Source organism: Xylophilus sp., from assembly GCA_009914555.1.
Taxonomy (GTDB): domain Bacteria; phylum Pseudomonadota; class Gammaproteobacteria; order Burkholderiales; family Burkholderiaceae_C; genus WNDY01.
The window spans coordinates 1-42,511 of sequence record WNDY01000039.1 but is presented as its reverse complement, the minus strand read 5'-3'; the positions used below and the strand labels follow the sequence as shown (position 1 = coordinate 42,511).

47 protein-coding genes are annotated in these 42,511 nt (G+C 66.3%); 23 read left to right on the top strand and 24 right to left on the bottom strand.

What is annotated here, in order from left to right; genetic code table 11:
- The 9 genes from GAK38_RS16340 to GAK38_RS16300 form a co-directional block, all read right to left on the bottom strand.
- A partial coding sequence (locus GAK38_RS16340; protein WP_325345906.1) for a TrbI/VirB10 family protein occupies positions 1 to 1,013 on the bottom strand: 1,013 nt, incomplete at its 3' end.
- Between the two features lie 4 nt (positions 1,014 to 1,017).
- Complete coding sequence (locus GAK38_RS16335; RefSeq protein ID WP_074052970.1) at positions 1,018 to 1,506, bottom strand: conjugal transfer protein TrbH; 489 nt, start codon at positions 1,504 to 1,506, stop codon at positions 1,018 to 1,020.
- Positions 1,507 to 1,508: 2 nt separating this feature from the next.
- Positions 1,509 to 2,408, bottom strand: coding sequence for a P-type conjugative transfer protein TrbG (trbG, locus tag GAK38_RS16330; protein ID WP_000753228.1), 900 nt, complete (start codon positions 2,406 to 2,408; stop codon positions 1,509 to 1,511).
- A 17-nt stretch (positions 2,409 to 2,425) separates the two neighbouring features.
- Positions 2,426 to 3,208 carry a conjugal transfer protein TrbF gene (locus tag GAK38_RS16325; RefSeq protein ID WP_011798705.1) on the bottom strand — a complete coding sequence of 261 codons (783 nt, stop codon included), beginning with the start codon at positions 3,206 to 3,208 and terminating at the stop codon, positions 2,426 to 2,428.
- Positions 3,205 to 5,715 carry a VirB4 family type IV secretion/conjugal transfer ATPase gene (locus GAK38_RS16320; protein WP_325345903.1) on the bottom strand — a complete coding sequence of 837 codons (2,511 nt, stop codon included), beginning with the start codon at positions 5,713 to 5,715 and terminating at the stop codon, positions 3,205 to 3,207. The genes GAK38_RS16325 and GAK38_RS16320 overlap by 4 nt, the downstream gene beginning before the upstream one ends.
- Before the next feature lie 44 nt (positions 5,716 to 5,759).
- Positions 5,760 to 6,071, bottom strand: coding sequence for a conjugal transfer protein TrbD (locus GAK38_RS16315; protein ID WP_001207961.1), 312 nt, complete (start codon positions 6,069 to 6,071; stop codon positions 5,760 to 5,762).
- 3 nt (positions 6,072 to 6,074) lie between these two features.
- Complete coding sequence (trbC, locus tag GAK38_RS16310) at positions 6,075 to 6,539, bottom strand: conjugal transfer system pilin TrbC (protein WP_074052968.1); 465 nt, start codon at positions 6,537 to 6,539, stop codon at positions 6,075 to 6,077.
- A 16-nt stretch (positions 6,540 to 6,555) separates the two neighbouring features.
- On the bottom strand, positions 6,556 to 7,518 hold the full coding sequence (gene trbB / locus GAK38_RS16305) for a P-type conjugative transfer ATPase TrbB (protein WP_074052975.1): 963 nt from the start codon (positions 7,516 to 7,518) through the stop codon (positions 6,556 to 6,558).
- Positions 7,519 to 7,829: 311 nt separating this feature from the next.
- Complete coding sequence (locus GAK38_RS16300) at positions 7,830 to 8,192, bottom strand: transcriptional regulator (RefSeq protein ID WP_000283041.1); 363 nt, start codon at positions 8,190 to 8,192, stop codon at positions 7,830 to 7,832.
- A gap of 113 nt (positions 8,193 to 8,305) precedes the next feature.
- Here GAK38_RS16300 and GAK38_RS16295 point away from each other — a divergent pair, with 113 nt between their 5' ends.
- Positions 8,306 to 8,647: a single-stranded DNA-binding protein gene (locus GAK38_RS16295; protein WP_058664040.1), complete on the top strand. Its 342-nt coding sequence runs from the start codon at positions 8,306 to 8,308 to the stop codon at positions 8,645 to 8,647.
- A gap of 47 nt (positions 8,648 to 8,694) precedes the next feature.
- Positions 8,695 to 9,915, top strand: coding sequence for a plasmid replication initiator TrfA (gene trfA / locus GAK38_RS16290; RefSeq protein WP_074052976.1), 1,221 nt, complete (start codon positions 8,695 to 8,697; stop codon positions 9,913 to 9,915).
- A gap of 1,352 nt (positions 9,916 to 11,267) precedes the next feature.
- On the opposite strand, the gene GAK38_RS16285 is transcribed toward trfA, so the two are convergent.
- Both GAK38_RS16285 and GAK38_RS16280 read right to left on the bottom strand, forming a co-directional pair.
- On the bottom strand, positions 11,268 to 11,582 hold the full coding sequence (locus GAK38_RS16285; protein WP_074052977.1) for a type II toxin-antitoxin system RelE/ParE family toxin: 315 nt from the start codon (positions 11,580 to 11,582) through the stop codon (positions 11,268 to 11,270).
- Positions 11,579 to 11,848, bottom strand: a complete 270-nt coding sequence (locus GAK38_RS16280) for a ribbon-helix-helix domain-containing protein (RefSeq protein ID WP_001260984.1) — start codon at positions 11,846 to 11,848, stop codon at positions 11,579 to 11,581. The genes GAK38_RS16285 and GAK38_RS16280 overlap by 4 nt, the downstream gene beginning before the upstream one ends.
- Positions 11,849 to 12,018: 170 nt before the next feature.
- Between GAK38_RS16280 and GAK38_RS16275 the strand changes: the two genes are divergently transcribed.
- The 13 genes from GAK38_RS16275 to kfrC all read left to right on the top strand — a co-directional run bounded on the left by GAK38_RS16275 (position 12,019) and on the right by kfrC (position 20,293).
- Positions 12,019 to 12,447 carry an antirestriction protein gene (locus GAK38_RS16275; RefSeq protein WP_041025165.1) on the top strand — a complete coding sequence of 143 codons (429 nt, stop codon included), beginning with the start codon at positions 12,019 to 12,021 and terminating at the stop codon, positions 12,445 to 12,447.
- Between the two features lie 51 nt (positions 12,448 to 12,498).
- Positions 12,499 to 13,713 (top strand): klcB, encoded by a 1,215-nt coding sequence (locus GAK38_RS16270; RefSeq protein WP_325345897.1) that lies wholly within the window; start codon positions 12,499 to 12,501, stop codon positions 13,711 to 13,713.
- Between the two features lie 16 nt (positions 13,714 to 13,729).
- Complete coding sequence (gene korC, locus GAK38_RS16265; protein WP_041025163.1) at positions 13,730 to 13,987, top strand: transcriptional repressor KorC; 258 nt, start codon at positions 13,730 to 13,732, stop codon at positions 13,985 to 13,987.
- A gap of 156 nt (positions 13,988 to 14,143) precedes the next feature.
- Positions 14,144 to 14,380, top strand: a complete 237-nt coding sequence (kleA, locus tag GAK38_RS16260) for a stable inheritance protein KleA (protein WP_041025162.1) — start codon at positions 14,144 to 14,146, stop codon at positions 14,378 to 14,380.
- Between the two features lie 59 nt (positions 14,381 to 14,439).
- Positions 14,440 to 14,655, top strand: coding sequence for a DUF2688 domain-containing protein (locus GAK38_RS16255; protein ID WP_074052979.1), 216 nt, complete (start codon positions 14,440 to 14,442; stop codon positions 14,653 to 14,655).
- 144 nt (positions 14,656 to 14,799) lie between these two features.
- Positions 14,800 to 15,129 (top strand): KleE stable inheritance protein, encoded by a 330-nt coding sequence (gene kleE, locus GAK38_RS16250; RefSeq protein WP_325345894.1) that lies wholly within the window; start codon positions 14,800 to 14,802, stop codon positions 15,127 to 15,129.
- 1 nt (position 15,130) lies between these two features.
- Positions 15,131 to 15,661, top strand: a complete 531-nt coding sequence (locus GAK38_RS16245) for a DUF2761 domain-containing protein (RefSeq protein WP_209279609.1) — start codon at positions 15,131 to 15,133, stop codon at positions 15,659 to 15,661.
- Between the two features lie 113 nt (positions 15,662 to 15,774).
- Entirely contained in the window at positions 15,775 to 16,077 is a 303-nt protein-coding gene (locus tag GAK38_RS16240) for a transcriptional regulator KorA (protein WP_000746876.1), read from the top strand.
- On the top strand, positions 16,074 to 16,838 hold the full coding sequence (locus tag GAK38_RS16235) for a ParA family protein (protein WP_000855329.1): 765 nt from the start codon (positions 16,074 to 16,076) through the stop codon (positions 16,836 to 16,838). The genes GAK38_RS16240 and GAK38_RS16235 overlap by 4 nt, the downstream gene beginning before the upstream one ends.
- Positions 16,835 to 17,884, top strand: coding sequence for a transcriptional repressor gene korB (locus tag GAK38_RS16230; protein WP_325345890.1), 1,050 nt, complete (start codon positions 16,835 to 16,837; stop codon positions 17,882 to 17,884). The genes GAK38_RS16235 and GAK38_RS16230 overlap by 4 nt, the downstream gene beginning before the upstream one ends.
- 178 nt (positions 17,885 to 18,062) lie before the next feature.
- A complete protein-coding gene (locus GAK38_RS16225; protein WP_074052984.1) occupies positions 18,063 to 19,094 on the top strand; it encodes a DNA-binding protein in 1,032 nt (343 codons plus the stop codon).
- A gap of 170 nt (positions 19,095 to 19,264) precedes the next feature.
- On the top strand, positions 19,265 to 19,612 hold the full coding sequence (gene kfrB, locus GAK38_RS16220) for an IncP plasmid survival protein KfrB (RefSeq protein ID WP_041025156.1): 348 nt from the start codon (positions 19,265 to 19,267) through the stop codon (positions 19,610 to 19,612).
- A gap of 27 nt (positions 19,613 to 19,639) precedes the next feature.
- Positions 19,640 to 20,293, top strand: a complete 654-nt coding sequence (gene kfrC, locus GAK38_RS16215; protein WP_325345888.1) for an IncP plasmid survival protein KfrC — start codon at positions 19,640 to 19,642, stop codon at positions 20,291 to 20,293.
- 202 nt (positions 20,294 to 20,495) lie between these two features.
- Here the strand turns inward: kfrC and GAK38_RS16210 are convergent, their stop codons facing one another.
- The 3 genes from GAK38_RS16210 to GAK38_RS16200 are packed head-to-tail and all read right to left on the bottom strand — an operon-like array spanning position 20,496 to position 22,062.
- Positions 20,496 to 20,936: a conjugal transfer protein TraM gene (locus GAK38_RS16210; protein WP_041025154.1), complete on the bottom strand. Its 441-nt coding sequence runs from the start codon at positions 20,934 to 20,936 to the stop codon at positions 20,496 to 20,498.
- Positions 20,936 to 21,661 carry a nucleotide-binding protein gene (locus GAK38_RS16205; protein ID WP_041025153.1) on the bottom strand — a complete coding sequence of 242 codons (726 nt, stop codon included), beginning with the start codon at positions 21,659 to 21,661 and terminating at the stop codon, positions 20,936 to 20,938. Before GAK38_RS16205 ends, GAK38_RS16210 begins: the two co-directional genes overlap by 1 nt.
- Positions 21,661 to 22,062 carry a TraK family protein gene (locus tag GAK38_RS16200; RefSeq protein WP_074052985.1) on the bottom strand — a complete coding sequence of 134 codons (402 nt, stop codon included), beginning with the start codon at positions 22,060 to 22,062 and terminating at the stop codon, positions 21,661 to 21,663. The genes GAK38_RS16205 and GAK38_RS16200 overlap by 1 nt, the downstream gene beginning before the upstream one ends.
- Before the next feature lie 373 nt (positions 22,063 to 22,435).
- On the opposite strand from GAK38_RS16200, the gene traJ reads away from it, so the two are divergent.
- The 8 genes from traJ to GAK38_RS16160 all read left to right on the top strand — a co-directional run bounded on the left by traJ (position 22,436) and on the right by GAK38_RS16160 (position 35,702).
- Positions 22,436 to 22,810, top strand: a complete 375-nt coding sequence (gene traJ, locus GAK38_RS16195) for a conjugal transfer transcriptional regulator TraJ (protein WP_000426567.1) — start codon at positions 22,436 to 22,438, stop codon at positions 22,808 to 22,810.
- Between the two features lie 34 nt (positions 22,811 to 22,844).
- Positions 22,845 to 25,085 carry a TraI/MobA(P) family conjugative relaxase gene (gene traI / locus GAK38_RS16190; protein ID WP_325345882.1) on the top strand — a complete coding sequence of 747 codons (2,241 nt, stop codon included), beginning with the start codon at positions 22,845 to 22,847 and terminating at the stop codon, positions 25,083 to 25,085.
- The gene (locus tag GAK38_RS16185) at positions 25,082 to 26,995 is read left to right on the top strand and encodes a type IV secretory system conjugative DNA transfer family protein (protein ID WP_058664034.1); all 1,914 of its coding nucleotides are present in this window, start codon (positions 25,082 to 25,084) and stop codon (positions 26,993 to 26,995) included. Before traI ends, GAK38_RS16185 begins: the two co-directional genes overlap by 4 nt.
- Entirely contained in the window at positions 26,992 to 27,528 is a 537-nt protein-coding gene (gene traF, locus GAK38_RS16180) for a conjugative transfer signal peptidase TraF (protein ID WP_000086826.1), read from the top strand. Before GAK38_RS16185 ends, traF begins: the two co-directional genes overlap by 4 nt.
- A gap of 10 nt (positions 27,529 to 27,538) precedes the next feature.
- Complete coding sequence (locus tag GAK38_RS16175; RefSeq protein ID WP_058664033.1) at positions 27,539 to 29,602, top strand: DNA topoisomerase III; 2,064 nt, start codon at positions 27,539 to 27,541, stop codon at positions 29,600 to 29,602.
- Positions 29,603 to 29,623: 21 nt separating this feature from the next.
- The gene (locus tag GAK38_RS16170; RefSeq protein WP_074052987.1) at positions 29,624 to 30,013 is read left to right on the top strand and encodes a conjugal transfer protein TraD; all 390 of its coding nucleotides are present in this window, start codon (positions 29,624 to 29,626) and stop codon (positions 30,011 to 30,013) included.
- A 3-nt stretch (positions 30,014 to 30,016) separates the two neighbouring features.
- On the top strand, positions 30,017 to 34,363 hold the full coding sequence (locus tag GAK38_RS16165; RefSeq protein WP_325345877.1) for a zincin-like metallopeptidase domain-containing protein: 4,347 nt from the start codon (positions 30,017 to 30,019) through the stop codon (positions 34,361 to 34,363).
- A 487-nt stretch (positions 34,364 to 34,850) separates the two neighbouring features.
- Complete coding sequence (locus GAK38_RS16160; RefSeq protein ID WP_425286220.1) at positions 34,851 to 35,702, top strand: recombinase family protein; 852 nt, start codon at positions 34,851 to 34,853, stop codon at positions 35,700 to 35,702.
- A 1-nt stretch (position 35,703) separates the two neighbouring features.
- Here the strand turns inward: GAK38_RS16160 and GAK38_RS16155 are convergent, their stop codons facing one another.
- From GAK38_RS16155 to GAK38_RS16110, 10 genes are all read right to left on the bottom strand, one after another.
- A complete protein-coding gene (locus tag GAK38_RS16155; protein WP_074052972.1) occupies positions 35,704 to 36,378 on the bottom strand; it encodes an SAM-dependent methyltransferase in 675 nt (224 codons plus the stop codon).
- Between the two features lie 156 nt (positions 36,379 to 36,534).
- Positions 36,535 to 36,966: an OmpA family protein gene (locus GAK38_RS16150; RefSeq protein ID WP_325345875.1), complete on the bottom strand. Its 432-nt coding sequence runs from the start codon at positions 36,964 to 36,966 to the stop codon at positions 36,535 to 36,537.
- Between the two features lie 15 nt (positions 36,967 to 36,981).
- The gene (locus tag GAK38_RS16145) at positions 36,982 to 37,713 is read right to left on the bottom strand and encodes a TraX family protein (protein WP_325345873.1); all 732 of its coding nucleotides are present in this window, start codon (positions 37,711 to 37,713) and stop codon (positions 36,982 to 36,984) included.
- Positions 37,694 to 37,960, bottom strand: a complete 267-nt coding sequence (locus GAK38_RS16140) for a hypothetical protein (RefSeq protein ID WP_074052971.1) — start codon at positions 37,958 to 37,960, stop codon at positions 37,694 to 37,696. Before GAK38_RS16140 ends, GAK38_RS16145 begins: the two co-directional genes overlap by 20 nt.
- Positions 37,957 to 38,601, bottom strand: a complete 645-nt coding sequence (locus GAK38_RS16135) for a transglycosylase SLT domain-containing protein (RefSeq protein ID WP_325345870.1) — start codon at positions 38,599 to 38,601, stop codon at positions 37,957 to 37,959. The genes GAK38_RS16140 and GAK38_RS16135 overlap by 4 nt, the downstream gene beginning before the upstream one ends.
- A 13-nt stretch (positions 38,602 to 38,614) precedes the next feature.
- Positions 38,615 to 39,199, bottom strand: a complete 585-nt coding sequence (locus tag GAK38_RS16130; protein ID WP_011798699.1) for a TrbM/KikA/MpfK family conjugal transfer protein — start codon at positions 39,197 to 39,199, stop codon at positions 38,615 to 38,617.
- 16 nt (positions 39,200 to 39,215) lie between these two features.
- Positions 39,216 to 40,949 carry a P-type conjugative transfer protein TrbL gene (gene trbL / locus GAK38_RS16125; protein WP_011798700.1) on the bottom strand — a complete coding sequence of 578 codons (1,734 nt, stop codon included), beginning with the start codon at positions 40,947 to 40,949 and terminating at the stop codon, positions 39,216 to 39,218.
- 10 nt (positions 40,950 to 40,959) lie between these two features.
- Positions 40,960 to 41,187 (bottom strand): entry exclusion lipoprotein TrbK, encoded by a 228-nt coding sequence (gene trbK, locus GAK38_RS16120; RefSeq protein WP_011798701.1) that lies wholly within the window; start codon positions 41,185 to 41,187, stop codon positions 40,960 to 40,962.
- A gap of 9 nt (positions 41,188 to 41,196) precedes the next feature.
- A complete protein-coding gene (trbJ, locus tag GAK38_RS16115) occupies positions 41,197 to 41,961 on the bottom strand; it encodes a P-type conjugative transfer protein TrbJ (RefSeq protein WP_011798702.1) in 765 nt (254 codons plus the stop codon).
- 17 nt (positions 41,962 to 41,978) lie between these two features.
- Positions 41,979 to 42,511, bottom strand: a 533-nt coding sequence (locus GAK38_RS16110) for a TrbI/VirB10 family protein (RefSeq protein ID WP_325345866.1), incomplete at its 5' end; no start/stop codon positions are given.

Below are 42,511 nucleotides of genomic sequence, written 5' to 3'. Positions count from 1 at the left end.
TGGCCGTAGGCCACATCGCTCGAATACGAGCCGACGAGCCGCGAGCCTTGCGGGATCAACAGATGCTTGCCGGTCGGCGTGTCGTACACGTCCTGCGCGACCTGGGCCATGATTTGGCCCGGCAGATCGGAGTTGATGCCCGAAATGAGCGTGGCCGGCACCACGAAGCCGGCGCGCAGCTCGAACGGCGTGCGCGGCGCTTCCGGCTGCGAATCCAGCTTCCAGCGGTCGCCCTGCCCACCCTGGCCGAACTGCGCCATGCTGTTGCGCCCGCCGCCGCTGGTCGAGGTTTGCAGGAGCTGCGGCGCACCGCCCGCGCCCATGCCGCCGGCGGCCGGGGCCGCGCTGCCACCGACGCCCATGCCGCGAATCTGCGCCAGGCGCGCTTGATAGGCGGCGGTCGGATCGTTGCTGCGCTGCGCGTCGATTTGCTGCTGCACCGCTGCGATGCGGTTCAGCATTTCATCGCGCGTCTGCGGCGTGCTGGTGTAGGTGCTCGGGCCACCAGGCGCGGAGCCGTTGCTACGCGGAGCATCCACGCGCACGGTGGTCTTGGCTTTCACGGCCTCGCCGAACATCTGCATCTTCGCCATGCGGATGCGCTGGGCCTCGTCGTCGTTCACCGGCTGGCCGGGGTTGCCAGGGTTCGCCGGCGGGGCCGGCGGCGCGTCCGGGTTGGACGGCCGCGCGATCTCCAGGGGAGCCGAGGCGGGGCCGGTCGGCATGTCGGGCACCTTGAGCGGGCTTGCCGGCTCGATCAAGCCGCCGGTCTTGTCGCCCGCGATCTCCTTGGCGAACATCGACGTGCTGCCGGCCTTCTCCTTCGGGCCATCCGCCGGCGCGTTCTGCTTGGCCGCGCGATCCGCCGCGACCAGGGCCATGACCAGCACGAACGACAGCAGGACGCCGCCGAGGATGTACATGGGCATGTTGTTGACGCGACGGACGCCCGCCTTCTTGGACACTTCGCCAGGCGAAGCGTCAGGTGCCATCTGATCGGCGTTTTCAGTCATGGCGTCACTCCTTGCGCACCCAGTACCCGGCCGGCGCGAACGTGCCGTTTTGCGCCAGGTACGGGCGGGTGATGGATTGGTTGCCGACCATCAAGGTCAGGCGGTACAGGTTCGAGTCGCCGGCCTGGTCGAGCACATAGCGCAGCGGCAGGCCGCCCGGCGCGGCCGTGGTGGCCGGTGCGCTCGGCTGCGATGCGGCCGAGGCCGGGGCCTGCGCGGAAGCGCCGGCCGGGGCGAACTCCAGGAGGGCATAGCCCTTGTCGCGCAGCGACTTGACCAGGGCCTGGCCGAACGGGTCGGGCGTCGGCTGTTGCAGCTCCAGGCGCGTGCGCGCCGGCGCGTACAGCGTGGCGAGCTGCTGCACCGCGTCGGCGGCGAGCTTCTGCTGATCGAGCGCGGCCGACTGGACGAAGTTGCCGTACTGGCTGGTGGTGGCGCAGCCGCCGAGGCCCAGGGCGAGGGCGAGCAGCGCGAGAGAGACGATCTTGCGCATGGTCACTTCCTCCGGCTGATGGTCACGCGGTCTTGGCTGCTGCCAACACCGGCAATCAGGATCGCGCGGTCAAACACCGTGTCCACGATGTAGCGATTGCCCTGCACGCGGTAATTGACCAGCACCGTTTCGTCGTCGGTGAACAGGCCGCCCTCTTTGCGCACGACCAGGAGCGTCGGCGCTTCGGTCTGCTGCATCGTGCCGGGCATTTCGATGATGGTCTTGCGGCCATCGTTGTAGACGCGCACAGGCTTCCAGCTCGCCGACCCGGACAGCTCATAGTCGAACGAGAGATCGCCCAGGTACTCGCCGGTGGCCGGCAGGGTGTTGTCGGTGCGTTCCTGCTTCTCGCGGCGCTGGATCGCGTCCCACTTGGCTTGCGCTTCCTCGGGGTACGTGAACGAGACTTGCGGCATGTACTCGGTGCGATGCGAGCGCAGGCGGAAGTGGTAGCTGCGGCGGTTCGTGGTCACGACCAGGCTGGTTTCGAGGCCCACGTCCATCGGCTTGATGATGAGGTGCTGAACCTCGGTCGCACCGCTGCCGGTGATGGCCGGCTCGACCGTCCACCGGGCCGTGTCGCCCAGGTTGATCGAGTTCACCTGTTCGCCGGCCTGCAAGGCCACGTCGCACACCTGGAGCACCGCGCAAACGATGCTCGGCTGCTGCGCGCCGTACACGAACTTGATGGCACCGCCCGAGCCGGCCACCGGCTTGATGCCGGTCGCCGACCCCGCTTCCCACCGCTTGGCGATGGCGAGCGCCGCGCGCTCTTGAGCGGTCAGCGTCGGGTTGGTCTTGTTGAAATACTTGTCGGCAATGTCGTCGCCAGGGGCGGCCAGGGCCAGGGAGGGCACCGCCACAGCAGCGCCCACGATCAAAGCGGAGAGGGTTTTCTTCATGGTGGATGACCTCGAATTCATTGGATGCGGGACCAGGAGTAATCACGCACGTAGATGCTCAACGGGTTGTTCCGCAGTTGCTCATCGGTGGTGTTGGGCGTGACCTCGGCGATGTAGGTAGTCACGAGCGCGCGCCAGGTGACGGGCTGGCCTTTCAGCGTGCCTTGGCGGTCGCGGGTGGTTTCCACCCACTCGACTTGCCAGGTGTCGGGCGTCTGCGGGATGACGGTCTTGATCTCGACGCTGACCATTTCCTTCTCGGCGCGCTTGAACGGGCTGGAGTCGGGCGTGCCGTTCAGCCACTCATTCATCTTTGGCGTCGCCGGATCGTTCGGGGCGAGCATCGAGTACGCCTTGAACACGCACTTGCGCTGCATAGCCACGTCAGGCGACACCATGCGCGCGCAGCTCATCCAGTCCGCGACAGCGGCATGGATGACGCGCGGATCGGCCTTCCCGGCGGCCTGCACCGGGCCGGCGGCCACGGTCTGGCCCAGCTTGTCCACCTCGACCACGTAGGGGATGAACTTCGACTGGCTGCCGATGTGGATCACGCCGCCAACGCCGGCCAGCGCGATCAACAGCGACAGGATGCCGATCACCTGCCAGGTCTGGCGCTGCGAGACGACGCCGCCCACGTGATCGTTCCAGGTGCGACGCGCGGCCAGGTAGGGGTTCTCGGCCTCGCCCGAGCGGCGACCGCCGGCGAGCGGTTCCTTCGAGCGGCGCGGATCGCGCGGCTCGGAGGGGTTGGCGGGCTTCTTGAAGATCAAGCCCTTGAGGGTGTCGGCGATGCTCATGCGGCCTCCAGGTAGTCGTTGAGATTCAGCCCACGGCCGGCCAGCCACTCATGCACCCATTCGTGGCCGAACTTGGCTTCGAGGCTCTTGATGGTGGCGACCGATTCCTTGTCGGACGCGCCGACGAAGGCCAGGGCCATCGGCCCCAGGGCAAGGTCATAGAGACGGCGGCCGTTCTCCGACACGTAGTAGTACTGACGCTTCGGAATGGCGGTCGCCAGGATTTCGATCTGCCGCGCGTTGAGGCCCATGCGGCGATAGAGCGCCGAGGTGTCCTCGTCCCTGGCGTAGACGTTGGGCAGGAAAATCTTGGTCGCGGTCGATTCCACGATCACGTCCAAGATGCCCGAGTTGGCCGCGTCCGAAAGGCTTTGCGTAGCCATCAGCACAAGGCAGTTGGCCTTGCGCAGCACCTTGAGCCATTCCCTGATCTTGGCGCGGAACGCCGGGTGGCCCAGCATCAACCAGGCTTCGTCCAGGATGATGACGGAGGGCTGGCCTTTCAGTGCGCGCTCGATGCGGCGGAACAGGTAGAGCAGCACCGGGAGCGCGAACTTCTCGCCCAGGTTCATCAGCTCTTCGATCTCGAACACCGTGAAGTCGGACAGCGACAGACCGTCCTCTTCGGCATCAAGCAAGTGGCCCATCGAGCCGTCCACCGTGTACTGCTTGATGGCCTCGCGGATCGCCTCGTCCTGGATCGTCACCGAGAACTCGGAGAGCGTGCGCGCGCCGCTGGCGTGCATGCTCATGATCGCGTTGCCGATCTCGTTGCGCTGCGCCGGCGTGGTGTTGACACCGTTCAACGCCAGGATGGTGTCGATCCACTCCATCGCCCAGGCCCGATCCCCCTTCGTTTCGAGGAACTGGAGCGGGCAGAAGGCCAGCCGGTCGTCGTCGGCGGCCACCGTGAAGTGCAGGCCGCTCTTGCCCTTCGTGGCCGCACGAATGCCGGCCGCGAGCGGGTACATCGACATGCCCTTGTCGAAGGCGTAGATCGACATGCCGGCGTAGCGACGGAGCTGCGCGGCGATGATCCCCAGGTGCGTCGATTTGCCCGCGCCGGTCGGGCCGAACATGAAGGTGTGGCCCAGGTCGCGCACGTGCAGGTTCAGGCGGAACGGCGTAGCGCCCACCGTCACGCAGTGCATGAGCGCCGGCGACAGCGGCGGGTACATCGGGCACGGAGCCGTGGCGCTGCCCGTCCAGATGGAGCTTGTCGGCAGCAGGTCGGCCAGGTTCATCGTGTTGATGAGCGGCCGACGCACGTTCTCGACACCGTGGCCGGGCAAGCTGCCCAGGTACGCATCGAGCGTGTTGATCGTCTCGATACGGGCCGCGAAGGCCAGGCGGTTGACTGCCTTCTCGACCAGGAGCGCGGAGGCCGCCAGGCGCTCCCGATCCTCGTCCATCAGCACGACCACGCTGGTGTAGTAGCCGGCCGCCACCAAGCCGCTGTTGACCTCGGCGATGGCCGCCTCGGCGTCGCCGACCATCGCGGCCGCGTCCTGGTTGATGGAGCCGGTATTCGTGTTGAACACCTGATCGAAGAAGCCGCGAATCTTCTGCTTCCACTTCTTGCGGAACTTGTCCAGGTGCTTCAAGGACTCGTGCTGATCCATGAAGATGAAGCGGCTCGACCAGCGGTATTCGCTGGGCAGCTCGGCCAGAGCCGAGAGCACCCCAGGCGTTGACTCCAAGGGGAAGCCTTCGATGGCGACCACCTGGATGAACTTGCGCCCGATCTTGGGCACCACGCCGCCCCACAGCTCTTGCCCGCCGATGACCGCATCGAGGTACATCGGATTGCTGGGCAGCATGACCGGGTGATGCAGGCCCGTCACGCAGAACTGCAACCAGCTCAGGAAGTCATCGTGCGTGACTTCCCTGCCCTCTTCCGAGACGACCTTCTGGCCGCGCAGGCGCGTCAGCTTGACCGCCGAGGACAGGCGAGATTCCAGGCTGGTGATCTCGCGCTTGAACTGCGCGATAAGGCCCGTCGTGCGCGCCGTATGGTCGGGAGCCACCGCATCGTCATCGAACATGAGTTCGACAAACTTGCGCTGGGCCAGCACCGGCGGGAACCACGTGACGGTCAGGACAAAGTAGCCCTCGAACATCGCGCCCAGGCCCTCGAACAAGCGCCGGCGTTCCTCGTCAATGGCCGAGGACACAGAGTCGGGGAACGACGAGACGCCGCGCTCCGAGTAGTTCGGCGCAGGCCGACGCACAGCATCGACATGCACCATCCAGCCGTTCCCCAGGCCCGCCAGGGCCTGGTTGATGCGGAACGACACCATTTCCCGCTGTTCCTCGGTGCTGCTGGCGTTGTCATCCCCCTTGTACAGCCATGCGGCCATGAAGGAGCCGTTCTTGCCCACGATCACGCCGTCATCGACCACGGCGGCGTAATTGAGCAGATCGGCCAGGCCGGCATCCTTGGCGCGATGCTTCTTGAGCTTCAGCTCGGCATCGACGGCCCGGATGCGGGCAAAGAGGATGAGCAACAGAACCGCACCGAGCACAGCAATGGCAATTGCGATTGCTTCGATCATTTGTATTGCTTCCCTTGACTCGGCGTGTTGTCACGGAAGGGCGTGCTGCGAGCCGGGTAGTACGGCTTGTACCGGCGGTGCCGCAGGTACACGTGTCGCAGCTTCGGATCGGCCTTCGCCATGAGGCGCAGCGCGAAGAGCGCGCCGAACCACAAGGCGATGCCGAACACCGTTGCCCTCACTTCTTGGGCGCTGAAAATCAGCGCGCCGGCCAGCAGGCCCGAGAACATCACCAGCTCACGATCCCCGCCCATGAACAGGTTTTCTCGGTTGCCGGCCCTACGGATGGGGATCGCGCGCAGAGCCATGATTTACCCCGCGATGTAGCCGCGTTCGGCCCAGCGCATGACGGCCTCACCGGGGAAGCCGGCCACGTCCAGCGCGGCAACCTTGACCTGGTGCAGCGCGCCATCGGTCAGGGCGGCGATTTCCGCGCCACGGCCGAAGAACGTGCTCATCATGTTCTGCGCACCGACCAGCAGGGCCATGACCAAGACGATGAAGATCAACGTGCGGAAGAAGCCGTTGAGTTCGCCGCCGAAGATCAGGATGCCGCCGGCGACCACGATGCCGATGATCGACAGCGCGAAGGCCACCGGGCCGGTGACGGAGTTGCGGAGGTTGGTCAGCCAGCTCTCATACGGCAGAGAGCCGCCGGTGCCTTCGGAGGCGAATGCGTGCTGGGGGGCCAGCAGGAAGAACGCCAAGAGGGCGAAGAGGCCCATGTAGAACAGGGCGTTGCGGTTGAGGCGGAATGCCGGGAGGGTTGCTTGCATTGGTCGTAACTCCTAGTCAGAGGGTTTTGGTGATGTACTGGCCGTTGACGTACCCGGAAACCTCCAAGATTTCCTGGATGCGCCGCGAGCCTTCGACGCGGGCGATGTGAACAACCACGTGAACCGCCTCGCCGATAAGCGGTTCAATGGGTTTCGGGGAATCGGGGTGCATGCTGATGAGCATGGCGAGCCGATCCAATCCAGCTTTGGCGTTGTTTGCGTGCAGGGTTGCAGCACCTCCTTCGTGCCCGGTGTTCCAGGCCATCAACAGATCAAGGGCTTCGGGGCCGCGCACCTCGCCGACCAGGATTCGGTCGGGGCGCATGCGGAGGGTGGTTTTCAGCAGCGCCGTCATGTTCACGTCGATGCTGGTGTGGTACTGGACGTAGTTCTCGGCGGCGCACTGGATTTCGCCGGTGTCCTCGATGATGAAAACCCGCTCGGTCGGGTCTTGAATCACCATCTCGTTGATGATCGCGTTCACCAGCGTGGTCTTGCCCGAGCCGGTGCCGCCGATCACGAGGATGTTCCGGTGCGCGCGCACCGCTGCAATCAATGCCTCGCGCTGCTGCGCGGTCATGATTCCGCGCTCGACGTACTGATCGAGCGTGAAGATGGCGACGGCCTTCTTCCGAATGGCGAAGGTCGGGGCGGGCACAACGGGCGGGAGCTGGCCGGCGAAGCGACTGCCATCAAGGGGCAACTCGCCTTCGAGGATCGGCTTGGAGCGCGTGACTTCCTTGCCGTGGTAGCCCGCGATGGTTTCGATGATGGCTTGCGCCTGCGCGACGCGCAGCGTGCCGATGCACGTCATCGGCTCGCCCAGGCGTTCGAGCCAGAGCTTGCCGTCCGCGTTGAGCATGATTTCAACGGTCTTGGGATCGTTGAGCGCGGCCAGCAGCTCCGGCCCCATGTCGCGTTCGAGCTTCTTCTTCGCCCGTTCCTTGATGCTGTTGTGTTCTGGTTTCTGGTCGGTCATTCCGTATGCCCTGTATGCCGTTGCGTTTTGCGCATTCTACACAGGTTCATACGATATACCGAACTAATTTCGACCGCAACACCGAAGCGCACAAGGGCGACTTCGGCCGCGACGTTGCGTCGCGGATTGCAGGGACGAAAGAGGCGACAACGCGGCGCATGCTCCGTGCGCCCTCGCGCCGAACCCGTGGCGTTTGCGTTATGGGTGTTGTCCGGGGGTTGAGCCACCCCGGCGGGCTTTAGCGGCTAAAACTTGGCTGGCTCTTGTGGCTCAGTTCCGTGCCGCTCCCCTTCCCTTCTCACATCCTGGCGTCAACTCCCTCTAAGTTTCTTCCGTGCCGCTTCGCCCCACTTCTTGACGATGAACGCCTGGTGCTCGGGCAGCACAGCCGCCACGCGCTCGAAGCCTGGCGGGAGGCTTCGGGGTGCCTTGCCGCCGGCTAGGGCGTCAAGGGCTTCTTTGTCCAGGTCGGTCGATTCAAGCAGGAGCGGCAGGGGAGTTTCAAGGGCCTGCGCAATGTCCTCCATCACCTTTAGGGAGGGGTTGGCTTTGCCAGTAGTGAGATCGGACAGGAAGGAGATCGAAACCCCCGACCTGTCCGATAGCTCCTTTTTCGTCATGTGCCGCTCATCGAGCAGCCGGAGCACGTTCGTGAAGAAGATGTAGTTGTACAAGGCCCGTATGCCTTCTCGGTGCGGGCGGCAGAAAATTTTAGCCGCTAAAGTTCTTGACCACGGACGCAGGTTTAGCTAAACTGACGACTCCATTAGCGAAAGGAGCATGACGAATGAGCCACAACCTGTTCCAGTTTATCGGTAATCTTACCCGCGATACCGACGTTCGCCATAGCGAAAACAGCGCCCGCGCCGTTTTCGACCTGGCCGTCAATCGCGTGTGGCGCAACGCAGCCGGTGCGAAGCAGGAGCAGACCGACTTCTTCCGCATCAAGTCGTTCGGCGGCCTGGCCGAGAACGCGGGCAAGTACCTGGGCAAAGGCTCCAAGGTCTTCGTGCAGGGCCGCATCGAGCCGACGAAGTACGAGAAGGAAGGCAAGACCGAATACGGGTTCGATTTCATCGCCGAGGAAATCGAATACCTGGACACCAAAGCGCCAGGCGGCGGCCAGTAAGGCCCAGGCCCGGCCACGGCCGGGCAGTATGCTAGGAGGGAGATTAGATGCCAAACGAGTTCAACGAGCAGGAATACAGGCGCAAGCTCATCGAGGGCGGGCTTAGTGAAGCCGACGCCACCGACCTTGCCGCCCGTACCGCCGCCGCTCGCAGGGACTCGGGCAGCGCCGGCGGGGCTTTCCGCCCCGCCGGTTCCCTCTTCGAGCTGCCGGCCACGGCCGGCGACAACAAGGCGGCACTGCCGCCGAAACCACCGACGCCGGCGAGCGCCGCCGTCGAGCGATCCGAGCGCATGGCGCGGGAGTCGGACGAGCTGGCGCGCACGATGGGCCTGCCGCCCGAACCGCGCACCGCCGTGAACAGGATGGCCGAGCAGATCGACGCGCTGGCCCAGGACAAACGGAGTAGTGCGATGGCGACCAAGAAGCGAACGGCCGGCGGCGAGCTGGCCGAGAAGGTCAGCGAGGCCAAGCAGACGGCATTGCTCAAGAACACGAAGCAGCAGATCAAGGACATGCAGCTCTCGCTGTTCGACCTGGCCCCCTGGCCGGATCACATGCGGGCGCTGCCCAACGACTTCGGGCGCTCGGCGATCTTCACCGTCCGCAACAAGAAGGTGCCGCGCGCCGCGCTGCAAGGCCAGTCGATCTACCACGTCAACAAGGACGTGGAGATCACCTACACCGGGATCGAGCTGCGCGCCGACGACGACGAGCTGGTGTTCGCCCAGGTGCTGGAGTACGCGAAGCGAACCCCGCTCGGCGAGCCGGTCTCCTTCACGTTCTACGAGCTTTGCCAGGACTTGGACTGGTCGATCAACGGCCGGTACTACACGAGGGCCGAGGAATGCCTGACGCGGCTCCAGGCGTCGGCCATGCAGTTCTCATCCCAGCGCATCGGCCGGCTGGAATCGGTGTCGCTGATCCGGCGCTTCCGCGTCCTGGATCGCGGCAAGCGCACGTCGCGCTGCCAGGTCGAGATCGACGCCGAAATCGTGGTGCTGTTCGCCGGCGACCACTACACGAAATTCGTGTGGGAGAAGTACCGCAAGCTGTCGCCCACGGCGCGGCGCATGTTCGACTACTTCGCCACCCACAAGGAGCCGTACCCGCTCAAGCTGGAGACGTTCCGGCTGATGTGCGGCTCGGATTCCACCCGGCCGAAGAAGTGGCGCGAGCAGGTAGGCGAAGCGTGCGACGAGCTGCGCGAAAACGGCCTGGTCGAAAGCGCGTGGGTGAACGACGACCTGGTGCATTGCAAGCGGTGATCGCCGCCCTTCCCTTCCCTGGAGCCGCCCGAGATCGAGGCGGCTTTTTTTCTCGAGCATCGCCACTTCCGGCGAGGCAGTACCGCGCACCAGCTCGCGCACGTCGAGCTGCAGCATCGCCATTTCCGGCGAGGCTGGCCACGTCCCGGCCACGGTCGACCATCGCCACATCCAACGATGCACCGAGGGCCCCCTCGCCAGTTCCGACGATGACGGCCGCCGCTGGATCTCGCATCGCCACTTCCGACGATGAGATCCACTCTTTGACACTTGAGGGGCCAAGCTACGGGGGATTCTCCCGGCCTGCGGCCGCGAGAACCGGCTATGTCGCGCTTCGCCATCGAGCCAGGCGGCCACGGCCGCCCGTCTCGCCCCTACGGGCTTCCAGCGCCTTCCCGACGCTCACCGGGCCGGTGGCCCTCGCCGCTGGGCTACGAGGCCCTGGCGGGCCTTCCTGGCCCCTTCTCGGGGCCGTAGCGGGCCTGCGCCGCCTGGTCGGCCTTGTGGATCGTTTGGGGACAAGACGCCGGCCGGTGACAGTTGAGGGGCGTTTCTTGACACTTGGGGGGCAGCGCACCCCGGCGCGATGCTGACAGATGAGGGGCCGGCCTCGAAATCGGCCGGCTGGAGCCGCGCTGGCGGCCGTCGAGACGGGCCTATGTGCTTGATCGGGTGGGCTTTATCCACAGAAGTTGTGGATAAGCCTGTTTGCAAGGGCCTTGCCGTACTGACACTTGAGGGGCGGGGGTGCTGACAGATGAGGGGCGCGATCCTTGACACTTGGCGGGCAGACTATTGACCCTTGGGGGGCTTATCCATTGACACTTGAGGGGCGGCCCTTCGAGCCTTTCCCTTGGCGTATCAACGGCTTGCGCGCGTTTTTCGGTCAAGCTAACCGGCTTTTAACCCTTCATAACCTTTATATTAAACCTGGTTGTTATAACCGGGTGTCGAAAAAAGCGGCAAACCGGCCCAAGGTGCCGCGCAGAATGACCGGCCGCCGAAGGGGGGTGCCCCCCCTTCTCGATCCCACCCGGCCGCTAAAGCGGCCTCCCATCCCCCCAGGGGCGTTGCCCCTCGGCCTGCGGCCTTCACCCCAAGAATGGAGCGCCTACGGCGCTGCGGCTGACCGTAGCCAGGCGCAAGCGCCTGGCAGAAGTTCGTGCTCTTCCAAAGGGGGCCAAGGCCCCCTCTGGACACCCCAACTGTCAAGGCCGCGGTGACTCCACCGCCGTCGCCAAGTTGGAAGATCGCGCCGGCTCGAAGGCCGCAAGGTTGAACGCCAAGGGAGGGGGTCGGCCTGCCAGGCCCAGGGCGCGATTGCGCCCCTCAAGTGTCAAGAAGCGGGGGGTTCAGTCGTCCGCGTCGTCGTGCAGGATCGACTCGTAGTCCTGCCCGCCGTAGAACACGCCGATGATGGAAACCAGATCACCGGCCACGTCGAAGGCGATCACGGCGCGCTTGCGGTAGTTCGTGATGCGCAGGCCAGGCCGCACATCGTCGCGCATGGTGCCGCGCAGCGGGAACGTGCGCAGGCTTTCGCAGTAGGAGACGATTGCCTCGGTGTAGCGAGCGGCAACGTCAGGCGAGGCCGCCGCTGCGATGTAGCGGTACAGCTCGGCAAGCTGCTCTTCGGCCTCGGGCGAGAAAACGACCGCGTAGCTCATTGCGCCTTCGCGTGCTCTGCGGCCAGGCGGGCGCGCACCTGGTCGGCGGTGACGGCGCGAGAGGGATCGGCTTTCAGGGCGTCATAGGCCGGGCCGACCTGGTTGTGAAGCCAGGACTCGACGGCGCGATCACGCGCGAGTAGCGCGCGCAGGCCGTCGCGGATGACCTCGCTTTCGCTCGCGTACTCGCCGGTCTTGACCTTCGTTTTCACCACGTCGGCCATGTCGTTCGGCAGGGTGATGCTCAGTTGTTGAGTGGTGCGCATGGGCGGCCTCCAATCGGTTCAATAGGATTCAATCCTATCACTCCAAGGGGATGAAGTCCAGTTTAGCCGCTAAAGTTTAGCTAAAGTTCTTGACAGGCTAGGACATTTTGTCCTAATATACGTCTTGAAGGCCGGGCATTTCGCCCAGGTCAACTACCGGAGAACGTCCGATGAACACCCAAGAGCAACCTGTCACCGCTTCCCTGGTCGCCGAGGCCCAGCGCCTCGACTTCCTCCCCACCTACTTCGGCCCGCGCCTGATGATGCGCGGCGAGGCCCTGGTGTACGCCTGGCTGCGCCGGCTCTGCGAGAGCTACAGCGGCGCGTATTGGCACTACTACACCCTGTCGGACGGCGGTTTCTACCTGGCTCCCGACCTGGCCGAGCGCCTGGAGATCGAGGTAGACGGCAACGGCTTCCGGGGCGAGCTGTCCGCCGATGCCGCCGGCATTGTCGCAACACTGTTCGCGCTCGGCCAGCTCGCGGCCGAGATCGCCGGCACGGATGCGGCCGACGCCCTGATCGACCGCTATCACTTCCTGCGCGGCTTCGCGGCCGGCCATCCCGAGGCCGCCGCGATCTACCGGGCTATTGACTGATGAGGGGCGGCCCCGGCTACGGCCGGGGCTGCACCAGGAGCACGTCAAACGATGGCGAAGCGAACAAAGCAATCGGCCCAGGCGGGCCAGGATTGGAGTGCGCCGGCGGCCGAGCTGCTGGCCGCGTTGCCGGCAGACCGTGACGGCCTGCTGGCTGCGGCCGTTGCGGCCGTGGTGGAGATCGACGCGGCTGTCATGCGCGGCGACGGGGCGGCGGCCGAGGTGGCCGGCGACCGCTACGAGGCGATCATCTGGAAGTTGAACGGCGGCACGAACTTCGGGTGCATGGCCGACGACGAGGCCGCCGGCCGCGTCATCGGGCGGCATTGCGCAGCGGTGCCGGGCGACGTGCCCTTGTGGGGCCAGCGCGGCCAGTTCCTGGCCGTGGCGGGCGACGTGCGCGCCCTGGTGGAGTACGAGGCCGGCTATGGCGGGCCGCTCAACGCGCATTTCCAGTTCCACGCGGTTGACCTGGACAGGCCGTTTATCTCGGCGACGGGCTATCGCTCGCACTTCGACACGGCGCGGGGCTGCATGACCGTGGACGAGGTTGCGCGCGGCATCCTGGCGGCCATGTTGGCCGAGAAGAAACGGCCGGTGTTGATCGAGGCCAGCTACCGCGACCGCCTGGCCGACACTCCCCTGCCCGACTGGCTGGCCGGCCTGGTGCCGCCGGCGCGGCGCGAGCCGGCGACCGTGACGATCCCGCCGGGCTTCGTCCTGGTCGATGTGGTGCTGCCGGCGCACAAGGCTTTCATCGCGCGGCGGTGGGCGGCCGACGCGGCGGCCAAGGTCAAGGCGGCCAGGGCCGCCAAGTCCGACGCCAAGGGAAAGGCTGGGGCCGCTGGCCGGGGGCGAGATCCCGCATCGACGGAAACGGCGATGACCTGCAGCACCGTCAAAACCGACGATGACGAGCAGACCCAGGGCGGGCCTACACCGGCAGAAGCGACGATGCCAAGCAGCGGGCCGGCATCCTGCAGCACCGTCAGAAATGGCGATGCAGGCCCGACCGACCTGGTGGAGTTCGCGCCTGCGCCCGGCCAGCGTTGCGAGATCGTGAGCGTCCACCATCCGGTGTTCGCCAAGGAGATCGGCAAGCGCGTCATCATCGTGAAGGTGCATCCAGACACCCGCCAGGTGTGGGCGCACGATGACCGGCCGGTGACATACAAGACCAACCGCGCGGGCCGCCGCGTGGTCGATTCAGACCCGAGCTGCATCCAGTCGATCTACGGCTTCGACCAACTGCGGCTCATCACATGACCAGGAGAAAGAACGAATGACGAACGACGCCAATATCCGGCTGGAGTGCTTGAAGCCGGCCGAGAGGTGGGCGCAGCCGACCGGCGAAGAGGTGCGCGAGGTGCTGCGTCTGGCCGGCTTGACCGGCGGGAAGGCCGCGAAGGTGCTGGGCCTTGGCCCGAAGGGCGACCGGACGATCCGGCGCTGGGTGGGCGAGGACACCCCGATCCCCTATGCGGCCTGGGCGCTGCTGTGCGACTACGCCGGCCTCGGGCTGATCTGGAAAGAGGTTTGACGCCAAGGAAGAGTTTTAGCGGCTAAAGTGCCAGCATCGGATTACGGTAAAGCGAAAATAGTTTAGCTAAAGTGCTTGACAGTCTAGGACATTTTGTCCTAATATAGCACTTGAAGGCCGGGCATTCCGCCCAGGTCGATTACCGGAGAAGTTCCGATGAGCAAGAACAAGATCATGCCCTGGGTTGACGCCCTACCGAACGTGCAGGCCACCGACTTCCAAGCCCGCCGCGACCAGATCGAGGCCACGATGGGCCAGGCGGCCGAGCTGGTGAAGCAGGCGGAAGAGCTGCGCGGCAAAGCCTACTTCGCCGCCTTGAGCCTGGAGGCCAGTGCCAAAGGCGAATGGTCGAGCCAGGTGGTCGAGCAGGCCAAGCGCAGCGTCGGCTGGTAAAGGAAGGCGGCCCGGCTTCGGCCGGGTCATCCACGGAACGCCAAGAGGAAACAGTCCCCATGAGCAAGGGCAAGATCGAGATCATCGAGACGTGCTGCCGGCGCTGCGGCAAGACCATCCGCACCTTGAGCCACAGCATCATCGGCGCCGATGCGGCACGCGAGAAGTTCGGGAGCATCTGCGGCGATTGCATCACGCCGGAGGAAGATAACGAACTGACGGAAATGCTGCTGGCTGCGGCCGTTCGGCACATGAGCGGAGCGACGTTGCAATGACGGCATTCCACACGTTCGACGGCCCCAGGTGGAGGAACGCCCCGGAGTGATCCGGGGCGCTTGGCCTGGTGCTGGCACACCGTAACCATGCTTCCGAGTGGGAGCATCCAGCATTCAACACGTAACCGCGTGGAGGGTCAAGCTATGTCCAACATCGTCAAGTTTCCCAGGGCGAGCAAGCCACCGGCCGATGAGCCGGTGCAGCCTGCCGCGCCTGCCGCTGCGCCTGCCGCGCCCAATGCCGAGGGCCGGGGCCTGCTGGCCGGCCTGGTGAAGTTCCTATGGGTTGCGACCGTGCTGGTTTGGCCGATCCTCAAGTGGGTGCTGTCGATCATCACCTTCTTCCAGTTCGTGCGGATGCTCTACCACTGGAACACGCCCGGCGTGTATGCCGGCTGGTCGTTCCTGGCGTACTTCGCGGCACTGACCGCGATCACCTACTTCGTTTCGATCTACAAACCGAAAGGGCTTTGACATGGCAAAGCAGACCCTCCCCTACCCGCCTGGCTTCGTGGAGCCGACCACGGGCCGCGTGGCCGTCCTGGTGCGCGAGTACGCGGACAGCGACTTGAACGGCGACGCGCCGGCCTACTGGTACAGCGCGCAATCCGAGGAATGGGGCCTTGACCCCTGGCGTCTCGTGGAAGGCGTCGATCCGCACGTGGGCGGCGGTTCCTTCGACGTGTGCTTTGCCAGCGGCGGCACGCGCACCGTAGGCCCGCTGATGACGTTCTTCCTCAGTGCCACCCATGCGGCACAGCTCATTGACGCCAAGGGGGAAGAGCTGGCCTTGCAGCGTGCCACCCTGGCGGTCATCGCGGCCGGGCTGGGGTTGCCCGTCGAGGCGCTGCGCATCGAGGCGAAGGTAGAGGGGCGGCCGGCCGTCTTCTACGACCTGGACGGGGCGACGCTCTGCGCGTGCGCGGTCGATTCCGACCATTGGGCGCAGGCGCAAGCGGCGGCCCTGGCGGCGTCGGCCATCGACAAGGCGCGGACGAATTTTTAGCCGCTAAAACGCTTGACGGCTTCGGATGGTTTAGCTAAACTTCTGCACATGGTCGGCGGCTGGCACCGCCATTTGTTCAACAAACCGGGTGTGGAGTGTTATGGGTGCAATCCATGAAGAAACGGCTAACCGAAGCCCAATTCCAGACGGCCATCAAGGGGCTGGAGATCGGGCAGCAGACCATCGACATAGCGCGCGGCGTGCTGGTCGATGGCCGGCCCCAGGCGGAGTTTGTCACTTCGCTGGGGCTGACCAAGGGGGCAGTGTCGCAGGCGGTCAGTCGCGTATGGGCAGCAGCGGGGGGGCAGCTCCCCGAGGGCTTCGAGCGGGTGACGGCGGTACTGCCGGAGCATCAAGCGTTCATCGTCAAGAAGTGGGAAGCAGACGCCAAGAGGAAACAGGAACCCAAGTCATGAAAACACTGGTCACGGCAATTCAGAAGGGCGGTCAGGGCAAGACGTTCGCCACCTGCCACCTGGCATTCGACTTCCTGGAGCGCGGCCTTCGCGTGGCCGTGATCGACCTGGACACCCAGGGCAACGCATCGTTCACGCTGTCGGCGTACCAATCGGGCTACCTCGCCAGCCAGTTGTTCACCGGCGACACCGACGACCTGCGCTATTGGTTCGGCAAGCGCGAGGGCGAGAGCCTGGCCCTGATCGCGGCAGACGCCAACCTGGCGAACCTGGACAAGATGGAGCTGTCCCAGGCGGCCGCCGCGCTGCGGGCCAGTGTGGCCGCGCTGGGCGAGTTCTTCGACGTGTGCCTGATCGACACGGCCCCCTCCCTTGGCGTTGCCATGACGGCGGCCGTCCTGACGGCCGACTACATGCTGTCGCCCATCGAAATGGAGGCGTACAGCTTGCAGGGCATGAAGAAGATGGTCGCGGTCATCAGCAACCTGCGCAAGCAGAACCCCAAGCTGCGCTTCCTCGGCATGGTGCCGAACAAGGTGGACGCGCGGAAGCCGCGCCACGTCAACAACCTGGCGACGTTGCAGCAGGCATACCCGCAGCTCATCTTGCCGTTCAGCATCGGCGCGCGTGACAGCATCGCCGAGGCGCTGGGCGAGCAGATGCCGGTGTGGAAGATCAAGAAGACCGCCGCGCGGAAGGCCACCCAGGAGGTGCGTGCGCTGGCGGATTACGTATTCACGAAGATGGAGATCGCGCAATGAGCGCCAAGACCAACGCCAAGAAGAAGGAGCAGGACAAGCCGCAATCGTCCGGGCTGGGCCTGGACGGGCTGGGCGACCTGGCCGGCCTGCTGAACGAGCAGCCAGCGGCCAACGCCGGCGGCGCAGGCCCGCAGGAGCTGCCGCTTGACCTGATCGACGAAGACCCGCATCAGCCGCGCACGGCCGACAACCCTGGCTTCTCGCCGAAGAGCATCGCGGAGATCGGCGAGACGATCAAAGCGCGCGGCGTGAAGTCGCCCATCAGCGTGCGCGAGAACCAGGACGCGCCGGGGCGCTACCTCATCAACCACGGCGCGCGGCGCTATCGCGGCTCGAAGTGGGCGCACAAGACGACGATCCCGGCCTTCATCGACAACGATTACAACGAGGCCGACCAGGTTATCGAGAACCTGCAACGCAACGAGCTGACGGCGCGCGAGATCGCCGACTTCATCGGCCGCGAGCTGGCGAAGGGCAAGAAGAAGGGCGAGATCGCCAAGGAGATCGGCAAGTCGCCGGCCTTCGTCACGCAGCACGTCACGCTGCTGGACTTGCCCGAACCCATCGCCGAGGCGTTCAACAGCGGCCGGGGCAAGGACGTGACCGTCATCAACGAGCTGGTGACGGCCTACAAGAAGAACCCCGACGAGGTGGCCGCCTGGCTGGCCGACGACAGCCAGGAACTGACGCGCGGCTCGGTGAAGCTGCTGCGCGAGTTCCTGGAGGACAAGCGCAGTCACGACGATGGCGACCGCGATCCCAACACCGTCGATGCGCTGACCGGCAAGACCGACGCCGAGGCCGGCGACGGCGAGCAGGGGCCGCAGGATGATGACGCCAAGGGGAAGAAGGAGCCGAAGGAGGCCGACCCCGACAAGCTCAAGAAGGCCATCATCCAGGTCACGCACGACGACCGGCCGGCACGGTTGATCCTGAACCGCCGTCCCCCGGCCGAGGGGTGGGCGTGGCTCAAGTACGAAGATGACGGCCAGGAGTTCGAGGCCGACCTTGGAACCGTGCGACTCGTCGCGCTGCTGGAGGGCTGACGCGCCCCGCGCCGGGCACGCCGACCACCGACCCCCACCCATCGCCCCGCCATCGAGCGGGGCTTTTTTTCGTCCGCGTTTTAGCGGCTAAAAAAAGTTCACCTAAACCGCTTGTGTAGTGTTGTATGTTGTAGTATGCTACACGCTACAACATACAACGGCCGAAAGGAGGCCCGACATGGCAATCTCGAAGGAGCAGATATTTGCGGTGGCCGACGAGCTGGACGCGGCCGGCCAGAACCCCACGCTGGCGAACGTGCGCAAGCAGCTCGGCAGCGGCAGCTTCACCACCATCAGCGAGGCGATGAACGAGTGGCGCGCACGGAAGGCCAGCCAGGCCGCGCCGATCCGCGAGCCGGCCCCGCAGGCGATCACCGACAAGCTGTCCGAGCTTGGCGGCGACTTGTGGGCCGTCGCCCTGGAAATGGCGAACAACCGCCTGGCCGCCGAGCGCGAGGCGCTGGAGGCCGTGCGTCAGGAGACGGAAGCAGCGCGCCAGGAAGCCGCAGAGCTGGCCGACCAGCTCACCGGCGAGCTGGACGAGGCCAAGGCCCGGATCGCGGCCCTGGAGGGCGTAGAAGCGGCCGCCAAGGGCGAGGCCGACGAACTGCGCGGCAAGCTGGCGGCGGCCAGCGAGCGCGCGGCCACGGCCGAGGCCAGGGCCGGCGAACTGCGCACGGAGCTGGATCACGCCCACCAGGAAGCCCGCCAAGCGCGCGCAGAGCGCGACAAGGCCCAGGAGAAGGCGACGGCCAGCGCCGACCAGGTGGAGGCCCTGCGGGCCGACCTGGCGGCCGCGAACAGCCGAACCGCCGAGATCGAGCGCCGCGCCGGCGAGCTGCGCGCCGACCTGGAACGGGCAAACCAGTCAGCCGACCAGGCGCGGGCGGCTCAGGCCGAGCAGCGGAAGGCCACCGAGGCGGCGGCCGCCGAGCGCGACCAGGTGCGCGCCGAACTGGTGAAGGTGCAGGCCAAGGCCGAAGCGGCCGAGCAGGCCCACCAGGAGCAGCGCAAGACGATGGCGGCCGAGGCGCACCGCCAGGCCGAGCGGCTGACCGCCGCCCAGGGCGAGCGCGACCAGGCGAAGCGCGACGCCGCCCAGGCCCGCGAGGAAGCGGCCGGGCTTCGCGGCCGGCTGGAGGCCCTGGAAACCGTCATGGCACAAGGCCGGCCGGCTGATCCGACCAGCGGCGGACGCAAAAAGACCTGATAAATCGGTTGGTTTTCCTTAAAATTACCCTGGAACCCTGACAAAACGCACATTCCGGCCGCAGGGAAGAGCCGGCCTCGCTTTGCCGAGGTCGGCTTTTTTGTTGGAGCGCGGCTTGCATGGGGCCACCATCACCCTTTTGAGAACCACGGCAACCATAGGAGTGCCCGATGAAAGAACGCCTCTTGGTCATGAACGGTCAGCGCATCGTTCAGGCCGAAAAGGACGGCGCTTGGACGAATCAGAAAGTAGACAAGGCGGGTGCGTTGAAGCCCGGCATCTACAACCTGTACACGGCCCAAGCGGCCGACAAGAAGCAGACCCACGCCGGCGTGATCGTTCACGCCGACGCCACCAACGTGTACCAGCAGATCGGCAAGAACTTTGTCATGCACGCTCGGTCAGATTTCGATAAAGTACCTGAAATCGGGAGCGCGAAAAGCATCAGCTACAACGACCAGGGCAAGGCGGCGGTTGCCGCAGAGGCCCCGAAACTGACGCGGGGGCGCTCCATGTAGCTTTAGCGGCTAAAAAGGAGGCACGCCTTGAAACGACTCACCATCCCCGGCAGCGGCACCGAGAGCCGCGCCACGAAGCCGGCCCGCGTCAGCGCGCCGGCCACCCTCGGCGGTGCCGCCTTCGGCGCTTCGCGCGAGGAAACCGGAGCCGACTTGCTGGAGACCGCCCAGGCGGCCGAGATCGAGCAGCAGGCCACCCTAGAGGCGGCCCCGGTCGAGCAGTCCTATCCCGAAACCCTGGCGCTCTACGTGCAGGCCAAGCACGACCAGGTGGAGCACATCGAGGACAGGCTAGAAAACCTGATCGACCGGCAGCAGGCCCGCTTGCAGCAGACCCAGGCGTCCGCGCCTGGCCGACTGTCCTTGCCCGGCTCTAAGCGAGCCTGGCAAAACCAGCAGGCGCAGCAGCAGGCCCGCTTGCAGACCCTTCACGCGCGCCTGGAGGCCGTCCGCGAGATCAAGGAGGGCATGGGCCTGCACTCGCCGAAGATCGAAGAGCTGGCGACGCGCAAGATGCGCGCCGAGAACCCCGAACTGGCGTCCGATTGGGATGCCATGCGCGAGGCCGCCCGCCGGCATGAGCTGCTGATGCGCAAGCAGGAGCAGGAGCGCAAGCAATCCCAGGCCCAGGAGCGGCCAGGAAGATCGCAGTCCTTGGGCCTGTCAGCCAGGCCCGCATAAAACGAAGCCCGGCGGTTGCCGGGCTTTTTTCTCGAGCCTCGCCACTTCTGGCGAGGGATGCCCCGCCGAGGGGCCTGGCGGGCCGTCCTGCAGCATCGTCACCGGCGACGATGCCGGGCGCTGGCCAGCATCGCCGAACCTGGCGATGCCGCCGGCGCGGTCGACCATCGCCAGTTCTGACGATGAGATCCCGCATCGCCATCTACAGCGAGGCCCACAGGGCCAGGCCGGCGGCCACAACCGCCATGCCGGCCGCGACCATGTTCATCATGGCGACGCGCCGCGCCTCGCGGATCGGCGCGACGAGCTGCGCCGTCACCGCCTCAACCTCGCGCCGCACGGCCTCGGCGGCCGCCTTCGCGCCCTCCTGCATCCCCCGCGTCATGGCGTCCTTGCTGGCCGCCAGCGCCGCGTTGAGCGTCCTTTCCGCCTTTCCCTTGGCGTCATCACCCCATCGGTGGGCGATGGACTCCAGTTCCGACTTGAAGGCGTCCAGGATTTCCTGCTGGGCCGATGCGCTGTCCTGCATCAGCTTCATGTTGATGGTCTGGAGGATCAAGATCGGATCGTCGCGGCCCACGGCGATGCCGTGCTTGGCCGCGATCTCCCGTATCAGCTCCTCGATCTTGTCGTCGGTCGCCATCAGAGCACCGCCGCGTTTTCGAGCTGGGCGAAGAGCTGGGTTTTCACGATCTTGAGCCGCTGCCGCGTCATGATCGTGAGCGCCGAATCGGCCAGGGCCTCATCAAAGGTGCGCCGATCCTGGAGCATTTCGGCGAAGTCGCGGCCGTAGGTTTCCTCTTTCAGCGCCGGAATCTGGATGATGGCCGACACACGGCCCTTGTTGGCCGTGTACGCCTTCAACTGCTCGAACCCCTTGCCCTCGTGCTCGATTGGCCCCCAATACGGGTTCAGCCAGACCACGAACAGGCATTCGGCGGGAAACTGGCTGGCGAGCTGGGAAAAGCCGCTCACCGTGTCCACCAGAGCCTGGCCGCCGGTCACAACCGTATGCACCACGAGTTCGTGGCCCATGTCCTGGAGCAGCGCGGGCACCTGGTTGCTGATGAGGTAGTGCGACAGCGGCACGAAGGAGCTGGCCCCGTTGTCGATGATGACGTCGCCCTCGGCCGACGCGATCATCTCGACCAGGGCATCGAAGTTCCGGGTGTTGATCTCGTCGCCGTCCATGATGTTGAGCCGGCGCACGTTCAGGGCTTTGTAGCCCTCGAACGTCGCGTTCACCGGATCGGTGTCGATGCAAAGCGGCTTCTGTCCCTTGCCGGCTTTGTACTGCGCGATGGTGGCCGCGATCATCGACTTGCCGACGCCGCCCTTGCCTTGCAGAACCATGTGAATTTTTGCCATTACAGTAAATCCTCTTTCTTTGGAGTCGCGTCAAACGTGAAGCCGCCGATCTTGGGCGGTTCACTCTTAGGGGGTTCCGAGGCCGGTGGGGCGGCCTTCGGATTGGGCTTCGCGCCCTTGGCCTGGCTGTCCGGGGAAGTCGCAGGAGCCGGCGCAGCAATGACCGGCACGGCCTTGATGTACCGCTTCACGTGCTGGGTGAAGGTTTCGTACCGACAGCGCAGCCGGCCGGTTTCCTTCATGTGCTCCCAGATCGTTTTCATCGCATAGCCCGCATCGAGCGCCGCTTGCACGTCGCTCTTGACGGCCAGGAACGCGACCACGTGCTTGTCCTGGCGCGGCTTCTTGGCTTCCCGTCCCTTCACCCATTCAGCCAGCTCTTCGGGGTAGGTCTTTGGCATCGTGTTCGTCCATCTAATCCTCTCGTCGCAAATGTAACGCTACTAAGCGGCGCTACGGAAACGCAAAAAGTCCGCTATCGGCGTGCATTGGCACGCTTCGACAGCGGCATTATGGGCCATTGTCGCGGGTTTCGCTATATCCGTTGCTGCTTTTGTGGTCTGATAGCGCGATAGTTGCGGATAAATCGTAGTGACTGGTGTAGACTTTCCTTGGTGTTATTAACGCCGTAAGGCGGGCAGGATGTGTGAAGTTAGCTAACCGGCGAGCCGGTTATCTATCTTCACTGCCCCTTATTCGCGCCGGGGGCGCTCAACGGGTCATCCTGCTCTGCGAGGCAGCCGGCTACCGCCGGCACGACAGACGAGGCGAGGCATGGAGAACGACGAGAAGGAGCACGGCCGCCGGCGGCGGCAGCACCTGCGGGTGCCGGTGTTCCCCGAAGAGAAAGACGAGATCGAGGCGAACGCCAAGAGGGCGGGCGTCAGCGTGGCGCGCTACCTGCGCGACGTGGGCCAGGGCTACCAGATCAAGGGCGTCATGGACTACCAGCACGTCCGCGAGCTGGTGCGCGTCAACGGCGACCTTGGCCGGCTCGGCGGCCTGCTCAAGCTCTGGCTGACCGATGACGTGCGAACGCTCCAGTTCGGCGAGGCGACCATCCTGGCCCTGCTGGGCCGGATCGAGGCCACCCAGGACGAAATGAGCCGGATCATGAAAGCCGTGGTTCAGCCGAGGGCCGAGCCTTGAGCTTTTTAGCCGCTAAAAAGCCGGGAGGCCGGCCATGATCGCCAAGCACGTGCCGATGCGCTCGCTTGGCAAAAGCGACTTCGCCGGGCTGGCGAACTACATCACCGACGCCCAAAGCAAAGACCACCGGCTGGGCCAGGTGCAGGCCACGAACTGCGAGGCCGGTTCCATCCAGGACGCCATCACGGAGGTGCTGGCGACCCAGCACACGAACACCCGCGCGAAGGGCGACAAGACCTACCACCTGATCGTCAGCTTCCGGGCTGGCGAGCAGCCCAGCGCCGACACCTTGCGCGCGATTGAGGAACGCATTTGCGCCGGGCTGGGTTATGGCGAGCATCAGCGCATCAGTGCCGTCCACAACGACACCGACAACCTGCACATCCACATCGCCATCAACAAGATTCACCCGACCCGGCACACGATGCACGAGCCGTACTACCCGCACCGGGCGCTGGCGGAACTCTGCACGACCCTGGAGCGCGACTACGGCCTGGAGCGCGACAACCACGAGCCGCGCAAGCGCGGCGCGGAGGGCCGGGCCGCCGACATGGAGCGGCATGCCGGCGTGGAAAGCCTGGTCGGATGGATCAAGCGCGAGTGCCTGGACGAGATCAAGGGCGCGCAGTCCTGGCAGGAGCTACACCAAGTCATGCGCGACAACGGCCTGGAGCTGCGCGTCCGTGCCAATGGCCTCGTGTTCGAGGCCGGCGACGGAACGATGGTGAAGGCGAGCACAGTAGCCCGCGACCTCTCCAAGCCGAGCCTGGAGGCGCGGCTTGGCCCGTTCGAGGCTTCGCCCGAACGGCAAGCACAAACCACCGCGAAGCGGCAGTACCGAAAAGACCCCATCCGTCTCCGCGTCAACACCGTGGAGCTGTACGCGAAGTACAAGGCCGAGCAGCAGAGCTTGACCACGGCGCGCGGCCAGGCACTGGAGCGCGCCCGCCATCGCAAGGATCGGCTGATCGAGGCGGCCAAGCGGTCGAATCGCCTGCGCCGCGCCACGATCAAGGTAGTCGGCGAGGGCCGCACGAACAAGAAGCTGCTGTACGCCCAGGCCAGCAAGGCCCTGCGCAGCGAAATCCAGGCGATCAACAAGCAGTTCCAGCAGGAGCGCACCGCCCTGTACGCCGAACACAGCCGGCGCACGTGGGCCGACTGGCTCAAGAAGGAGGCGCAGCGCGGCAGCGCCGACGCCCTGGCCGCTCTGCGCGCCCGCGAGGCGGCCCAGGGCCTCAAGGGCAACACCATCCGGGGCGAAGGCCAGGCGAAGCCCGGCCACGCGCCGGCGGTGGACAACATCACGAAGAAGGGGACGATCATCTTCCGCGCCGGCATGAGTGCCGTGCGCGATGACGGCGACCGCCTGCAAGTCTCCCGCGAGGCCACGCGCGAAGGGCTGCAAGAAGCCCTGCGCCTGGCGATGCAACGCTACGGCAACCGCATCACCGTCAACGGCACGGTGGAGTTCAAGGCGCAGATGATCCGCGCCGCCGTCGATTCCCAGCTACCCATCACCTTCACCGATCCGGCTCTTGAGAGCCGGCGGCAGGCGCTTTTGAACAAGGAGAACACCCATGAGCGAACCGAAAGACCCGAGCATCGAGGACGAGCTGGACGCGGCGCTGGCGGCCCTGGACAGCGGCCCGCTGCCGACCAGCACGCTACCGGAGCCGCAGCCGTCGCCCGAGCAGGCGACGGCCGGCCAGCAGCCGGCAGAGGCGACCGCGCCGACGCCGGCCTTCACGCCGCCAGCGTCCACCGGAAGCCCGACGTTGGACGCCTTGGAAGAAAACCGCCGCCCCAAAGCCAGCACCGTTTGCGAGCACTGTCCGAACTCGGTGTGGTTCGCATCGCCGGCGGAAGTGAAGTGCTACTGCCGCGTGATGTTTCTCGTCACGTGGAGCAGCAAGGAACCCAACCAGATCACGCACTGCGACGGGGAATTTCTCGGCCAGGAACAGGAGTAAGCCCGACGCCGCCGGGCGTGGCCGCCGCCGACAAGTACATCGCCGAGCGCGAGGCGAAGCGCCTAAAAGGTTTCGATATACCGAAGCATTCCCGATATACTGCCGGTGATGGTGCGCTCTCATTCCAGGGCACCAGGACTATCGAGGGCCAGGCGCTGGCCCTCTTGAAGCGAGGTGATGAGGTCATGGTTATGCCCATCGACCAGGCCACGGCCCGGCGCTTGACGCGCATCGCGGTCGGCGATGCCGTCTCGATCACCGCGAAAGGCTCCATCAAAACATCGAAAGGAAGGAGTAGATGAAGATCAAGATGAACAACGCGGTAGGGCCGCAAGTCCGATCCGCCAAACCGAAGCCGAGCAAGCTGCTGCCGGTGCTGGGCGCTGCCTCGATGGTCGGCGGCCTCCAGGCCGCGACGCAGTTCTTCGCTCACACGTTCGCCTATCACGCGACCCTTGGCCCCAACGTGGGCCACGTGTACGCGCCCTGGTCGATCCTGCACTGGACGTACAAGTGGTACAGCCAGTACCCGGACGAGATCATGAAGGCCGGCAGCATGGGGATGCTGGTTTCGACCGTGGGCCTGCTGGGCGTGGCCGTGGCGAAGGTCGTCACGTCCAACAGCTCGAAGGCGAACGAGTACCTGCACGGCTCGGCCCGCTGGGCCGAGAAGAAGGACATTCAGGCGGCCGGCCTTCTGCCGCGCGAGCGCAACGTCCTGGAGATCGTCACCGGCAAGGCCGCGCCCACGGCCACCGGCGTGTACGTGGGCGGCTGGCAGGACAAGGACGGCAATTTCTTCTACCTGCGGCACAGCGGCCCCGAGCACGTGCTGACCTACGCACCCACGCGCTCGGGCAAGGGCGTCGGCCTGGTGGTGCCCACGCTGCTGTCCTGGGGCGCGAGCAGCGTCATCACCGACTTGAAGGGCGAGTTGTGGGCCTTGACCGCCGGCTGGCGGCAGAAGCACGCAAAGAACAAGGTGCTGCGCTTCGAGCCGGCCAGCACCTCGGGCGGCGTCTGCTGGAACCCGCTGGACGAAATCCGCCTCGGCACCGAATACGAGGTGGGCGACGTGCAGAACCTCGCCACGCTGATCGTTGACCCGGACGGCAAGGGCCTGGACTCGCACTGGCAGAAGACCGCCTTTGCGCTGCTGGTCGGGGTGATCCTGCACGCGCTGTACAAGGCCAAGGACGAGGGCGGCACCGCCACGCTGCCGTCCGTCGATGCGATGCTGGCCGACCCGAACCGCGACATTGGCGAGCTTTGGATGGAAATGGCGACCTACGGGCACGTAGACGGCCAGAACCATCACGCCATCGGCTCGGCGGCCCGCGACATGATGGATCGGCCCGAGGAAGAGGCCGGCTCGGTGCTTTCCACGGCCAAGTCCTACTTGGCCCTCTACCGCGACCCCGTGGTGGCCCGCAACGTCAGCCGGTCGGACTTCCGCATCAAGCAGTTGATGCACGAGGACGACCCGGTAAGCCTCTACATCGTCACCCAGCCCAACGACAAGGCCCGCCTGCGGCCGCTGGTGCGCGTCATGGTGAACATGATCGTGCGCCTCCTGGCCGACAAGATGGACTTCGAGGGCGGCCGCCCGGTGGCGCACTACAAGCACCGGCTCTTGATGATGCTGGACGAGTTCCCGAGCCTCGGGAAGCTGGAGATCATGCAAGAGTCGCTGGCCTTCGTGGCCGGCTACGGCATCAAGTGCTACCTCATCTGCCAGGACATTAACCAGCTCAAGAGCCGCGAGACGGGCTACGGCCACGACGAAAGCATCACGTCGAACTGCCACGTGCAGAACGCCTATCCGCCCAACCGCGTCGAGACGGCCGAACACCTATCCCGCCTCACCGGGCAGACCACCGTGGTGAAGGAGCAGATCACGACCAGCGGCCGCCGCACGGCGGCGATGCTGGGCCAGGTGTCGCGCACCTACCAGGAAGTGCAGCGTCCCTTGCTGACGCCTGATGAATGCCTGCGCATGCCAGGGCCGAAGAAGAACGCCCAGGGCGAGATCGAAGAGGCCGGCGACATGGTGATCTACGTCGCGGGCTACCCGGCGATCTACGGCAAGCAACCCCTGTACTTCAAAGACCCGGTGTTCTCGGCACGCGCCGCGATCCCCGCGCCCAAGGTCAGCGACCGCCTGCGCGCCGTCGCACAGGCCGAGACGGAAGGGGAGGGCATCACGATATGAGCCGCATCCTGAAACGCATCGCGGCCGGCGTCGCCATCGCGGGCGTGGCCGCCCTGCTGCTGGCCGCCGGCGGCTATGCCGCCGGTGCCCGCGTGAACACCACCAAGAGCATTCCGGTCGGCCTGTACTGGACGAGCAGCGCGCCGGTGGAGAAGGGGGCCTACGTCCTCTTCTGCCCGCCGCAGCTCGGCGTGTTCGATGACGCCAAGGAAAGGGGTTACATCGGAGCCGGCTTCTGCCAGGGCGGCTACGGCTACATGATGAAGCGCGTTTTAGCCGCTAAAGACGATGCCGTGGCCGTCGCCGATGACGGTGTGCGCGTCAACGGCGAGCTGCTGCCCCTCAGCGCGCCGATCAAGGCCGATAAGGCCGGGCGGCCGCTGCCGCGCTACCAGTCCAACAGCTACACGCTCGGCAATTCCGAGGTGCTGCTTATGTCGGACGTGAGCGCCACATCCTTCGACGGCCGCTACTTCGGCCCGATCAATCGTTCGCAAATCAAGACCGTGATCCGTCCGGTCATCACCTGGTAGGAGACACACCATGCGCCTTTTCATCGCAGAAAAGCCGTCCGTCGCCAAGGCCATCGCCGGCGAGCTGGGCGCGACCGGCAAGGGCGACGGCTTCATTGAATGCGGCACCGACAAAGTGACCTGGTGCTTCGGGCACATGCTCGAACAGGCCGACCCCGACGAGTACACGCCCGAGGACGTGCCGCGCGGCCAGTCGGGCAAGAAGGTCTGGCGCGTCGATGAACTGCCCATCATTCCCGAGAGCTGGATTCTCAAGCCCAAGGACGACGCGAAGAAGCAGCTCGCCGTGATCGGCAAGCTACTCAAGGAGGCCAAGGAAGTCGTCAACGCCGGCGACCCCGACCGCGAAGGCCAGTTGCTGGTTGACGAAGTGCTGGAGCACTTCCGCAACAGCAAGCCGGTGCGCCGCTTTTGGGTGAGCGCGCAGGACTCGGTTTCCGTCAAGCGCGGCCTGGCCGCGTTGAAGGAGAACACCACCTATGCCGGCTGGGCCGACGCCGCACGCGGCCGGCAGCGCGCCGACTGGCTGATCGGCATGAACCTCAGCCGCGCGTACACGCTGCGCGCGCAGCGCGGCGGCTCGCGCGCCCTGCTGACCGTGGGCCGCGTGCAGACGCCGACGCTGGCCCTCGTGGTCGCCCGCGACCGCGAGATCGAGGCGTTCAAGGCCGTGCCGTACCACACCATCCGGGCCGTGGTGCAGCACGCAGGCGGCAGCTTCGCCGCCGCCTGGAAGGCGAAGGAGGATCAAGCTGGCCTGGACAGTGAGGGCCGCCTTGTCGATACCGCCGTCGCCGATGCCCTGGTGGCCGCCGTCAAGGGCCAGCCGGGCACCATCGCCGCGTACAAGCAGGAAGCCAAGAAGCAGAACCAGCCGCTGGCCTTCGCGCTGTCCGACATTACGGCCGTGGCCTCGGCCAAGTTCGGCTACAGCGCCGAGGACGTGCTGAACACCTGCCAGGCGCTCTACGAGACGCACAAGCTGACCTCGTACCCTCGCACCGACTGCGCCTACCTGCCGGAGTCGCAGCACGCCGACGCCCCGCGCGTGCTGGAAGCGATCAAGCACGTCAACCCCGAGCTGGCCGGCCTGGTCGATGGTGCCGACCCGCGCATCAAGTCCAAGACGTGGGACGACTCGAAGATCACCGCGCACCACGGCATCGTGCCGACCATGCAGAAGGGCAGCAAGGCCGCCCTCAGCGAGCGCGAGCGCAACATCTACGACCTGATCGTGCGCGCGTACCTGGCGCAGTTCTACCCGCTGCACGAGTACATGCAGACCACCGTGGGCGTCGAGATCGCGGGCGAGAACTTCGCCGCGAGCGGCAAGGTAGTCACGCGCAACGGATGGCGTGACGTGTACAGCCAGGCCGACGAGGAAACCGAGAAGGACGAGGACGACGACAGCGGCACGCAGGCCCTGCCGTCGATGGCCCAGGGCGACGCCGTGACCTGCACGGACGCCACCCGCAAGGACGCCAAGACGAAGCCGCCGGCGCGCTTCACCGAGGGCACGCTGATCCGGGCGATGGAGAACATCCACAAGTTCGTCAGCGACGCCGAGCACAAGAAGATGCTGCGCGAGGGCGACGGCATCGGCACGTCCGCCACCCGCGCGTCGATCATTTCCGAGTTGAAGCGGCGCGAGTTCCTGGCCGTCAAGGGCAAGCAGATCATCAGCACGACCCTCGGCCGCAGCGTCATCGACGCGCTGCCCGAGGTTGTGAAAAGCCCGGTGCTGACCGCCCTCTACGAGCGGATGCTGAAAGGCGTCGAGCAGGGCACGGCCGCCCTGGACGCCTTCATCACGAAGCAAGAGACGTTCATCCGCGACCAGGTGGCGAAGGCCAACAGCGGAGCCGTGACCATCGCCGGCGGCAAGGAGGCCGCGCCGGTGTCGTCCCTTCACAAGTGCATGGCCTGCGGCAGCGGCTTGTCGCGCCGGCCGAGCAAGAAGAAGGGGCAATTCTGGTGGGGTTGCAGCAACTTCCCCACGTGCAAGCAGACCTACCCCGACCTCAAGGGCCGGCCCGACTACAGCAAGGGCCGCAGCGGCCCGGCGTCCGAATGACCACAGCGAAGGAGATCAACCATGACCGAGCAAACCACCACCAACACCGCCGCCCAGGACGAGCCGCTGGCCGTCCTGCCGCCGGTTGACGACGACGCCGCCGGCCGCGAGGCCGTGCGCGAGAAGATGGCCGACGCGCTGACGCCCGGCTTCCAGGTCGAGTTCGACCCCGACGAAGCCGAGCGCGTGGGCGCGTTCGTGGAGGATGCGCTGTCCGAGCAGGACGCCGCCGCGAGCGGCGACGACCTGGTGGAAGTCGATGGCGCGCTGGAGCCGGCATTCCTGGACGACGAAGGCCCGAGCGCCGACATCCCGCCGTTCATCACCACCACGAACGCCCGCGAGCTGTACGACCTGCGGCCCGGCGAGACGGTGGCCCAGGCCGCCGCGCGCAAGGCGTCGGAGGGCTGACCCATGCCGATCACGAAAGCCGAGGCGCAAGGGGTGACGCGGGCTTTCGTCCGCGACTACCCCGGCGCGCTGGAGCTGGCCTACAAGTTCCGCGAGGACGCGGCCGAGCTGTACGGGCCGCGAGCGGCCGAGGTGCCGGCCGACATGAAGGGCGGCTACGTGCCCAAGGAGACGCTGCACGCCGGCCGCGCCTACCGTGGCCGCGTGGACGTGCCCTTGCAGAACGTCGAGAGCGCCGGCGACCTCCTGATGACGCTGCGGCATGAGGTGCTGGGCCACTACGGGGCCAACACCTTCGCGCCGGGCGAGAAGCGCGCCTTGCTGGACGGCCTGGCGGCCGCCCGCAACGAACCCACCCTCAAGCCGCTATGGGATGACGTGAACCGGCGCTATGCCGGCCAGTCCCTGGACGTGCGCGCCGAGGAAGTGTTTGCCCTGCACTGCGAGGGCATCGAGCCGAGCCAGCACCAGGTCGCCGACCAGGTGCAGCAGCGCGGCCAACAGTCATTCACGGAAACCTGCATCGCCCGCGTGCGGCCCATGCAGGCCGACGACCTGCACAACATCGTGTGCATGGTCGCCCAGGGCCTGCGCGACCGTTCCCGGACACAGCAGAACTTCCCTCAGTTCAACGAGCTATTCCGAAGGGACGAGAACATGGAGCCGAAGAAGCCGTTTCACGAAGTCGTGGCCGAAAAGCTGATCGAGCAGCTCAAGGCCGGCACCGCACCGTGGCAAAAGCCGTGGGAGCCGGGCGAACCCAACGCCTACCTGCCGATGAACCCGACCACCGGCAAGCGGTACAAGGGCATCAACGCGATCCACCTGATGGCCCAGGGCCGCAGCGATGCGCGCTGGATGACCTACAAGCAGGCCGCCGCTGTCGGCGCGCAGGTTCGCAAGGGCGAGAAAGGTACGCCCGTCCAATACTGGAAGTTCAGCGAAGAGCAGGACAAGCTGGACGACAACGGCCGGCCCGTCCTCGATGCGAAGGGCCAGCCGGTCAAGGAAACCGTCATGCTGGAGCGGCCGCGCGTGTTCTTTGCGACCGTGTTCAACGGCGAGCAGATCGACGGCCTGCCGCCGCTCCAGCCGAAGAAGGAACAGAGCTGGAACGCCGTCGAGCGCGCCGAGCACATCCTGAAAGCCTCGGGCGCGACGATCACGCACGCCGCCGGTGATCGGGCGTTCTACCGCCCTTCGACCGACAGCATCACCCTGCCCGAGCGCGGCCAGTTCCCCAGCTCCGACCGCTACTACGCGACCGCGCTGCACGAGCTGGGCCACTGGACGGGCCACCCGTCGCGGCTTGACCGCGACCTGGCGCACCCGTTCGGGAGCGAGGGTTACGCCAAGGAAGAGCTGCGTGCCGAGATCGCCTCCATGATCGTCGGCGACGAGCTGGGCATCGGCCATGATCCGGGCCAGCACGCCGCCTATGTGGGTTCCTGGATCAAGGCGCTGCAAGACGAGCCGCTGGAGGTGTTCCGCGCGGCCGCCGACGCCGAGAAGATTCACGACTACGTGCTGGCCTTCGAGCAGAAGCAGGTTCAGGAGCAAGACCAGCAGCAGGGCCAGGCCCAGGACGAAGCCGTGGCCCAGGCGCTGGCCGTGGACATTGCCGAAGTCCTGGACAACCCGGACGTGACTTTCAGCCACTACCAGGCATTCCAGGGCGACACCCTGGAAGACGCCTTGCGCAGCCGGGGCCTCGAAACCGTGGGCAGCATCACCGGCACCGACCCCGAGCAGTTCTATGCCGTCGCGCATGACCGGCTGTCGCCAGTGTTCGGCATCGACCCGAGCCACACCGACACCGACAACGCCTACCTGGAGCGCAAGGGCCTGGCGCAAGAGTTCGCCAACATGGCCGAACAGCTCCACCTCGCGCAGCAGCTCCAGCAGCACGGCGAACAGATCGTGTCGCGCATGGACGCCGAAGCCCGATGGAGCGACGGCCAGCGCATCTTTGCGTTCCACGACCAGGACGGCGAACCCCACCAGGTTCGCACCCTGGACGAGATGAACAACTACGCGCCCGACCAGTTGATGGCCCTGCCGGCGCTGACCCAGCAGCAAGCGGCCGTCGCAGACCAGGAGGCGAACATGACCCCACCGACCAACGACCAGGCGGCCGCCCTGCTGGCCGCCCACCCTGCCGACGCGGTGCAAGGCATCGAGCAGGCCGCCGCCGCGCGCCGGCAGCTCGCCGCCGGCGAGATCGACGGCCAGGCGTTCGCCGACGCGACCCGTCAACACCTTGGCGTTGAGCTGCCGCCCGACTGGAGCGGCGAGCTGCGCATCGTCGGCGTGGCCGAGCAGGACGGCCAGACCGTCGATGCCGCCCAGGCCGGCATCGAGCCGCAGGCGTTCCAGGTGTACGCGCGCAAGGCCGATGCGCAGTTCGGCGAGGACGCCTTTGCCTTCGTCGCCGGCACCCGGACCGAGGGTCAGGCCGAGACGCTGGCCGAGCGGCTGCACCTGGTCGATGCGCTGGGCACCGACAACCAGCACGAGCGCGCCGCCAAGCTGGCCCGCGTGCAGGAAGAGCGTGTACGGCGCGACCCCAACGCGACCGAAGAGGACATTTCAGCCGCTAAAGAGGCGCGCAAGACCGCCGAGGCGTCGGCCATGCTCAACGACACCGACGCGCAGCGACGCGCGGCCGAGCTGGAGCGCCAGGAGCGCGAGCGGCAGCAGGCGCAGCCGCAGGCCGAGAAGCCCGAACGGCAGTACATCAACGTGCCGTACAAGGAGAAGGACGAGGCCAAGAGCCTCGGGGCGCGCTGGGATCGGCAGCAACAGTCCTGGTACGTGCCGCCGGGCACCGATGCAGCTCCCTTCGCCAAGTGGGCGCAGGGAGCCGCTACAGCGGCCGTAGAGCCGCGTTCGGCCCAGCCGGCACCCGAAGCCCAGGGCGAGGCGCAGAAGCCCGCGCAGCAGGCCCAGCAGGCCCGCCAGTACCTGGCCGTGCCCTACGAGCAGCGCAACGCCGCCAAGGCCGCCGGCGCGCTTTGGGACAAGGCCGCGAAGTCCTGGTATGTCGGCCCGCGTGCCGACGCGGCGAAGCTCGAACGCTGGAAGCCCGAGAACGTGCAGGCCCAGCAAGGGCCAGCGATGACGCCAAGGGAAGAGTTCGCCGAGGCCATGCGCAGCGCCGGCCTGTTCACCGGCAGCAACGCCCAGGGCGACCATCCGATCATGGACGGCAAGCGGCACCGCGTGCCGGTCGAGGGCGGCAAGAAGGGCGCGCTCGATGGCTTCTACGTGGGCCACCTGGACGGGCACCCGGCCGGGCGAATCATCAACAACAAGACCGGCACGGACATTACCTGGAAGAGCAAGGGCTACGCCTTGAGCGACCAGGAGAAGGCCAAGCTCCAGGCCGAGGCGGCCGAGAAGCTGGCACAGCGCGCCGTCGAACAGGACAAGGCCCAGGAGGCCACCGCGCAGCGCGTCGGCCGGCAGATGGCCGACCTCCTGCCCATCGAGCAGCCGACGCCCTACCTGCAAGCCAAGGGCATCCAGGCGCACGCCGGCGTGATGACCGACCGCGAAGGCCAGAAGACCTACATCCCGGCCTTCGACGCAGAGGGCAAGCAATGGACGATGCAGTACATCCAGGAGGACGGCACCAAGCGGTTCGCCAAGGACTCGAAGAAGGAAGGATGCTTCCACCCGGTCGGCGGCATGGACGCCCTGGCGGCCGCGCCGGCGCTGGTGATCTCCGAGGGCTACGCCACGGCCGCCCAGGTGGCCGAGGCCGTGGGCCACGCCACGGTCGCCGCCTTCGACAGCGGCAACCTTGAGGCCGTGGCGAAGGCGCTGCACGCCAAGTTCCCGGACAAGCCGGTCATCATCGCCGGCGACGACGACCGGCACCTGGTCATGACCCACGGCAACAACCCCGGCCGGGAGAAGGCCGAGGCGGCCGCCCAGGCCGTGGGCGGCAAGGCCATCTTCCCGATCTTTGCGCCGGCCGAGAACACCTACCCGCGTGACTTGCCCGCCATCACGCCCGACAGCTTCAAGACCCACCTGCGCGCCGAGCAGCGCCTTGCCGACGCCGCCGCCGGCAAGGTCGAGCTGGCCGGCGACGAGGCGGCCAAGCTCAAGGCGTCGATGTTGAGCGGCGCGCAGATCGCGGCGCTGTCCACGATGAAGCAGCACACCGACTTCAACGACCTGGCGCACAAGAGCGAGCTGGGCATCGAGGGCGTGAAGCGGCAGATCGGCGCGGCCATCAGCCAGGTGCAGCGTGAAGAGCAGCAGCACCAGGAACAGAAGCACGTCGAGAAAAAGCAACAGCAGATCGAGCAGCGCCCACGGCGGGCCGCTCGCATCGGATAAGTCGAAAAATCCGGCTAAAGTGGCCGAGCTGCACATCAGGCCGCGCGGTTTTCCTCCCTGATCGCCGGCGCGGTTTCTTCCTCCCTGAACCGCATGCAGACTTGCCGCCTCGGACACCCCGAGGCGGTTTTTTTTCGCCCGCTCGAGCATCGCCAGGTCTGACGATGCCGCGCCGACCAGGCCGCGCACGTCGAGCTGCAGCATCGCCATTGCCGACGATGGCACCAGGTCGCCGGCGGTGGCCACCGACCTCGAGCTGGCATCGCCACATCCGGCGATGCGCGCCGGCGTCGACCATCGCCAGGTCTGACGATGGCGGCCGCCCTGCCCTGGATCTCGCATCGCCATTTCTGGCGATGAGATCCACGGAGCGGCCATTTAGACCCGCCAACAACGACCCGGCCAAGATAAACCGCATGACGGCCTTTTTGGCCGGGGGTAGCATGACCGGACACTTTGCGTATACCCAAAATGACCGGAGGAACCCATGACCAGCCGCAACGGCTACTTCCCAGGCAAGAAGAAGGCGACACGCAGCGCGATCATCACGCCGCGCACCGCCCAGGAAACACAGATCGCGGCCATGCCGCGCCAGTCCCGCGCAGCGCGCCAGGCGCTCGCCAAGACGCCACCGCTGCGCGTCGGCGGCGATGGCCTGGTCGAAGGTGCCGACCGAATCATGCGCACGCCGGCCGAGCACCAGGCCGCCGGCGTCGCCTTCAAGGTCGCGCGCATCTACCTGCGCGTCAGCACCGACGAGCAGGACTTGACCAGGCAGGCCGCCATCGTGGAGAGCACCAGGGCCGCCGGCTTCTACGTCGCCGGCATCTACCGCGAGAAGGCTTCGGGCGCTCGCGCCGATCGCGCGGAGCTGCTGCGCATGATCGGCGACCTGCAACCCGGCGAAGTCGTGGTTGCGGAGAAGATCGACCGCATCAGCCGCTTGCCGCTGCCCGAGGCTGAACGCCTCGTGGCCTCGATCCGCGCGCAGGGCGCGCGCCTGGCTGTCCCTGGCGTGGTCGATCTGTCCGACCTGGCGGCCGAGGCGAAGGGCGTGGCAAAGGTGGTGCTGGAGTCGATCCAGGACATGCTTTTGAAGCTGGCCTTGCAGATGGCCCGCGACGACTACGAGGATCGCCGCGAGCGGCAGCGGCAAGGCGTCGAGCTGGCGAGGAACGCCGGCCGCTACACCGGCCGCAAGGCCAACACGAAGGTGCATGACCGCATCGTGGCGCTGCGCACGGCGGGCCACAGCATTCCAGAGACGGCCAGGCTGGCCGGATGCAGTGAAAGCCAGGTCAAGCGCGTATGGGCGCTGCACAACCAGGCGCAGGCGTGACCTACTCGGCCGCCTCCAGCTCGCGCAAGCATTCCATGATCGCCGCGCGCTCCAGCGGATCGAGCTTGGCGAGCTTCGCTTGCCAGCGGGCTTTCTTCCGCTTGATGCGCTCGCGCTCGCGGAAGTTGCTGCCGAGGTAGCGCAGATCGTGCAGCTCGGCCGGCTCGGGGTAGTTCATCCAGAGCCGTTCGATGGCGATGCCGCCGCGCGTCATCGCGTTGAAGTCGATGGTTCGCCATGACGCCAAGGGAGAGCTGTCATAGATCGTTGAGCTGTAGCCCGACACCATCACCGCGCACGGCAGGCCGGCCAGCACGTCGAGCAGCCGCACGTGGTCGGCGTCGTCGTATTCGTGGCGGTAGAGCTTGCCGCCGCGCCGGCTGTCCATCACATAGGGCGGATCGACGTAGACAAACTCGGAGCCGGTGAAGGGGTGGGACTCCAGCCAGGCCACGGCGTCGCCGTGGTGCAGCTCCAGGCCGGGCACGTCGAGCTGCTGCCAGACCTCGATCACTTCGGGATCAAGGTCGATGCCGACGCTGCGCGCAGCGGGCCGCTTGCGCTCCAGGATGTTGCCGCCGCCCAGGTGCGTTTCGATGTACGTGTCGTGCGGCGGGATGTTGTTGATGATCGTCTGGTAGACGCCGGCACCGCCCTTGCCGCCGGGGTATCTCATGGCCTTCTTCCTGGAGTAAATCGGGGGACTTGGCCAGCATCGTCAGAAATGGCGATGCTGTCAAGGGAAGCCGGCCGGGCCTGCATCGTCAGAGACGACGATGCCGAGCTGCTGGAGCGACCTGCAGCACCGCCAGAAATGGCGATGCCGGATCGCTCAGTAGGTGGGGATGTAGACCACCTCAATGTCCACGCGCTGGTTCTCGCGCCGGCCCTCGGCCGTCGAGTTGTCGGCCACGAAGTCGGCGGCCGATGCGAAGTTCACCATGATCTTGAGCGGCGAGACGCCGCGCGCCACCAGGTACGACCTGGCCGACAGGGCGCGGCGCAGTGCAAGGGCTTCGTCGGCCGCGCTGGGCCGTAGCGTGCTGGTGCGCCCGCTGATGTAGATGATCGCCGCGTTCCTGGCGTCGGCCAGCAGCTCCAGGGCCTCGGGCGTCGGCTGGAACGTCGCGCTGCTGTCGGGGAAGGACACCGACACGCCCGACTTGATCGGCGTGCCGAAGTTGCCGGCGTCGCCGGCGGCCAGTGCGCATTGCGCGCTGACCAGGAACGCCAGGGAGAGGGCCAGAAGAACGGGTTTTCGCATGGGGCAGAACTCCAATCAGAAGAACAGGTAGCCGGCCTTGCTCATGGGGATGCGGATCAACCAGAGCGCGGCCAGGTGCAGCGGGTAATAGGCGTAGAAGGCCCAGCGCAGGCGCGGCAGGCGCACGTCCACGCGCGAGGCCAGGAAGAGCACCGGGAGGGCCGCCAAGGCCCACAGGTTGCGATTGATGAACCACAGGGCCGCGCAGGCCAGCACCGCGACCGCCGCGGCGGCCCAGCTCGGCCGGCGCGTGTACGACCACACCGCCAGGCCAAAGGCCACGGCCGGCCACCAATATTCGACCGAGCTGCCGCCGAACAGGAACACGACGCCGGCGGCCGCCAGGTGCAGCTTGCCGCCACGTTCGACCATGTAGGCCGTGGCCGTCACTACCAGCAGCGTGAACATCACGTTGAGCGGCCACCACCCGGCGTACAGGCCGCCGAGGGCCACGAAAGGCACCGAGGCCACCGCGCCGAACACCGCCAGGCGCGACATGGTGCGGCCGTACACGCCGCGTTCGAGCGTGCCCGGCCGGGCCAGGTTGTAGGCCAGGACGAACACGAAAAGAGGGAGCGCCACGCGGCCGGCCTCGAAGAGCACCGGCAGCGTGGCGTTGAACAGGTACTTGTTGACGTGATCGCCGGTCATCAGAGCCAGCGCGAGCCACTTCAAGCCTTCGACCGTGCCATCGGCAACGGCCAGGCGTGGCAGCGCCGGCGCGGCGTTAGCGCGTAGTGCGTGCAAGCTCGGCCTCTTGCTCGTTGAGCTGGTCGCGGTGGAGATAGAAGCCATCGACGCCGGGCGGCGGCGGCACCAGGCGCGGCGGGTTCTTGCGCCCCTCGGCGACAGGGATCAAGCCCACCACCTCGCCGTCCTCAGTGAGCGCGAAGGCGGCGACGTGATGCACCACCGGCGGCGCATCGGCCTGCGTGGTCAGTTGCTTGTGGACGTAGAACCAGTCCGTGGCGGGAATGAGATTGCTGTAGGTCACTTCGTTTCCTCTTGATCGTTCATCCTGAAAGACACCGTGCGAGGCACGTAGCCGGCCATCGTCACGCTGCGAGCTGCTGCGGCCGCCGGGGCGGCTTGCTGGGGTGCTGGTGTCGGCCTGGCCGCCGGCGTGGCCTGCTGGGCCACCGTGGCCGCCGGAACGGGCTGACTCGGCATCGAGGGCGTGGCACCGGCCTTCATCACGTCGAGCGTGACGAATCGGGCTTCGAGCCAATCTGCCCACTTCGACGCCTTGCGCATCAAGTCGGCCCGGTACACCGCGTTGTACTGCGGCGTGCGCGAGTGGTAATTCGCCGCCTTCGTCCAGAGGTCGCCCTTGTCGTTGCGGATGTGCATCCGAAGCCGCCAGGCGGCCAGGTCGAACGAGTAGCAGCCAGCGGCCGCCACATCGTTCGCCGTGATGCCGTACCGGGCCAGGTCGCCCAGGTACGCGGTGTTGAACTGCATCGGGCCAACGTCATGCGTGCCATTCGAGTTGCGCACCCACTGGCCCGGCTTGCCGCCCTCCTTCTCGGCGACGGCCAACACGATGTTGACCGGCACCTCGTACTTCACGGCGGCCGAGATCGAGCAGACGACGCGCTCCTGGAGCTGCGGCGGCAGATCGGCGAAGAACGGCATGCCCTCCCCTCCCTCAGTTCAGCCAGGACTGACGGCGGCGCTCTTCGTCCTCGCGCCGGATGCGTTCGTTGTACTCGGCCAGGGCGCGGTCATAGTCCCGCGCTTCGACCCAATACCCGCCCCGCTCTGGCGTTCCGACATAGCGCGGTAGCGTGCCGCTGCTGGTGAAGTCGGTGTAGGCGTGGCCGGTGTAGGCCGCGCAGAAGTCGGGCATCTGGTTGCTGATGTACGTGCGGCCGTCATCGCCGCCCGTCCAAACCAGCATGGTCGAGTTCAGCGACTGCGCATCGCAGCGGCCGGCACCTTGCGAGATCGCCGACACGAGCGACTGCATCTGCGGCGTCTGGTTGGCGACCGGGCAGAGCTGGAGGAAGTTCGCGCGTGCGCGGATCGTGTCGGAGAGCTTGCGCTTCGTGATGTTGAAGTACCGCGACAGCGACGGGGTGCATTCGCTCGGGCGAGTGCCCGACGACAAGCACAGGATCGCCTCGCAGGCCAGGCGCGTGTCGCCGGTCAGCACGTCTTGCGCGCTGGCCGGGCCGGCGGTCGATCCGAGGGCCACCACGAGGGCGGCCAGGGCAAACAGTTTTTTCTTCATGATGGACTCTCCTTGGTTACGCAGTTGTGCCGTCGCGGCCTTGCTCGCGGTTGGCGAACGCGGCTACTTCGGACTCGGGATCGGCATCGGCTGGGCCGCCTGCCAGGCTGTTGTCGCCGAAGCTCGGCGCGGGCTGCTGGTCGGGCACGTCGATGTTCTCGGCCGTGCCGCTTCCTTGCGCCTTGATCGCGGCGGCGATCTTTCCGCCGGTGGTGTCGGCGATCCGTTCGGCTGCGGCTTCGCGCAGGCTCGCGGCCTTGGCCTTGGCAACATCGGCGGTTCCCTTCGCCAAGTTCGCGCCGGCGTCGGCCGCGATCCGGCCGGCAGTGCCGAGCGCCGAGGCGGCCGACGCGAGCAAGCCGGGGCCGGTGCTGCCCGGCGCGGCCTGCTGGCCGCCCTGCTGCCCCTGCCCTGCCCCGCCGGCGGGCTTGGGTTCGTTCTTGGCGGCCTTGTCCGCACCGTTGCCGGTGCTGGCGGTCGAGCCGCTGCCCTGGCCGCCGGCGCCGGCCTTGTCGCCGCCCTTCTCGCCACCCTTCGAGCTGCCCGAGCTGCTGCCGGTCGAGGTGCTGCCGCCACCCGATGACGAGCCGCCACCGGAGCCGCCGCTAAAGCCCGCAGCCTGCGCGAACGGCGTGCCGCCGGTGCCGGCGTCGCCACCGCCACCGCCTGAACCACCGCCCGAGCTGCCGCCACCAGAGAAGGCCGACATCACGTCCGTGCCTGCCGACACGTTCTCATTGGCCTTCGAGAAGGCGGCCATGACGGCCGAGGCACCGCCGGCGGCCGAAGCCGCGCCGGCGGCCAGAGCTGCGCCGCCAGTGGCGGCCGCTGCTGCTGCCATGCCTGCGGCACCCAGCGCAGCGCCTGCACCGAACTGACCGATGCCGGCACCGCCCACGCTCGCGCCGGTGATGATCCCGGCGATGAGCGGCGGAATCTTGTTGGTCAACGCCAGAAGGATGATGACGACGATCAGCATCACGCCCATTTCCTTGAGGCTGATGCCGGCGCTCATGCGCGCGTAGTAGTCATCGAGGAAGGTCTTGCCGATGCCCACCAGGAGCACCATTGCGAAGAGCTGCGCGGCCACGCCCAGGACGACCTTGTAGTAGTTGATCGCCATGTCGGAAGTCCAACGCGAACCACCGAAGCCGAGGAAGAACACGCCGCCGTAGGCCAGCACCCAGCCCGACGCGAGCAGCAGGAGCATGTTGACGCCGACCAGGGCCAGGATGACCAGGATCGCCACGGCCATGAGGATGCCGGCCATGCTGTCCACCGGCGACCACACCGAGGACTGATCCATCACCTTGTCGAAGATCGCAAAGCCCACGTCCACGATGCCCGAGGGCGATAGCGCATTGCCCAGGCCCGTCGCGTTGCCGGCGAGCTGCCGCAACGACGCATAGATGGACGATGCGAAGTTAGGGCCGTTGGTCAGCGCCCACCAGAAGAAGCCGGTAAAGATCGTGAAGCGGACGAACTCCGCGAAGAACTCGCCAATGTCGGCCTTGCGCAAGGCCATCATGCCGAACGTCCAGACCATCGAGATCACAACCAGCGTCCAGAAGAGCCAGGTTGCGGCCGTGGTGATGACACCGGCCCAGCCGCTCGCGGCGGCCTGGTAGCGATCCAGCACGCTATCGAACACGCCGGCGTTGTCGATGGCCGCGTGGGCATCGACCGCGAAGAACGCCAGCCAGACGAACAGCGGCAGGGCGAGGGTTTTTAGATTGGCTGGCATTCTCATCGTCAGCACCTCACCATTCGCGTTTCGGGCTGGGCTTGAACTCCCCACCACGACGCAAGCACAGCGACGAGAAAGCCTGCTGGACGCCCTTGTCCTCGATCTTGGCGATGTTCTCGGGCTTGCAGTTCTCGTCGTTCACTTCCGGCATGGGGGCCGTGGCCGGCTTGTTGTCGCAGCCGGCGACCAAGGCCGCCACGAGGGCGGCCGAGGCCAAGGACAGAGCCTTGATTGCTTTCATGAATCCCCCTTACCAGGTGCGCGCCGGGCTGGCCCGGTAGCTGCCCTGGCGCAGTTGTGCGGCCGCTGCCGCCTGCTGGGCTTCCTTGTCGGCGTCGGCCTGCATCTTGGTTGCCACCGCGTTCTGCTGCGCGATCAACAGGCCGCGAATCTGCAAGAGCTGGTTGGCCTGCTGGCTGGCGAGCTGGTTGGCGTAGCCGATGGCCTGCATCTGCCCGGTTGCGCCCTGCGCCGAGGACTGGAGCCGCTGCAACGTCGCCGCGTCGGCGGTCAGGTTGTCTTGCTGCTTGTCGAGGCCCTTGAACAAGGCATCGTTGGCCTTCTTCTGCGACTCGCTGGCGAGCTGCTGCACGTTCTTCATGGCTGTCCACTCGGCGGCCGAGCAGCCGGTAGCCGAGAAGCACGGCGACCCCTTGTAGTAGTTCACGTCCTGGAACTTGCCGATGTAGCTGTCCAGGCTGCCGAGCTGGTTCTTGTAGTAGTTCAGCGTGTTGGTCGCATTCATCAACCCGTTGATGGTCGATTGCGCCTGATCCCAGATATACGCGGCCGGGGCCATCGTGTTCTGGAGCTGGTTTTGATACTGCTGGAGCTGGGTGCTGTACTGCTCAATTTGCTTGAGCGTTTGGGCCACCGATTCGATGGCCGTCATGATGTTCTGCGACAGGTTGGTGCCGTCGATGACGGGGATACCAGCCTCCACAGGCGTGACCATCAACGTGCTCGAAACAGCGACGACGAGGGCCAATTTAGCGGCTAAAAACTTCTGCTTCATGGTGCTCTCCTATGGCGTTAGTAGTCGAAGGAACGGTAGGGCTTGGAAAACGTCATGTCCTTCGTAACCACGACGTTGAAGCGATAGCCGGGCCGGATTTCCAGCGTGGGCGAAATGCTCAGGTTCTTGGCGATGAGCTGCGCCGTGACTTGGCCGAGCTGCTGGCCGAGGGCTTCGCTTAGGGCACTGCTGGCGCTCGGTGCGCCGTAGGTGTTTTGGGCCTGGTTCTGGCGTTGGCTGTAGGTGATGCCAGCCGTCACCCCGGACATGAGGAAGGCCGAACCGAACAGGCGCACATAGTGGTTGTTCACCTGATCGTTGAAGCCCGCGTACCCGGCGCTGTCCGCGCCCGGCATCGCGCCAATGTCCATCGCCTTGCCATCGGGGAACACGATGCGCTGCCACGCGACCAGCACGCGCGCCTGGCCGTAGGCCACATCGCTCGAATACGAGCCGACGAGCCGCGAGCCTTGCGGGATCAACAGATGCTTGCCGGTCGGCGTGTCGTACACGTCCTGCGCGACCTGGGCCATGATTTGGCCCGGCAGAT

Excerpts from the sequence above, each read along its gene's own strand:
- GAK38_RS16335 (WP_074052970.1), bottom strand. The coding sequence starts at position 1,506 with ATGCGCAAGATCGTCTCTCTCGCGCTGCTCGCCCTCGCCCTGGGCCTC.
- trbG (WP_000753228.1), bottom strand. The coding sequence starts at position 2,408 with ATGAAGAAAACCCTCTCCGCTTTGATCGTGGGCGCTGCTGTGGCGGTG.
- GAK38_RS16325 (WP_011798705.1), bottom strand. The coding sequence starts at position 3,208 with ATGAGCATCGCCGACACCCTCAAGGGCTTGATCTTCAAGAAGCCCGCC.
- GAK38_RS16315 (WP_001207961.1), bottom strand. The coding sequence starts at position 6,071 with ATGGCTCTGCGCGCGATCCCCATCCGTAGGGCCGGCAACCGAGAAAAC.
- trbC (WP_074052968.1), bottom strand. The coding sequence starts at position 6,539 with ATGCAAGCAACCCTCCCGGCATTCCGCCTCAACCGCAACGCCCTGTTC.
- trbB (WP_074052975.1), bottom strand. The coding sequence starts at position 7,518 with ATGACCGACCAGAAACCAGAACACAACAGCATCAAGGAACGGGCGAAG.
- GAK38_RS16295 (WP_058664040.1), top strand. The coding sequence starts at position 8,306 with ATGAGCCACAACCTGTTCCAGTTTATCGGTAATCTTACCCGCGATACC.
- trfA (WP_074052976.1), top strand. The coding sequence starts at position 8,695 with ATGCCAAACGAGTTCAACGAGCAGGAATACAGGCGCAAGCTCATCGAG.
- GAK38_RS16285 (WP_074052977.1), bottom strand. The coding sequence starts at position 11,582 with ATGAGCTACGCGGTCGTTTTCTCGCCCGAGGCCGAAGAGCAGCTTGCC.
- GAK38_RS16280 (WP_001260984.1), bottom strand. The coding sequence starts at position 11,848 with ATGCGCACCACTCAACAACTGAGCATCACCCTGCCGAACGACATGGCC.
- GAK38_RS16275 (WP_041025165.1), top strand. The coding sequence starts at position 12,019 with ATGAACACCCAAGAGCAACCTGTCACCGCTTCCCTGGTCGCCGAGGCC.
- GAK38_RS16270 (WP_325345897.1), top strand. The coding sequence starts at position 12,499 with ATGGCGAAGCGAACAAAGCAATCGGCCCAGGCGGGCCAGGATTGGAGT.
- korC (WP_041025163.1), top strand. The coding sequence starts at position 13,730 with ATGACGAACGACGCCAATATCCGGCTGGAGTGCTTGAAGCCGGCCGAG.
- kleA (WP_041025162.1), top strand. The coding sequence starts at position 14,144 with ATGAGCAAGAACAAGATCATGCCCTGGGTTGACGCCCTACCGAACGTG.
- GAK38_RS16255 (WP_074052979.1), top strand. The coding sequence starts at position 14,440 with ATGAGCAAGGGCAAGATCGAGATCATCGAGACGTGCTGCCGGCGCTGC.
- kleE (WP_325345894.1), top strand. The coding sequence starts at position 14,800 with ATGTCCAACATCGTCAAGTTTCCCAGGGCGAGCAAGCCACCGGCCGAT.
- GAK38_RS16245 (WP_209279609.1), top strand. The coding sequence starts at position 15,131 with ATGGCAAAGCAGACCCTCCCCTACCCGCCTGGCTTCGTGGAGCCGACC.
- GAK38_RS16240 (WP_000746876.1), top strand. The coding sequence starts at position 15,775 with ATGAAGAAACGGCTAACCGAAGCCCAATTCCAGACGGCCATCAAGGGG.
- GAK38_RS16235 (WP_000855329.1), top strand. The coding sequence starts at position 16,074 with ATGAAAACACTGGTCACGGCAATTCAGAAGGGCGGTCAGGGCAAGACG.
- GAK38_RS16230 (WP_325345890.1), top strand. The coding sequence starts at position 16,835 with ATGAGCGCCAAGACCAACGCCAAGAAGAAGGAGCAGGACAAGCCGCAA.
- GAK38_RS16225 (WP_074052984.1), top strand. The coding sequence starts at position 18,063 with ATGGCAATCTCGAAGGAGCAGATATTTGCGGTGGCCGACGAGCTGGAC.
- kfrB (WP_041025156.1), top strand. The coding sequence starts at position 19,265 with ATGAAAGAACGCCTCTTGGTCATGAACGGTCAGCGCATCGTTCAGGCC.
- GAK38_RS16210 (WP_041025154.1), bottom strand. The coding sequence starts at position 20,936 with ATGGCGACCGACGACAAGATCGAGGAGCTGATACGGGAGATCGCGGCC.
- GAK38_RS16205 (WP_041025153.1), bottom strand. The coding sequence starts at position 21,661 with ATGGCAAAAATTCACATGGTTCTGCAAGGCAAGGGCGGCGTCGGCAAG.
- GAK38_RS16200 (WP_074052985.1), bottom strand. The coding sequence starts at position 22,062 with ATGCCAAAGACCTACCCCGAAGAGCTGGCTGAATGGGTGAAGGGACGG.
- traJ (WP_000426567.1), top strand. The coding sequence starts at position 22,436 with ATGGAGAACGACGAGAAGGAGCACGGCCGCCGGCGGCGGCAGCACCTG.
- traI (WP_325345882.1), top strand. The coding sequence starts at position 22,845 with ATGATCGCCAAGCACGTGCCGATGCGCTCGCTTGGCAAAAGCGACTTC.
- GAK38_RS16185 (WP_058664034.1), top strand. The coding sequence starts at position 25,082 with ATGAAGATCAAGATGAACAACGCGGTAGGGCCGCAAGTCCGATCCGCC.
- traF (WP_000086826.1), top strand. The coding sequence starts at position 26,992 with ATGAGCCGCATCCTGAAACGCATCGCGGCCGGCGTCGCCATCGCGGGC.
- GAK38_RS16175 (WP_058664033.1), top strand. The coding sequence starts at position 27,539 with ATGCGCCTTTTCATCGCAGAAAAGCCGTCCGTCGCCAAGGCCATCGCC.
- GAK38_RS16170 (WP_074052987.1), top strand. The coding sequence starts at position 29,624 with ATGACCGAGCAAACCACCACCAACACCGCCGCCCAGGACGAGCCGCTG.
- GAK38_RS16165 (WP_325345877.1), top strand. The coding sequence starts at position 30,017 with ATGCCGATCACGAAAGCCGAGGCGCAAGGGGTGACGCGGGCTTTCGTC.
- GAK38_RS16160 (WP_425286220.1), top strand. The coding sequence starts at position 34,851 with ATGACCAGCCGCAACGGCTACTTCCCAGGCAAGAAGAAGGCGACACGC.
- GAK38_RS16155 (WP_074052972.1), bottom strand. The coding sequence starts at position 36,378 with ATGAGATACCCCGGCGGCAAGGGCGGTGCCGGCGTCTACCAGACGATC.
- GAK38_RS16150 (WP_325345875.1), bottom strand. The coding sequence starts at position 36,966 with ATGCGAAAACCCGTTCTTCTGGCCCTCTCCCTGGCGTTCCTGGTCAGC.
- GAK38_RS16135 (WP_325345870.1), bottom strand. The coding sequence starts at position 38,601 with ATGCCGTTCTTCGCCGATCTGCCGCCGCAGCTCCAGGAGCGCGTCGTC.
- GAK38_RS16130 (WP_011798699.1), bottom strand. The coding sequence starts at position 39,199 with ATGAAGAAAAAACTGTTTGCCCTGGCCGCCCTCGTGGTGGCCCTCGGA.
- trbL (WP_011798700.1), bottom strand. The coding sequence starts at position 40,949 with ATGAGAATGCCAGCCAATCTAAAAACCCTCGCCCTGCCGCTGTTCGTC.
- trbK (WP_011798701.1), bottom strand. The coding sequence starts at position 41,187 with ATGAAAGCAATCAAGGCTCTGTCCTTGGCCTCGGCCGCCCTCGTGGCG.
- trbJ (WP_011798702.1), bottom strand. The coding sequence starts at position 41,961 with ATGAAGCAGAAGTTTTTAGCCGCTAAATTGGCCCTCGTCGTCGCTGTT.